We start from the raw sequence: 57,671 nt of genomic DNA on the forward strand, positions 1-57,671 counted from the left end.
CAGCACAACGCCAAACGCAAAGAGCATCCGATCCCAGCGAAATCGAGTGGCCGCCGTGAGCACGGTTAATGGAGGGCGTTGGTGCAGATACCTGATCACCAACAACAACACAGGCAGCGCCGATGCCCGGTAGAGGAAGTTCGCATAATAATTGACGACCTCAGCTGGTAAATCTAATTGTCTTAGGTAGTTGAGGAATAGGTAAAACAGTACCGGCAGATGCAGGAAGATACCGAACAGACCGATCACGTAGCGCCACCAGTGGTTTTTGCCAGTTTTTGCGATAGCAATAAATGGATGCATACTTGTCACTTTAGTATTCGATAAACACGAATGAGCCATCGGACAGCAACCCATAGATGAGCGGTAGCGGGTGTTTCAACGGCTCCAACCACCAGTAGCCGCAAAAGCCAATGATGGGCCGTTGACCAGTCTCCCGAACAGCCCACAAGCCGTAGCCGATTGCTAGTCTGCACTCGATCACATCAATTGTCCAGGCATTTTCCATAATCAGGTAATCCACCACGTAACGCCGGGCAGGTCTGCTGTAGCAACTGGCTTTAGCGTTAGCAAGTGGGTCTGCTTACGGTTGGTAGCTACGATTTCTTTGCAACGGCAGCCTTCACCAGAAATCGTTTGTCAGTCAGCGATCGCAGGAATTCTTCCAGATCCAGTTTCTCCTGTTGGGTGAGTCCTAATGGTTTAGCCAGTAGCGGGTCGCGGTTGATAGCGTCCGGCACTCGTTTATCGGGCTCATTGTAATGATCAATGACCTCGGCCAGCGTTTTGAACATGCCGTTGTGCATGTAAGGTGCCGTCAGGGACACATTGCGCAGGGGGCCAATCTTGAATTTACCCAGATCAGCCGCTTTTTTGGTGATGGCGGCCCGGCCGCTGTCGGCCAGGGTTTTGCCATTGAAGAGACCGATGTTTCTAAATTCGGAGCTATTAAAATCCGCTCCGAAATGACACTGTACGCAATTGGCTTTACCATTGAAGAGGGCAAAGCCCCGCTTAGCGGATTCGCTCACGGCGGCTTCATTATCGTTCAGTCGCCAGTCATCCAGGGGTGAGTCGGCCGTTTCCAACGTCTGCTCAAACTCGGACAGGGCCCGTGCCAGATTGGCTTTGGTAGGTAGTTCCCCAAATACCTTCATGAAGTAAGCCCGGTAGGTCTTACTCCCATTCAGGCGCTTGATGGCTAAATCAATGGGCAAATCCATTTCATCGGGGTTGGCGATGGGAATCAGTGCCTGCTCTTCCAGGGTAGTGGCCCGTCCATCCCAGAAGAAGTTGGCTTGCAGGCGCACGTTCATCGCCGACGGGGTATTGCGTTTGCCTTTGCGGCCAAAGACACCCAAACTCAGCGCCGATGTATCGGCAAAGGCGTAGTCTTCCCGGTGGCAGGTCGCGCAACTGATGGTGCGGTTGCGCGAGAGAATGGGGTCGAAAAACAAGCGCTTTCCTAACGTCATTTTATCCAATGGTTCGTCGGTCACCAGCGTAGCCCCTACCAGAACAAAGCTGACCAGAGCGAGCATAAAACATACGTAAGTTTTCATGGCTTAACGGGGGTGACCCGGCCAAGCGCCAGGGTGGGTACCGTCTCCCGGCGGTCCCGACAGGTATCCAGAATCGTTATGAAACGAACCGAATCCGGGACTGAAAATTTCAATCGATAGATACCAAAGTAAGCCGGGTTACACTTGCCGTCAGTGACGCCCATCGTATCCTGATGCACGTAATAGCGTCCCGTCAAATACGACTTTCCATTAACGAACCCGTCGTAGGTACCGTCAGGCCGGAAGTTAAATCGTAGCGTTACCCTCTCTATCTGCTGTTGCCAGCGCCCGACCATTGGGTTTGGAGGATCAATGGCAAAAGACGACAGAACTAGTAGCCCAATGAAGCCTACAGGGAGGGTGAATCCTTCTTTCATGATCGATGTGGCTGTTTGTCTCATTCATTTATCTACTTATTTCCTTTATGGCTTGGCTTTGTTAACCGCATCGGCGGACCGCCGACCCACGGTAAAGTTGTGCAGGTCCCCGTTACGGCCCTTACAGGTGTCCCGAATGGTAACGAAACGGACTGAATCGGGGGCATAGAAACCCAGTTTATAGGTGCCGTAGTAAGCCTTGTTGCAACTGACGTCGGCCATTCCTAGGGTATCTTGCCGGACGAAATACGTTCCGTGGGTGAATGCTTTGTTATTAATAAATACATCGAACGTACTATCGGCTCGAAACACAAACAGAGCGGTGGCTCCTTTATAGAGCTGTTGCCAGCGCCCTACCAACGGGTTTGGTGGAGTAATAAAGGATACAGCTGTTAGGGCAATGCCTACTAGGGGGAGGATAAATACTTTTTTCATTGTTGGATAGCTGGTTAACGTATTGTGCTGGTTTCAGGCAACCGTTTAGATCAAGGTAAACTACCCTTGCGTAGAAGAATTATATATATGTTCATTAGATGCTTCACCTATGCGCAAATTTCGTTTTAAAGCCTGTAGAAGAATTGTAAAAAACGGCCAATTCTGACCACTTGCTCAGTTTCTATTCGTAGAGGGCATCATGCAGCCCCGCAGCCTGACTTTCGTAGAGCCGGGGCGACGAACCGGAGAAGTAGTTAAACTCATTAATCAGGTGGGGCTGATCATAGTAGCCCGTGAGCGATAAGACATCCTGCCAGTTTAACTTGGGTTGTTGGTCGAGGTAGCGACGGGTGTGTATAAACCGCTGCATCCGTACGTAATATTTTGGCGAAACCCCCACCACCTGAGTGAACTGCCGACGAAAGGTTCGTTCGGAGCTGTTAAGCCGGTAGGCCAGTTCCTGCAGGTTTACCTGAGCAGGGTAACGCTGCATATAGCCTACAGCCGCTTCAATGCGACCGTCGGTGCGGAGTTGGTTTGCCCAGTTCGCCTTACCCAACCGTCGAAGCAGAAATCCTTCCAGCAAAGCAAACCGCCGGGCTGTGGAGCGGGCTTCGCGCATCTGGTCGGTCAACTCCAGGACGTCTTGGTTAACCACCGCCGTGAGATCCAAGCTCTTTTCAATGAGCTCATGCACGGGTAATTGCCATAAAGTTTGAAGACCCGTAGGAGTAAAATCGATTACTATGCCCAGCGTTGGTCCCCTAAAGTACTTCGTCATTGGTACGCCAAAAAGTCCAAATACAGTACTTTCGCAGACTTCCAGTGGCTTATTTCCTGATGCATAGACTTGAAACGGACTTTCCAGACTGAAAACAAAGTGCGACCGACCTGTACAGGTAAAGGGCACGGCGATGGTTTCATCGAGGGGTAAGTCATGCCTGATTTCCCAAAGGCACCTTACATAAGGCGTTAAGGCATGGCATGGAAGGTGCTGATGGATTTGCATAACACACGGGTTTAATCAGGACTTTTGAGTGCTTTACTGCCTGTTCGCTTACATGAAAAAACATCCACATCACACTGACAGCCAACCGGTATGTGTATGATAAGCGTATTGAATAGCCTCTCTTAATCCGGTAGTTTATGATTAAAAAACAAGGTATTATCCTGCCAGTTCCTTTATGCCGGGACACGCAGGATGGGCTGCCGTCTCCAGTACGTCAGCGACCGCCACAGCCACTCGAGCGGCCCCAGGCGGAAATAACGAAGCCAGACCGCCGAAAAAATGAACTGAATCACCCATACACCGGCGACCACGTAAAGAAGCTGGTGCGTCGTCATTGTTCCGTAATAACCCAGACCATATCCATAGAAAAACAGGGTGCACAGCACCGACTGCATCAGGTAGTTGGTGAAGGCCAGCTGCCCGACATTGGCCAGTCCCCCCATCAGCGAAGGCACCAGCCGGGAGCGATACAGCAACAGCAACAAACTGGCGTGTCCCAACGCTGTGCTGGCGCGCCGAATGTGATACAGCGCCTGGAACGGAAAACCGTCGGCATCTATCGCGGCACCTGGATTGTGAAACCAGGCTACCCCATCCCAAAAAGCCAGATAGCCTAAGGGCAGGCCGATACCGTAGCCCAGGAGCAGCGTCAGCACGTAAGTGCGGGTGGGTATCTGATTGGAGAAAAAGCCCCAGTTGAACAAGGCCATTCCCAGAAACATCATCACCAGTACGTCCCAAAAGTAGATATCATAAAATTCGACTGATTGTAGTCGGCTGGCAACGGGCATCACGGTAGCGAACACCGTGCCATAGCCAGACTGCATCTTTTTGATGATCTCGGCCTGTTTTTGGGGATCGAAACGCGTTTTCTGCTCAGTTTCCAGCCACCCGATTCTGGCAGTTTGCTGCTCGGCGGTGGGCTTCTTATGCTGCTTCTCCGCGGCAACAGCCTGTAAGTAGCCCACCCGTTTTTCTTTCATCTCCAGGCCGGTCATAGCCCCCTTGCCCATTGAAATGATCATACAAAGCCCGGCCGCGGCTAGCCAGTAGCCCAGCTTCAGCTTACGGAAGGGAAATAGAAATAGTCCACATACACCGTACGCGAAGAGAATATCGCCGTGCCACAACAGGACATAGGCGTTAATGAGGCCGAACAGGATCAGCCAGAGTAACCGACGATAGTAGAAATCAGCGATGGTATACCCGCTGAACGTATCTTCTTTTTTGGCCGTAAACAAGAGCACACCGGCCCCAAACAGCATCGAGAACAGAGCGCGCATGGTGCCTTCACAAACTGAAGCGAGGAATTCAAAGGTTTTGAAGTTGATATCGTCCACGGGCTGGGTAAATAGCCTTGGAAAGACAGTCTCTACCGGCAGACCAAAGCCTACAATGTTCATGAGCAAAATGCCACACAGGGCAAATCCCCGAATAACATCAATCGTCCGAATACGCTCTGTATGGATTACCAGCGGTACCGAATCAGGGCTGATGATGGGGGTTGCGACCACCGGCGATAGGTCGGTATGTTCCATAGTTGGGACTCGTTTAATAACTACTTCTGAGCGGGTTGTTTACAACAAGCCAGTTTTGGTGCAAAGCCTGGAATGAGTTGGTACCATTTGGCCTACCTGGCCTGTGAAAGAAGAACCGAGTCTGGTGTTGTTAGTCGTACAGTTGCCTGCTTAAAGAAACATACCGCCATATAAATGACGACTCCAATCTCCACTAAGAAGGCCATTTTACGAATCCAGTCGGTTTGCCACAAACGCGCCATCAGGGCCGGGCTGTAGTGACCCTCATCAAATTGCTGCTCGATCGGCGCCTGAAACAAAATAGTCGACGTCCAGGCGGCCACAACGCAGGCCAGCGCTACCCAAAGCGTCCATCTTGGTACGCTCGCTGGCCGGTTGAAGAATAAAGCGATTAGGGCGATGTTACCTAACAGAATGGGCAGCACCAGAAATGGCAGAACGTTCTGACTGGTGGCTTGATGCCAGCGGGCGAAGTCGGCCGGGGGGAAGGAACGACCCAGATCGGCATAGCTCAGGTACTCGACAAACTCGTTCATCATGCCCGCGCCGAAGCAGTAAAACGTCAGCAGCAGGTAGGTCAGGAAGACTCCGTAAGGCGAATGTGGCTTAATTTCCATGATGTGTTTTAGAAAGGGTTATCGGCGGTCGGATCGAGGCCGGCGAAACAACACCACAAAGGAAAACAAGCCACCCCTGAGCGGCTTTCGCGTGCGTTGCAAATTCATTCGAAAACGTTGCAATAGCTGATTTTTAGCGTGTTTAAGGGATAAAACGAGTGAGTCAGGTCTTAGAATAAGGATATGTCCGCTTTCTTTTTTACGTCGCTGGGGGCGCAGCCAAAGTGGCGGGTAAAACTGGTGGAAAAGCTGGCTGGGCTGCTAAAACCAACCAGGTAGGCCACTTCCGATACGGTAGCTACGTTGCGGGTCAGTAAGTCCAGGGCGCGTTGTAGGCGAACCGCACGGATCAGATCACCGGGCGATTGATTGAGGAGCGCTTTGAGTTTGCGGTGGAGCTGGGCTCGACTAACGCCCAGGTCGTCGCTCAACTGATCGACGCTAAAGCCTTCGTCATCCAGCCGGGCGTCGATGGCCGTCTTCACCCGGTTTAAAAAGGCTTGCTCTATGGACGGTAACGCATCTCCGATATGCCATAGATTGTCCCGGCTGAATCGCTCCCGGAGCTGCTGACGACTGGTCAGTAAGTTCGCGATCTGAGCCAGCAGCTCCCGCTGGTGAAACGGCTTGACCAGGTAACTATCCGCCCCCGTTTGCAGCCCCTCAATCCGGCTGTCGAGGTCGGCTTTGGCCGTTAACATCACGATGGGAATATGGCTGGTGCGTTCGTCCTGCTTCAGGGCCGCACAAACCTGATGCCCATCCAATTTTGGCATCATCAGGTCAGTGATGACCAGATCAGGTACGTGCTCCTGAGCGAGCCGAACGCCTTCCTCTCCGTTGCGAGCTTCAATGATCCGGTACGGATGTCCTACCGATGAGCGGATGAATTGACGTACCTCATCATTGTCTTCGATCAAGAGGAGTTCTGGTCCGTCAGCCGCTTCGGACGGTTGAGGAAGCAGGTCCAGTACCGGATCAACTACTCCCGGTGATGAAGTAGGTAACTCATTTTCTGGCCCGTTCTGAACGGAATGTTTCTGACGAATGGGTAGGCGCACGGTGACGGTAGTGCCCACATTTTGCTGGCTATCGATATGAATACGACCGTCGTGCAGTTCAACCAATTCCCTGGTTAAGGCCAGACCAATGCCAAAACCCGCCTGCTCCCGCGTGTTGGAGGCATCGACCTGATAGAACTGATCAAACACATACGGAAGGTTGGCGACAGGAATGCCGACACCGGTATCACGAACCGCCAACTCAACCCAAGGTTCGTCTCCGACGAGTTCACGGGTTAGCCGGACAAACACACCGCCCCCGGATGGCGTAAACTTGATGGCGTTGGAAAACAGGTTGTAAAGAATTTTTTCGAGCTTATCGCGGTCAAGGTCCATCATGAGCTGGTCAAGATCAGTTGCCACATGCAGCGAAATTTGTTTCTGTCCGGCCAGCGACTCAAAGGAGAGCAGGGTGCCCTTCACCAAACTAATCAGGTCGGCCGGGGTAAGAGCCAACTGGGTTTTACCCGCTTCCAACTTACTTAGGTCGAGCAGTTGGTTGATGAGTTGCAACAACCGCTGGGCGTTTCGGTGCAGGAGCCCAACCTGCTGCTTGGTTTTGGATTCCTTAGTTTCAGCCAGCACCTGTTCGGCCGGGCCAAGCATGAGCGTCAGTGGGGTACGGAACTCATGAGTCAGGTTGGTGAAAAAATGTGATTTGATAGCGTCGATCTCCCGGAGTTTATCGGCCTGCTGCTGAATCTGCTCGGTTCGCTCCTGCACGGTTTGCTCCAAGACCTCATTCTGTTCAGCTACCAGCTTGAGCTTTTCGGCTTCCTGCGCCAGTGTCTTTTCGGACAGCGCCCTGACCTGCTCGAGTTGTGTTTTCAGGTTACTATTTGTCCGGGCAAAGTCTTGAGCCAGATACAGCGAGGTGCATAGGGGTAATGACAAAAACCCAAATGCAATTGTCAGGCTTGACCCGTATGGATTATTATGCCAAAGTGCGGGAAACACATTACCGACTGCTAGGATCGCCACAATAATAGTGATCAGCATACCCGCGCCAATAAGCCAGATACCTGGCTGCCGGCGGTGCATCGCCAGACCAACAACCCGGAATACTTCCAGTGTACAAATGATCAGAAAGAACCAGAAGAGGGCATTAACACCAAAGCCCGGAAACAATGCGCCGATGAGCATGAATTGGAACGCTGCGGCACAAAATAGCCACACCCGTCTGGGTTGTCTGGGGTAATAAATGGAGTAGATAAACACGACCATCAGTAACGGAATGGCTACGTTAGCAGGATAATACAGCCAGAACAGGGCGTGCTGCGTATCCGGACTGATGACAATATTGTCAAAGAAAACGCAGATGGAGCATACCGAGAAACAGAGCATACAAAGGCTATAATACAAGTTAGACTTGCGAGCCGGGTAAAACAGGAACAGAAACAGGTGTAACAAGGCAAACAAACCTGGGCCAGCAGCCGGAATCAGGTTGAGGGCGTTGGCTCGGGAACGGTACAATAAGTTCTCGTTCATTTTTTCATGCGTTCCGATCCAAGCTAAAAATCCTTGTCCAAGCCTGACTTTTCGGGTTAGGTATTGATGAAAGCAGGACAGCCGGACGGCTAATACGTGCGGCCCGGAATGATCAATACGAAAAGCAATTGGCTCATTATCGGGCAAGTAGGTTGTTTCAGTAGCCAGCGAATGACCGACTTTGCCAAAACCACCGATGCGCTGCCCATCCAGGTAAATGTCCGAAGCACCCATGTGGGCAATCCTTAACGCCATCATCTGGCCTACCAGTGACTCATCCAACGTGAAATGCAGTCTGAACCAACCTACTCCTTTCCAGCCGGGCGGAGTGTTCCCTACACTGTTACCGGTTTTGAATGATATCCAGCTATGATCATCCAGCGCCGGATTAGCCCAAGTCGGGTTGTCGCCAGCCTGGAATCGCCAGGGCATTGGATACAGAAAATAGCCGGATAATGTTTTTTGTAAGCTGTCCGCCGTCAGTAGTAAACTCGTCGGCTGAGCCCGGGCGACACCCGTTGATAAAGTAAGCCAGCTTAGTATGGCCAAAACGAGTAACAACCCTGGCAGGAAAGCGCCTGATGGACGATGTTTCATAGCTGGCTGGACAAGCGGAGCAACAATTGCTATTGACTATCTATCAATTTAGGCATTATTGCTGATTACTAAACCAGTAAGTCGGAATCATATTAGTAAGCGGCAACAAGCACTACTCCTTTTGAGTTTGCATCAGCCACCTCTTTTTTGGTACCCCCAACAGTCTTATAAAAAAGCTCTTTTCTTAGGATATCTGTTACATGACTTAAAGCAAATGACACTGCCGGGCCGACCGTTAACAATCCGCCCAGCGTCGGAGTGGTGTCACACCCCGTCCCTTTCGGCCCAAAATAGCCTAAGTAGCTAATCCCCTACTTCAGTTCCACCCGATAAAACCCATCGGTTACTGCCAAGCCTGCCGCTTTAAATGCAAATGTACCTTCGGCTCAGTTGCCCTTGAGAGCCGTGATTTCCATGGTGCCCGAGTAATGCTAGTAAACGGGGCCATCTTTGATCCAGTAATCGACCGCGTAACCATCCCCCAAGCGGGCCCGTTTGCCCACTTGGGCGGACCGTTTTTTGAAGCAATACATCATCAGATAACTTGCTTCACCCACATAACCGATCATTACGCCAGCCATGGCGGGTGGCATCATCGAGGAAGCCCGCCATGGTTTGCCGTTTATGTTGGCACTCATCGTCCAGCCGCTCGTGGTCGTGGCTACGGCTCCCGGCCTAGGCGCATCTTTAATGGCGGCTTCCATTTTTTTTGCTTGTTCAGTAGCCGATTGTCCCAGGCAAGCACTCATCGTGGCCACTAGAAGCCAGGTCAGTATGGGTAATTTCATGAGTGTTGTTCTATCGTTTGTTTGCTGGACTCTCTACTTTTTACGGAACTCATTATCTCGAAAAAGACTGGCCTTTTAGACGTATCGAAAGGCTATCGCTGGCGGGATAGTCGAATCCGCTTTTCCAGGGGAAGCGCTAGCTTTTAGGGGTTGTTAATGCCTGAACCAATCATCCGTTTGTGCAACTCGGCTAGTAACTCAAGTCACTAGTAAGCATAAACTAATGAACATCCAGTCAAGGAGCTCCTAGCCGGGTAGTCAGCCGCTGAATTTCCATCCTCACTGTTTTAACTGATGGATGGGTGGTCTCACCCGCTTAAAGCCGTGCGCTTGCCGAAACTCATCCTGTTGCGCTTCGCTCATCGTTTTCATGACCCCTTCACTGATCTGCTGAAAGCACGCGTTGAAACGTCATCAGCAGCCGACCCTCTCCTGGCCCTACTTTGGCAAAACAATGTGGGACGTTGCGCGGACCGAAGACGGTGTCACCCGCTTTAACCGGATGGATGACCTCACCAACTTTAATTAAGAACTCCCCTTCCAGCACATACCACAGCTCATCCTGGTTGAAATGAACGTGCAGAGCGGGCCCGCCTTCTTTGACCCGCCGGGATTTATAGATGTACAAATCCCCGTTGGTGTCTTTGGTCGACACCTTGGTCATAAAGGTGTCGCCATCGAAGAGGGAAATGGCCTGATTAAATCGGTCCTTGCCCGCATCGACTTTGAAGCCCTTGTCGATTCGATATTTTTTCAGGGTATCGGCCGCCCACAGGAAAGGGGATACCAAAAAGGTAGCGGTGGCTAGACTGGCTTTCAGAAAGCGGTTCCGTTGCATATCCGTTTTGGGTTTTATAATCAATCTAGGGCCATTTCTACAAATGAACATGTCTTGTCCATACCATTGGTCAGTTGTTTAGCAATGGTCAATATAGGTCAATACATTCTCTTGAGCCAGGTACTTTATCTACTTGATTAAAGGCTTACAAGCTGTAGGCCAGCCCAACAAGTAGGTAAACGCGTAAAAATAATCCATCCTGGCAAGGTATGCGATGGATAGCCGTTGTTAGGTACAGAAAGGTGGCCAATTGCTTTTGGTGGCCTGCTCAGCCATTCAATGCGCTTAAGTAGAGGAAATAGATTCAGTTAAAAAGAGAGTAGAAATCAATGTATTATAAAACGCTCCTGAGTGAGACGAATAGGCTTGTATGCGTCTGCTATGTAGTTGGGGTTAAATTGGGCGGTTTCTTTAATAACTGTCAAGTGGTACGCCACCGCGGTACCATTCATAGCATACAAGAAGGCAACCTTAAAATAATATCATGGCGCAAACCTAAAGGCATACGCTATTTAGGGCCCAGCATTGGCGGACAAATTGGTACTCTGCGCCTGCCAAACAACCGGCTTCGCCTGGCAATCGGGGAAAAGCAACGAAAGCTTGCCTTTCCCCGATTTGTCAAGTCAACCGCTCCATTTGTTAAGCCGGAACGCCATTTCATAAAGTTATATTCCCTTCTGTTGCGTCAGTAACTTATCTTGTTAAGCCTAAATATGCTTGTGCCTGCCGATGAGTTATTACTGGAAATTGATTTGTGGAAGCCTTATTTTAATCCTGTGGTGGCAGACGACATGCGGACAGGGTACGCCCATTTTGCGGGGTGATAGCTGGGCGCAGGTTCAGCAGCAACGAGGAGGGGTGATTACCATTGTCTGGGATGAGGTGGCGCCGTATGCTTATCGGGATTCGACGGGTCGGCTGGTGGGTATCGAGGTCGAACTGCTCGAATCGTTCGGGCGCTTTGTGCGTAAGCAGTACGGGTATGACCTGCGGCTCGAATGGGTAAATGGCGGCAGTTTCAACAAAACTTACCGGTATGTGCAAACGTCGCCTAACCCCGGTGTATTCGGGCTGGCGTATTTCTCGATCACCCCCGAACGGCTACGCCAGGTGCAGTTCACCCCCGCTTACATGCCCGATCTGAACGTACTTGTTACCCACCCCGACGCACCCACCTACGCATCGCCCGGTGAGTTCATTCACGATTTGCCCACGATGACCGCCTACACGATGAGCAATACGACCATGGCGCAGGATGTGGATTCCCTCAGGCGCACATTTCACCCCAACCTGCCCGTCCGAACCGTGACCGACGACTATGCGGTGCTGGACCGTATCCGCCTTGACAGGCATGGGTTTGGCTACGTACCGCTGTCACTCTACCTCTATGCCCGCCAACAGGGACTGACTTTGAAACGGCAATCGGTTTTGCTTAGTGAACGCATTGGCTTTGCCGCTATTTATCCGCTCAAAAGCGACTGGAATGAGCCGATGGATGCCTACGCCCGTGCCCTCGGAGCGGCAGATATCACCAATGAAATCGTAAAGCGTTACTTAGGGACGACCCTGGCCGGAGTTGTTTTCGACGCGCCAGAGCGACCCTCACGTTACGCAATGGAGCTTCTGTCACTTCAGAAAGAACTGGTGACGCAACGGCTTATCAGCACCGCTTTGGAAGTGCAGACCCAGAAAACACAGCGCAGTTTAGCGGTGCTGGGGCTGTTCCTGCTCGTAACGGTGGCGGTGTCGCTTTACGTTCGGACGGTGAACAAGCAAAAAATCAATCAGCAATTAGCCCAACAGAACACGTTGATCCGGCAGCAGCGCGACGAAATTGAACGGGTAAGCCGCCAGTTAAAGTTAAAAATGCTCCAGGCCCAGCTCAATCCGCATTTTATCTTCAATTCGCTCAACGCCATCCAGTATTTTATTATGCTGAACGAAAAGCGCAATTCGCTGGCGTATGTGGCGGCTTTCTCGCGGTTTATGCGGCAACTGCTTACCACAGCTTCCCAACCCAGCGTATCTGTCCGGCAGGAGGTGCAATTGCTTGACCAGTATCTGACGCTGGAAAAAATGCGCTTTGCCAACAAATTTGACTTTTCCATAACGACCGATACCGCACCGGATTCTGCCTTGTCTGCGGTGTATATACCCACATTATTTGTCCACCCCTTCGTCGAAAACGCGCTTTACCACGGCATTATGAACCGCCCCAACGGGGGAGGAATGCTGCAGATTCAGTTTGGCGATGACCCATCGGGCGTGCGGGTTACCCTGACCGACAACGGGGTGCAGCGGTCAGCGATGCCGGTTGTCAACGGTCGGCAAACGACGACGGATCTGACGCCCCACTGGGAGTCGGTACAGGAACGGCTCGCACTCTTTAATGTCCAGACTAACCGCCCTATCCGTGTCGAAACCAGCGCACTAATGACGACCAACGGCACGGCGACCGGTATGCAGACAATCCTTTATTTGCCGGTAATGACAGAATCCAACTAAGGCCGTACTTTACACCGGCTAACGCTAACGCCAATGCCATGCCTGCTTCACTTACTCAACTCTGGCAATCACTTTCTATCCTTGGGTTAAATCACCCTCGCCTGAGCCAGCCGGGCCTTCCCGCCGACCTCGACAAAAAAGTCGTCCTGTGCAATCGGATGGCCGTAACTATTGGGCTGACATTATTCCCCGCTACGTTTCTATTCTGGTCATCGCCCTGGCTTTTTACCTTCTATCTAGTATCGGTGCTGACCTTCATGTCGCCCCTGCTGCTCAACTTCCTGGGCTATTTTACCGTGTCGAGGCTCGTACTGACCATCACGCCCTCGCTGTACGTGCTGGTGGGAGCCGGACTAACCACCAACGGTCCGGCCATGAGCCAGCAAATTGACCTGATGGCCTCCATTGTGTTTCCGTTGCTCTTGTTTCAACTCACCGAGAGCCGAAAAATGTGGTTTGGCCTGATCTGGATTGGCCTGATGCTGCTGATTTTTGAGCCGGTCACCCGCTTTATTCCCCGACTTCCGGAACTGGTCAGCGATGAGCAGACCGAGAATGCGGCTACCCGAACGGCCAGTGGGTTGTTCGCCTTCGCTATGGTAACAGCCGCTTTCCTGTATCAGCAACGTATCAGCCAGCAAACCGAAGCCCGATTGGCTGAAACGCTCCGGCTGGCCGAGGAGAAAGGCGAGACGGTCTGGCAGCAGCACGAGCAACTGCAACGGCAAATGAGCGAGATCGAGCGGCAAAACGGGGAGATTGAACGGATTAACCGGATCCTGCGATCACAGGCCCTCAAAGCCCAGATCAACCCGCACTTTGTTTTTAATGCGCTGAACTCCATTCAGCATTTTGTGGTCCAGAAAAATACGATGGAAGCCCTGAGCTACCTGACCAAGTTTGCCAAACTGATCCGGCAGGTGCTCGAAAACTCGGTGAACGAACGAATTCCCGTAGCCGATGAACTCAAAGCCCTGACGTACTACCTTGACCTGGAGAGACTTCGTTTCAACAACGCTTTTGCGTACCAGATCGAGGTAGACGAGACGCTCGATGTACACACGATTGAGGTGCCCTCCATGCTGTTGCAGCCGTACGTCGAAAACGCTATTGTGCACGGTTTGCGCCACCGTTCCGGCACGAGCGGACAACTCACCATTTGTTTGTTATACCAGACAGACCAGCTGCTGTGTGTGATTGAAGATAACGGCATTGGGCGCCAGGCGTCCCGGGCGTTCAGTGCTGGACGCACCCACATCTCACGCGGCACGACCGTAACCGACAACCGTCTGCGGCTGCTCAGTCCTGACGATACCAACCCGATTAGCGTCATCACCCTTGATTTGTTTGATACCGCTCAACAGCCCTGCGGTACGCGGGTTGAACTAGTTATCCCCCTCCTCTGACACCATGAAAACGGTTATTATCGAAGACGAATATCACAGCCGCGAGTTTCTAAAAACCGTTATGGCCGATATGCTGCCTGACCTAACGCTGGTCGGCATGGCGGACTCCGTACCAACGGGTGTCACGCTCATCAATCAAACTGCCCCCGATCTGGTATTTTTAGACGTCGAAATGCACGCCGGTACGGGTTTCGATTTGCTGGAGCAGGTTGGGCAGCGGGGATTCGACGTTATTTTTACCACCGCCTACGATCACTACGCGTTGCAGGCCATTAAATTCAGTGCCGCCGATTACCTGCTCAAACCCATCGACCTCGACGAATTGCATGTGGCCGTTCAGAAGGTTCGGGAGCGACGAGCCAGCCAATCCCCAAATCTGGCTCTCGACCGGCTGCTACAAACCCTGAAACAGCCCACCGCCGATCCCCAAACCATTACCCTGGCCACCTCCGACGGGCTGGAGTTTGTGTCCCTGCCCGACATCGTGCGTCTTGAAGCTGCCGGCGCCTACACCACCTTTCATTTGAAGGGAAACCGCAAAATTATGGTCAGTAAAAACCTCAAGGAATACGAGCAGATGCTGCCCGAAAAACACTTCTTCCGGCTACATAACTCCCACATTGTCAACCTGAACGAAGTACGCCGGATGCTCAAAACAGATGGCGGCTACGCGATTTTGTCGGACGGCAGCACGATTATGATTTCACCCAGAAAAAAGGAGGAGTTTCTGCGCTTAGTGACCAGCCGTTAACTGCGCAGATCAACCACGGATAACGTGTACAAAAAATGGGGGCTGTCCAATTGGGTGGCCCCCGTTTTTTGTGTCGGTGAACCAATAGAGCTGTTCTGTCAAGTGAGGGTCCGCAACCGTCAAGCGGCTGTTTACTTGCCCCTGCCCGGCAACCTACCTTTGACGAGTCGATTAGCTACTAATCGCTTAACCAATCAGGTATAAACCTTCCATAAGTTCAAAAAAGCATGAAAACAGCACGCATTCAATCCCCTGCCTTCAGTTTCGCCGAGGCATCAACGTTGTTAACCACCAGCCGCAAAGACGAGATACAACCGGAATCCCAGATGAACCCTTCAGGGGCGGGGCGAATTGGCGACATGGCCACCGCTCAATTCGACGGAGCCAAATTCGGCAAAGCCATCGAAACATACATGAACGGCCGGGTGGCTGGCTACGGGTACACGGTTTTCCACGACGGGAAACTGGTGGCCGGTGGTGGTAACGGATGGGCCCGTAAGCCTTTCGAGAGCACGCCCACCAAGCACAGCGATCAGCAACGGCAGGATATTGCCAGTTGCAGCAAATTTGTGACGGCTCTGACAACCGTTGCGCTGCTGGAGAAACACAAAATCTCCCTGTTAACACCGGTTTACCATTACCTGCCCGTTTCCTGGAAACCCAGCGCTGCCTTTAAGGAAATTACGTTTGAGCGGCTCCTGGCGCATCAGACAGCCATTACTAACTATAAAAACGGGTGGGCTGGCCTTAAAAAAGGGGTAGAAGAATTGGCCATTGATAGTAAGGTGAGAAACTACGACAATGTCAATTATAGCCTGATGGCCGTGGTTCTGGCTTATGTCGATATCAAAAAGAATCAATCTTTCACGACGAAGCAACTACTCGATTTAGAGGCTAATCCGGATAGCTGGTATTCGCCAACTAACTTAGGACTGCGGTTCCGGTCGTTGGTACGGGTACTCGTTTTCAAGCCCGCCGGTCTGTTGCACTGGGGCGTAATGGATTACACAAGCTGGAACAACAACGGTGTCATGAGTCCGGAACTGGGAACCAAAGGCTACCCGTCTGTAAACGGGAATGAACCGGGCATTGCTAAAACTGATCTCAGAATCAACGGTGGTTCAGGCGGACTCTATATCAGTGCCAACGAGTTTGGTCGTATTCAGGATGCGGCTGCTCATGGCCAAATCGTGAGTGACCCGTATTATGAAGTCATGAAAACGAAGTTTCTGGGCTTCGATGGGGTCGTTAACGGAGCCAGAGGCAACTACTACTGGAAAAACGGCGGGGCCAATAACCAGGAGACGATCCTGTTCGATACGGGCCGTACGCAAATCTGTGTGTTCGCCAACTCCCCGCAGAGCGCCATAAGCAGCGACCGCTCAATCATTGCCAACGCGTATGATAATGCCTGGGTGGCCAAGTAGAAAAAGTCTGAACGTAATACCCTCAATCCATCAGCCGCCCCGCCTGGGCGGGGCGGCTTCCTAACCTCCTAACTCAATTAATTGACATGAAAACGGCAAAAACAATTGGCATTATTGGTGCGGGCGTAAGCGGCCTGGTAACGGCTAAAACGATGCGTGAACACGGTTTTTCGGTCATTATCTTCGAAAAAGAAGCGGAACTGGGCGGGGTCTGGGCATCCACCCGGCGGTATCCCAACGTAACGACGCAGAATACCCGCGATACGTACACATTCTCTGATTTTCCCATGCCGAAGCATTACGCTGAGTGGCCCACCGGAGAGCAAATCCAGGAGTACCTGACCAATTACGCCCGCCAGTTCGCTATTCTGCCCTTTGTTCGATTCAGCACCACCGTCGAGCGGGCCGAACCGGTTGAGGGCGGGCAGGACGGCTGGGTCGTTTACACAACCCAGAACGGAAAATCGTCCCGGCTGATGGTTGATTTTCTGGTGGTCTGCAACGGGGTTTTCAGCGAGCCGAATAGGCCCCAGGTTCCGGGCCGGGCGTTGTTTGCGGGCACGGTGCTGCACAGCACGGAGTTTCGTGCCGGGCATCTGGAAGCCGCTAAACAGCAGAAAGTGGTGGTGGTTGGATTCGCCAAATCAGCGCACGATATTTTGTCGCAGGTGAGCGATGTTTCCCATAAGCCGGTGTGCATTTACCGGGAAGCCAAGTGGAAGATGCCGCGTATTTTCTGGGGTCTCAATTTTAAATACCTGCTGCTCCACCGCTTCGGCGAATCACTGTTTCCGTACCGGACACTGTATGGCATTCACAAATTTCTGCACGGCCCGCTGGGGAAACCCGTAACCGGCCTGCTGACAAAGGGCATCGGCAAACTGATTGCGGCTCAGCTTGAGCTTAAAAAAAGCGGTCTGCTCCCCGAAAAGCCGTTCGAAAGCATTGCCAACTGCTCCATCGGGCTAACCTCCGATCATTTCTACGAGCGGGCACTCTCCGGCGACATTCAACTCGAAAAAGGTGAAATCGCTGCCTTCGACACCGATGGCGTGGTGCTGACCAATGGCAAAAAAATCACCGCCGACACGGTCGTTTTCGCTACGGGTTTCCAGCAAACCGTACCGTTTTTTGCGCCCGAAATCAGTCGTCGGCTTCGCAATCAGAAAGGCTGGTTTCAGTTGTACCGCAACGTACTGCCTTTGGGTGTTTCCAATCTATCCTTTGTTGGTTATAATCCGTCCTTATTCACGCCGTTTACGTCCGAATTAGCCGCCCATTATACAGCGCAATACATTAAGGGTGAGTTGAATCTGCCCAGCCCGGAGGCTATGAAAGCCGAAATTATCCGGCATCAGGAATGGCTGGTAAACCGTGCTCCTAAAAGTCATTCGTCGGGTACGTGCGTGATCCCGTTCTCGTTCCACCACGCCGACGAACTGATGCGGGACATGGGCCTGAGAACCCGCCGAACCTGGAACCCGATTAAAGAGTTTATGGTCCCGTTCAATCCGGGAATCTACAAAGGACTAACGCAGGAGTTAAGTCAGTTGAGTTCTCAGCCGTCAGTGCTACCAGGTCAACACGTAGTGCCAGTTAAAACCAACCTGGCCCAACCGGCGGGAAACTGAAGAAAATGTCGTCGTTTCATGAATGGAAAACCCGTTATTTCGTCCGCTTTAAGGATTCGAGCTGCTACCTAACGCGGATGAACGGCTAACCGGCTGACACCGATCGTTCTTGGTCATTCCGTCTTTTGCCTGTTAAAGTACCTGATCTTCGGGCACGAAAAGAATTGTTGCCCGGGGGTCATTAAATCGTTTGATGAGCCAGGGGAGATCCATGGTCGATATTCTGGCGTTCGCTCGTGATCCGGTTCATGACCAGTAAAAGGGCGATGGTTTTTGTCAATTAGGCAAGAAACCGTCAATCAGTCATCCCCTACTGCTTTGAGGCCCTCTAGCTTTCCTGTTTTATTGTATACAACCGTTTACTTGTGTACAGTATAACAAAGCTACAGTGGTCGTTCCTGTTTGTAACCCTTTTAACTATTCTCATAAAAACGCTCCTATTCGAGACGAATGAGCTTACATGCGTCTGCTTCTTAGTTGGGGCCTTTAATTGGGCACTTGGTTTTAATAACTGTCAACTACCATCTCTATTATACGAAAACGCCCACACTGGTTTCTACAAAGTTGACGTGACTCACCCCTTTCCTTACAACTCAAAGGCGATTCTCAATCGAACATGGGTTGCTTGATACATAGTTTTAGTCAGTTTGTGGAAGCTGACTAAAACTGTGCCTTTATTCAACGGCAGATAATTATCCTCAGTTAATAACAAGACAAAATTCAATTTTTTAGAAAAAAAATTAAAAACGGCTAAGTGTTTTTTGCCCTGATACCGTCTTAATGAAAGAAGGGTTTTTAAAGTAGGTTACGATCGTTGGCCCCAGAACGAATTACTCTAATAAGAGATACAAAAATGAATCATCCGCTTCATTTACCAGTAGAGATGGGACAGGGTTTAGTACTGAAACAACAGTCTGATGCTGGATCGTTGTACTTATCGGATCTGGGAGAGGCCAATAAGCCAGCTTCTAATAAGGCAGGTTGGGATACTGAACTTTTCCTCCGGAAAGCTTTTCAAGAAAATAGCGATAACGGCATTAGCCTTCTATTCCGTCAATATTACTCCTTATTGTGTAGCCATGCCGTTCGATATGTATCCTCAAAAGCAATCGCAGAGGATATCGTCTCCGATATTTTTTATGAATTTCATACTGAATTACGCTATAAGCATATAACGACCTCCTACAGAGCGTATTTATTTACGGCAGTTCGAAACAGGGCTTTTGATTACGTAAGAGCCGAAATGCGACAAAGTACCTCACTTGACAGCGCTGAATTCATACCCGCCCATAGCACCCAAAGCCCGGACATGATCACGCAGTATGAGGAACTATATCATGATGTGGAAAATGCCATTAACGCGATGCCTGTGAAGCGTCGTCAGATTTACATAATGCACCGCTTTGAGGGAAAAAAATACCAGGAAATAGCTGACGAACTGAAAATATCACTGCGCACCGTTGAAGCACATCTTTTTCAGGCAATACGTCAGATGCGAAGCTTGCTAAAAAACAAGTGGCTGCTTACTGTGTGCCTGTTAAGTTATTTCTGGTACTAATGACTCTTTTTCGGGGGGCGACTACAGGGTTACCTCCTCAAACGGTCATGATCTAGTTAAAATTTTACCCATGAAAATTCAGGTATCAAAGGAATTGCTTCTCACCTATTTTGCCGGACGGGCTACCGCTCTGCAAAAACAGGCTATTGATGAGTGGGCAAAAGACGAAGATAGCCGCGAGCTGTTTTACATGCATCTGGCTGCGTGGGAACGTCAGAATCCGCAGTTTATAGCCGATGATCGGAATGCGTTGGAACGCCACCAGCAACGCATGCAGAACGGCGTGACCCGAGAGTACATTACCCCAACCGTTGTGGAAGAAGAACCCGCTGCACGCTTGCTACATCCTGGCTGGCTTCGCTGGATGATCGCAGCGTCCATTGCTACTATTCTTCTATTAAGTGGCTTGTTCTTTAACGATTACGCACTTTACCGTACCTACCACACCAATTTTGGACAAACCCGACTGATCAAACTGCCTGACGGTAGTCGGGTTACGTTAAACGCCAATTCTACACTACGGGTACCCCGGTTCGGATTTGGTACGAAAAGCCGTAAAGTCAGCTTGGTGGGCGAGGCCGATTTTTCGATCCGGCATTTGCCTGACCATCAGCGCTTTATTGTTGCCACGGACAAGGACTTCGAGATCGTAGTGTTAGGCACCGAGTTTATGGTGAGCACACGGGAAAGGACAAAGAAAGTGGTGCTCAATACAGGCCGGGTTCAATTAGTCTATAAGGAAGGCAAAGCCAGCAAACAATTAACCATGAAGCCAGGGAATCTGGTGACGTTCGACACGAAAGGGCGCGTTCGGTTAAAGCACACATCCCATCCGGAAACGTTTACGTCCTGGAAAGAACACAGGTTTGTCTTTGATCGAACAACCCTGGAGGAAATTGGAAACCTCTTCGAAGAAAATTACGGACTAGAGCTTCAAATAACGGACAAAGCATTAGCTCACTGGACTATTTCCGGTGCTTTCAGGGCTTACACAGCCGAAGAGCTCATGGAAACGTTAGCAACCGCATCCAATCTGACTTATACGGTACAGGGTAAGACGATCATTGTATCCCAGAGCCATTAACTAAGAACCCCTTAACTACATATGAAAAAACTACTACATAGACTGCTTCTTATGGGAGCAGTACTGGGAGGAGTACACCCTGGCTTTTCTCAAGTGTTAGCCAGAGCCCAGCAAACCCAGCAGAGAGATACTCGCACCAAAGCAGATCCGCAGCAATTAAAAGATGTGCTGAAGAAATTACAGGAGCATTATGCGACCGACATCCTGTTCTTCGACCGAAATGTAGAAGGACTTGTTGTGGCGGCCAATGTGGTCAATTTCAATGCAAACATTGAGCAAAACCTCAGTGCCGTTCTGAAGCCGCTTGGACTGCGGTTCAAAAAAGTAAAAAATGGTGGGTATGTAGTCGTTGCGAAAGAGTCTGCCGAACGAGCAGAAGCAAGCGTCAACCAAACGCTTACCTCCCGGATGGACACGCCGGATATACCAGATAAACTACAGAATGACGCCGATTTTCGGGAATCGTCTTTAGCGCTGCCAAGCAGACTTCCTGCCGAAAATAAAGCATTGGATATCACCATTCAGGGGGTGGTCTCCGACGAAAAGGGCGAAGTCCTGCCGGGGGTAAGCATCATTATCAAGGGGTCTCAGAAAGGAACTACTACCGATGCCGGCGGCAAGTTTAAACTGGATATACCGACTGCGTCTTCCGTGCTGATATTCAGTTATGTTGGTTATATGCCCCAGGAGGTAAGCGTTGGCAACCTCACTACGCTCAACGTAACCCTGAAGGCAGACGATAAGACCCTTGACGAGATTGTGGTGGTTGGTTATGGATCAGTTAAAAAGAAAGATTTAACAGGGGCAGTAGGTACGATCGATAGTAAAGAAATAAAGGAAATGTCGGTAACCCGAATCGATCAGGCATTACTTGGAAAAGTGGCAGGCGTTCAGGTCAAACCTGTCAGTGGAGAACCCGGTGCCCCGCCACAAATCCGAATCAGAGGCATCGGCAGTATTTCTGCCGGAGCTGGTCCTCTCTATGTTGTGGATGGTTTTCCAACGCAGACCATAGAAACGCTGAATCCGAATGATATTGAAAGTATGGACATTTTGAAAGATGCTTCCGCCACCGCTATCTATGGATCCAGAGGGTCGAATGGTGTTATTATTATCAACACAAAGCGTGGAAAATCGGGCAAAGCCAACATTACATTCGATACGTATTATGGCTTGCAGAAGGTCTCGAAAGTACCCAAATTCATGAACGCCCGAGAACAGGCTCAGTATTTTTACGATGGTGTCAGAAACCGAAATATCGATGCAGGCAATAATGTAACGGGACCTGGCAATACCTGGAATTTTAAGGTGCCGCAGTTGATACTGGATGTTTTGGAAGGACGTAACACGACAGACGTTGAACCACTTGACGAAGTACTGCGTGTTGCACCCCAGCAGCAATATCAGCTTTCTGCAACGGGCGGTAGTGAAAATGTAAAATACGCCATTAGTGGTGAGTATTTTAACCAGGACGGATTAATCGTCAATAGTAACTTCAAACGGTATTCGTTACGAATTAATCTGGATGCCAAGTTATCCAGCCGGTTAGCCCTGCGGGTAAATTTCAATCCGTCGTTTATCGATAAAGGGAATGTGAATTCGAGTGGCGTAACGGTCGGTGCCGGTGATTTCAGCGTCATGGGTGCTGCAACGTCAGTCAATCCATTTTACCCAATCTATGACGATAAAGGCGACTATTTCTGGTACAACGGGCTCGATGCCGTTGGCAACTTTAATAACCCGGCAGCGCTGGCTAGAGAGGTAAAGGACAAACAACGACGAATTGGTCTGTTAGGAAACGTCAATGCCGAATACACTATTCTGGATGGCCTGAAATTCAATGTCCTGCTGGGGGCTACGCTGTTTAGCAGCAAAGGGTCCCGGTTTGTACCGCAACTCCCGGCCTTTTTCAATGAACCGGCTTCCGGAACCGACAATGTAGCTGCGTCTTATAACTGGCTGACCGAGTATACCCTGAATTATACGAAAAGCTTTGGCAATCATAACCTCACCGGATTAGCGGGTTTTACAGCACAGCAGGAAACGGGAGAGTCCAATTCTTTAACCAGTAATAGATACCCGAACAATCTGGTTCCTACGCTAAGCGCAGTTAGCGGGATCATTACCAACGGTACGTCTGAGCAGTACCAGTGGTCGTTGGTCTCGTATCTGGCGCGGGTCAACTACAATTACAACAGCAAATATTACCTCACCGCATCGGTCCGTACAGATGGATCGTCCCGGTTTGGCAGCGATAACAAATACGGGATTTTCCCTTCGGCCGCTGTGGCCTGGCGTATTTCGGATGAAAATTTCCTGCGTAGTATTCGTTCGATCAGTGAGCTGAAATTCAGAGCTAGCTATGGCGAAACGGGGAATAACAACATTGGCAATTTTGAACAGTTTGCTACGATCAATTATCAGAAATACCCACTGGGCGAAGTGCCAACAGCCGGGTTTGTGCAAGGGCGATTAGCTAACCCGCTCTTAACATGGGAAACCCAGCAGCAGCTGAATACGGGTATCGATGCCGCTTTTTTCAACAGTCGGCTTAGATTCAATGTCGATTACTTTATATCCCGAAACACGAATCTGCTCTTAAATGTCAATACCCCAGGTATCACGGGGTTCAGTACGGCCCTGAAAAATATTGGCGAGGTACAAAATACCGGCTGGGAGTTTTCGGTAGGTACGGTAAACACAACAAACCGATTCAAATGGACAACCGACTTCAATATTTCTACCTTCAAGAACAAAGTAACCAAGCTTGGCCCAAGCGGTGATCCTATTATTTCCGGCGGTAATATCACGATGATCGGCCAGCCCATTGGTATGTTTTACGGCTGGCTAACCGATGGCGTTTTCTTAAATCAGGCGGATGTTGATAGGGGACCTGTTTTCAGTCCGGGAACCGGTTCACGCTCCCGGCCCGGCGATCTTCGTTTTGTTGATGTGAGCGGTGCCAACGGGAAGCCTGACGGCGTTATCAATAGTTTTGATAAAACGATTATGGGGTCGCCCTATCCAGAGTTTTACTACGGGATGACTAACCGGTTTGCCTATAAAAACCTGAGTTTGAGTGTCAGTCTTCAGGGGGTTAATGGTAACCAGCTGCTCAGCATCGCCCGGCGATCAACCTATGCGACCCGGTCCCGCTTCCGGAACGCAGCCTCGCAGAATAACTACTGGCGGTCAGAGCAGGAGCCCGGCGACGGCAATACACCTCGGCCTAACGATGCGCCAACGGGTAACGTACGGGGTGAGTACAGCCAAAGGTGGCTCGATACCGGCACTTATCTGCGTATTAACAACATATCGCTGGGTTACTCCATACCCGATGCTATTGCGCAGAAGGTAAAATTAGGATCGCTTCGCATTTATCTGAATGCCAACAATCCGTTCATTTTCACTAAAAATCTGGGCTTCAACCCAGATGTAAGTAACGGCGATAATCCATTGACGCCCGGGATGGACATGAATGATTATCCATTGCCGAAAAGTTTGATCCTCGGTTTAAGTGTCGGTTTTTAACGAGCATTCTCACTATATATAACGAGACAAGAATTATGAAAGGTATTTCCCGTGCATTAGGACTAGCCTTCCTGTTGCTGTCGTCCTGTAACAAGAATTTTATTGAGCTTACACCTGTATCGACCGTTAGTGTTGATGTCCTGTACAAAACGGATAAAGACTTCCAAGACGCGGTGGTTGGTGTATACAACGGTTTTCGGATACCGTATCAGAACATGTGGCAATTCGGCGATCTACGGGGGGACGATACGAAGCACGACCTGGCCAATGGCCTAGAATCAATCCGGGTCGATAACTTCCTCACCGATTACAATGATAATATTTTGCTGACAAGCTGGCGTGGCTATTATAGCGTGATAACGAATGCGAACGCTATAATAGCCAAAATTGCGACTGCCGATCCAACGGTTGTGAAAAATAAGGACCGCCATATTGGAGAAACCAAGTTTCTGCGTGCCCTGGCTTACTTTAACCTGGTTCGGATTTTTGGCGACTTACCCATGATAACTACGCCCATTACGCTGGAGGAGGCCTACAAGACCGGACGTGAAAAGGTGGATAAAATTTATGATGAAGTCATTATCAAAGACTTGCTGGATGCCGAAACAAAATTGCCCGTAAAATACACCGGGGCCGATGTTGGAAGAGCAACCAGAGGAGCGGCCAAGGCGCTACTGGGAAAGGTCTATCTGACCCGGAAAGATTTTGTGAAAGCCGAAGAAAAACTGCGTGATGTAACGACCCTTGGGTATGCGCTGGTAAAGAACTACAATGACTTATTCGATTATACGAAAGACGAGCATCATAGCGAATACGTATTTGATATTGAGTACATATCGGGTGGAATCGGCCTTGGGAGCACCTTCACCAATACGTTTACCCTGGAGTTCCAGTCTGGCGGCAGGGCACTTGTGGATGAGCTATCCCGTATTTATGGTATTCTGCCCGGTGCTACGGCCGCTAGTGGCGGTAACCCGACGACGTCGATATTTCAGGCTTTTGATCCAAAAGATCTGCGGAAAGACATTAGCGTTGCTACCGGGGTCATCGGGGCCGACGGGAAATTTGTTGGCTTGTCAACAACAGGGGTCACGTCCTTCTCGAAAAAGTACATGGCTCCGCTGAAGGCCAACAACGATAGTCCGGCCAATTGGAAAGTAATTCGTTACGCGGATGTATTGCTGATGCTGGCCGAAGCGATGAACGAAAATGGAAAAACTACCGAAGCGCTCACATATCTGAATCAGGTTCGCCAGCGCGCCGGGGTAACGGCCTATAGTGGATTGACGAAAGATGATTTTCGTGAGAAAGTATATCTGGAACGACGACTGGAGCTTTTTCTGGAGGGCCATCGCTGGTTCGACCTCGTTAGAACGGGAAGGGCCTTATCTGTCATGGCTCCTTTTGGCATGAAACCCTACATGACGGTTTTCCCGCTTCCGCTAACCGAGTTGGAAATTATTCGTAATCCCAGCGTTTTTGCTCAGAATCCGGGTTACGAATAGATGTATTTTTTTCAACAGCGGGAGTAAAGCAGGCTCGAACGTACTTTTCAGACAGTTTCCATTATGCAACAGGATATCAATCGGGAGAACCAAACCGTTAATCGACGACATTTCTTAAAACTGGCTGGAATCACTACGCTGGGGGCCAACTTTGGTACTTTCCCCCCTGTAACGGCACAGGCTGTTTCCGTCGTACTGGATCCCGGCGATTCCATCGCTGGTTTGCCTTCAGTGCAATGGGCTGTAAACGAACTGGAAACCGCCCTAAGCGCTAGAGGCATTGCCGTGGATCGACGGGAACAACTCGCACAGACAGCGGCTGGAAATCTGTGCATTGTCGTGTCTGGTTCCGGTTCATCACTGGCCGGGAAGCTTCTTAAGAATGCAGGAGCGTCAATCCCGGCAAAGCCGGAAGCACTGGGCCTTGTACCGGGTCAGGTAGCCGGGAGGCAAGTGTTGCTCGCCAGTGGCTTTGATGAACGTGGTTTGGTCTATGCTGTACTTGAACTGGCCGATCAGGTACACTATGACGCCAGGCCACTCCCGGCGCTAACCAGCCGGAAGGCGCTTATTGAACAACCGGCCAATGAAATACGTAGCCTTACCCGGCTCTTTGTCAGTGAAGTAGAAGATAAAAAGTGGTATAATGACCGGGCTATGTGGCCTGCGTACCTTTCTATGCTGGCCACCCAGCGCTTCAATCGGTTTAACCTGAGTTTAGGAATTGGCTACGACTTTCTGCGAAACGTCACGGATGCTTACTTCCTGTTCTCGTACCCATTTCTGCTTACGGTGCCTGGATATAACGTCAGGGTGCCGGAGTTGCCGGATGCCGAGCGGGATCAGAATCTGGCCATGCTGAAATTTATCAGTGAACAAACGGTGGCGCGGGGTTTGACCTTTCAACTGGGTTTATGGATGCATGGGTATGAGTGGCTTGATAGTCCGAATCCAAATTATACGATTACCGGCTTAACCCGCGAAAATCATGGACCCTATTGTCGCGATGCCGTGCGTACTCTTTTGCAGGCCTGCCCGGCCATTAGTGGGGTGACATTTCGTGTTCACGGCGAGAGTGGTGTCAATGAAGGGAGTTACAAGTTCTGGCAGACCGTATTTGAGGGGGTAGCTACGTGTGGCCGGAAGGTCGAAATCGACATGCATTCGAAAGGGATGGATCAGACAATGATCGATTCGGCCGTCAAAACAGGTCTGCCTATTGTGATTTCGCCTAAGTACTGGGCGGAGCACCTGGGAATGCCTTACCATCAGGCCGATATCCGCGCTTTGGAAGTGCCGGACCCGAAGAAAAAGACATCGACACTCATGAATCTAAGTGAAGGTTCGCGTAGTTTCATGCGGTATGGGTATGGCGATCTGTTAAAAGATAAACGTCCGTATCGGGTCCTGCACCGCGTATGGCCTGGAACGCAACGGCTGCTGTTATGGGGCGATCCCGTTACGCAGGCCGCTCACGCACGGGCGTTTAGTTTCAGCGGCAGCGCAGGGGGCGAACTGATGGAGCCACTCTCATTCAAGGGGCGACGGGGAACGGGTATTGCCGGTGGACGATGCGCCTACGCCGATACTACGTTAGAGCCTCGCTGGGATTGGGAAAAGTACCAGTATACCCTGCGGTTATTCGGACGGCTGCTCTATAATCCCGACGCCAAACCCGAAATCTGGAATCGTTATCTACAGAAGCAGTTCGGTGCCAGTGCCGCATCGGTGGAACAGGCGCTTGCCAATGCCACCCGAATCCTGCCCATCGTGTTGACCTCGCACGGAGCGTCGGCCGGAAATAACACGTACTGGCCTGAACTGTACACCAACCAGCCGATCGTCGATCCAGCCATTAATGATAACCTAACCCATCTGTACGATACGCCATCCCCTAAAGTCTTCGGTAATGTCAGTCCGCTCGATCCGCAGTTGTTTTTATCCATCAACGAATACACCCGGGAGCTGTTGACCGGCAAATCTACCGGTAAATACACGCCTGTCGAAACGGCGCAGTGGCTGGAAGATTATGCCGCCGAAGCGGCTAAACACCTGGCACTGGCTGAAACAAAGACCAGCGATAGAAATAGCCCTGCCTACAGGCGTCTGGCCATTGATGTTGCCATGCAAATCGGGCTGGGCCGATTCTTTGCCACTAAATTTCGGACCGGAGTGCTGTATGCCATCTTTGACCAGACGGGCGACCGTACGGCACTGGAGGAGGCACTCAAAACGTATCGCAAAGCGCGGGGCTACTGGGCTGATCTCGCAAATCGGGCCAAAGACGTTTACAAGTCCGATATTACCGTTGGTGAGCGGACCTTTTTACGGGGGCACTGGCTCGATCGGTTGCCCGCTATCGACCAGGACATTGCCGCTATGGCTCAGAAGCTGGAACAGGCGGAAAGCGAAACCGCTAAAGCTGAAAGCCGTTCGCAGGTAGCTATCCAAAAAGCGATGGGACGGCCCGTACGGCCTGTTATGGCCGTTATTCATACGCCACCCCAGTCGTTCCGGGCGGGCCAGCCGGTCGACATTGACCTAGCAATGGATAAGAACCCCCAGTCGGTACGATTGTATTACCGGCACATAGATCAGGCGGAGCGGTATGAACAGGTCGAGATGAAGATGGTCGGGCACCAATATCGGGCCACTATTCCGTCGGCCTACACAAATTCACCGTATCCACTTCAGTATTACTTCGACATTAACGATAGTTCGGAAACCGCCGGGCTACATCCGGGTTTTAACGCTGCCTTGACAAACCAGCCGTATTTCATTATGCGCCAGGTTTAACGAAGCCCTATATGGGTATAAAAGTACATTCATTATTTGAATTGATCCCGGGATTGTCGTTCGCCATGCCTAAAAACCGGATAACTCTCAAAACCTCCCGTGTTATGAAAAATCTACGTTGCTTAACGAAGCCTGCCCTTATTCCCTACCTCATAATCATCCTGATTACAGGCTGTTATGGCTATGTTAGCGGAGAAACACCCGAGGTATCGATCATTAGCGATCAAAAACAAGCCGCTGCCATTACACACGGGCTAACCAAAGTGACGGAAGCGTTAACGGCTAAACATATTTCATTCGAAAATGTAGCGTCCATCGGGCAAGCCCGGGGAAAAGCAGTTATTGTGGCCGGGCTGGCGGCAGGAGAGGGGAAAGCGGCTACATTACTGAAAGCAGGAAATCGCCCGATACCGACCGGAGCAGAATCCCTGTTAATCTGGAAAACCAGCTCGGCTAAAAAACCAGTGTGGGTTGTCAGCGGCTCCGATAACCGTGGGCTAATGTATGGGCTGCTGGAACTGGCTGATCGAATTGGCTGGAGTAAAGATGCGAAGAATCCACTAAGTGCGGTCAATGAAATGACCGAAAAACCTGCCGTTCGTAATCGGGCGATTTCCATATACACCATGAACCGTGCGTATTGGGAAAGCCGATTGTACGATGAAAATCATTGGGTCCGTTACCTTGATCTGCTGGCTCAAAGTCGATTCAACAAGCTGGTGGTTATCTTCGGCTACGAGAATGGCGGGTTTCTGGCTCCCTGCTATCCCTATTTCTTCAATGTTGAGGGGTATCCGGACGTTCGGATGGTTGGCATCACAGCCCAGCAGCAGCAACGTAACCTGGCGGCCTTTAACCGCCTGATCCAGATGGCGCACGACCGGGGCATCGAGTTTACGGTTGGAATCTGGGACCATATTTACCGGGGTGGTGTGCAGGGGGGAGGTATTCCCGGTACAAAAGATGCCCCGGATAAACCCGTGCCAGGTTTGGTATGGGGACTAACGGCAGACAATCTCACGGCCTATACTAAAACGGCACTCGTCAAGTTCGTTAAACAGGTCCCTAACCTCGATGCGATCCAGTTCCGGATGCACAACGAATCCGGTCTGAAAGAAGGTGAACAGGAAAGTTTCTGGACAGATGTATTCCAGATGATGAAAACCGCAGCTCCTAACTTACAGCTGGACTTGCGGGCCAAGGAATTACCTGAATCGGTTATTCAAAGCGCGTTGAGTGTGGGCGTCAACTTTCGGGTCAATACCAAATACTGGATGGAACAGATGGGGATGCCGTACCATCCTACGCTGGTAAATCCCGATAAAAGCCCGATCCGGCACAGTTACGCTTACTTGTTGCGTTATCCACAAAAATATAAAATGAACTGGCAGCTCTGGAGTGGGGGAACAACGCGTATCCTGCTGTGGGGCGATCCAGACTATGCGCGTCGGTTTGCCGAAAGTACACACTTGTACGAAGGCGATGGTTTCGAGATAAACGAACCGCTGGCCACCAAAATGGAAGCGCAGCCCCACGACGCAAAACCTTTTGAACTGCTGAATGCCCCGTATCGATATTACACGTATGAATTTGAGCGATACTGGCACTTCTTCCAGGTTTTTGGCCGGATTGGCTACAACCCCGATACGGACCCAGCCGTCTGGAACCACGAATTTGATCGTCGGTTTGGCGAAAAGGCCGCTCCCTTTATCGCCAAAGCCATTCATCAGGCCAGTTGGATATTACCCCGTATCATTACCTCCAGTTACCCGTATACCAGCTTTCCAACGACGAGGGGCTGGGCCGAAAAACAACGCCTGGGTGACTTGCAGACGTTTGCCAAAGCCGAACTGAGTGATATGGCCCAATTTGCCAGTTTCGATGAAGAAGCCAAATTTAAAACCGATGGTGGCGAAACGGCCCGGATGTTACCGTCTGCAAACAGTCGCTGGTTCAGGCAAACGTCCGATGCGCTGAACCAGCTTATCGCCAACGCCGAAAAAGCAGCGGGGAAGTCGTCGAACAAGGAGCTTGTTTCGACCTTGACCGACCTGAAGATTCTCTCTAATCTGGCCCTGTATCATTCGCACCGAATTCTGGCCGCCGTTAATTACCGAATTTTCGACCGGACTCAAAACGTAGCGGCTTTTGACGAAGCTATTGCAAAAGAACAGGCCGCTATTGCTGCCTGGCGACAAATGGTAGCCGCTGCGGGTGATGTGTATACGGATAATCTGGCGCTTGGCGTCTGTGTTGCCGACCTGTGCGGCCATTGGAGAGACGAATTAGCCGCTTTGGAAAAAGGACTGGCTGGCCTGCAACAAAGAAGAACAGCGTTACGGGCTGAAGCCAGTACCGTAAAAACGGCTATTGCTAGTGCAACTTTACCGTACAAGGCCCTTCCGGAGACCAGTTCTGATCCGAACTTTCAAATTTCGCACCAGCCCGTTACGACTGCACCGGTGGGTAAGCCTATCAGCGTTCGAATACAGGTTAAAGCACCGGCGGGGGTGAAATGGATTCGGCTGCGTTACCGAAACGTAAATCAGGAACTGCCCTACAACACCCTGGCGATGTTGCCATCCGGCGAAAAAGACGTTTACTCCGTCGTTGTCCCGGCTGAACAAATTAAACCGGAATGGGACTTCATGTACTTCATCGAAATCATGGACAACAATGGAGTAGGGCAGATCTATCCGGATTTGGCGAAGGAAACACCCTACCGGATCGTAAAACTAATCCGGTAAATAAAAACCAGTTCTGGTTTGGCTACACCCATTCAAAAGCGATTAAATCGTACCAACATGATAAAAATAACGCTGCTTTTTTTGATGGGCTTGGCTGGGTTCGGCCAGTTTGCCTTTTCCCAGAGCGTGAGCATACAACAGCCGAATCGGTTACCCCAAACGGTCTATGCTGTCAGCATAATCAAGAAAACGCTTTCCGAAAAAGGAATTAAACTAAAGCAGGAACAGGGCGATTTTTCTTTGGACCTTAAACTGAATACCGGTAAATCGAATCACGAGGCTTATTCAATTGACTTGACGGGCCGAAAAATCACCATTACCGGCGATAGCGAGAATGGACTTCTATACGGCTGTCTTTCCTTTTGTGAGGACATACGAAACGGGGTACAGCTCCAGAAAATCAAACCCCGGAATGAACGGGCCAGCTTACCGTTTCGGGCCATAAAATTCAACCTGCCCTGGGATACCTACCGACACAGTACCGCGCTCGATCTGCACAAAGAAACGTGTCAGGATTTAACGTTTTGGGAAGCCTTCCTGGATATGATGGCTGAGAACCGGTTCAATGCCCTCACGTTATGGAATCTTCATCCGTTTCCGTTCATGATCCGGCCGACCAATTTTCCCGAAGCCTGCTCTTTTACCGACCAAGAACTGGCCCGCTGGCAGGCGCTTTACCGGGGCATTTTCCGGCTGGCCCGCGAGCGTGGAATTGACACATACCTGGTTAACTGGAACATCTACGTAAGTCCTGAATTTGCCAAAGCGCATAACGTAACGATGGATAATCTGGACCATAAAATCCACGCAACAGGCGACACCTCCGAAATCATCAAACGGTACACTCGCGAGTGTGTCACTCAAGTGCTGAATGAGTACCCCGACCTGTCGGGATTAGGCTTTACCCACGGCGAAGCCATGTGGGGAATGACACCCCAACAGCGTCAGGACTGGTTTGGCGAGACGATTCTGGCAGGCATGCGGTTGGCCAATCGAAAAGCTAAGCTCATTCACCGAATCCCTTTATCGGCTAACCTGGCGCTGGGCGGATCGACAAGCGTCGAAACCGAGCAGTTGACACGCAGGGCGATGGAAAAGCTGGATTTTCTGGATGGCCCCATCTGGGCCGAAATAAAGTTTAACTGGTCCCATGCGTTTTCATCGACTGACCTGATAAAAGTACACGGCGGCAAACTGAATGACACCTATTTCAAGCCGCAACCAGCCAACTACAAGATTGCCTGGATGGCGCGTAACGAAGACTTTTTCTGTTTGCGCTGGGGAGTGCCCAATTTTATTCGTCAGCACATTGCCACCAACAGTCAGCCCTATGTGGGCGGCTATTTTGTGGGGTCAGAGTGCTACATTCCGGCAAAGGATTACTTTACGAAGGCTGGTCAGCCGGTAGACTGGCGGTATGCCTTTGAGCGGCAGTGGTTGTTTTATAAACTCTGGGGGCGTTTGCTGTACAACTCCGCCACGCCCGATTCCATCTTTAAGGCTGAGTTCACCCGGCGTTATGGCAAAGGTACCGAGACGTTACTCGACGCTTCGGCCCTGGCCGGAACCACTCCCTTACGCCTGGCGTCGGCTTTTGATTTTACCTGGGATTTTACGCTCTACAGCGAAGGGTTCATGGCGTTGAACAAAAAGAGTATGGATTACATCTCCATTGACCGCCAGATCAACCAGCCCCCCGCCGATCCGGCTTATGTATCGGTGGCCGAGTACGTCAAAGTGATGGCTGCTGGAGGTACCTTCGAAAAAGCCAGAATTACGCCACCCATGCTCATTCAACGCCTGGAGCAGGATTGTCGGAAAGCGCTGGATTTAATTAAAACGGTAAACGTCACCAACAACAATTCCCTTCGGTATGAGGTGGCCGATGTGAAAGCGTGGGCCAATCTGGGATTATACTTCGCTCAGAAGCTGAGGGGTGCCGTAGCCCTGCAAACGTATCGGTTAAAAGGTGGAGAACCCAACAGGACATCGGCCATTGCACACCTGCAACAGGCATTGACTTACTGGGACGATGTGATCGCCATTACCCGGCCCTTATACAACGATATGCCGCTTGTGCATTTTAGCGAGTCGGACGATGGCCTTAAGTTTCATTGGAGCATCTTAAGACCAGCTGTTGCCAATGATTTGGAAATTGCCCGAAAGGCAACTGTTAACACCTCTAATTAATACTCAGTTATATGAAATTTTCAATTATCGGTCTCGTATCATTTTTGGTCTTCTCCGCTTCGGCAAATAAGGAGGTTCCAGTAAGTCACGAAGCGGTCTATTCCCAGCCGGAACAATCGGTAGGGGATACGCTGAAAAAAAGAAAACCCGGAAGCCCGCTCGACAACCTGCCCAAAAATATTGAGGTGCTAACCGGTTTTGGCGAACGTGCCGATTTCTCGCCGGATAACAAACGGATTGCCTTTATGACCAAAAGTTTTGGGGATGCAATGGTACTTGATTTAGCCACTCGTCAGATTAAATGTCTGACGTGCAATGTGCCTGCTGCGGTGTTTCTTCGGGTAATGCACCTGGTTAACGGGGATTACATTCTGATTGGCCCCGAAAAATTTGAGGATATTCGGATTAGCCGGTCACGGGATAATGAACTCTGGTTTTTGAGTAAGGTGCCGGGTTCGAAGCCTGTTAAGTTAGGCGTACACATGAGCGAGGGCGTAGCTATTTCGAAGAAAAGCCTGAAAATAGCCTATTCGCAGGTACACGATCAGGCGCCGGAACTCGCCGAGAAAGCCTCACGCCTGGTTGTTTGCGATATCGATCTTTCGGGAGGGACTCCGAAACTGATCAACAAAAAAACGGTCTACGAAGGAGAAGGGTATCCGTACGAAGCCCAGGATTTTTTCGATAATGATTTGAAAATGAGCTTTGTGCAGTATGAGCCGGTTCGGGATGCCCAGGGCAAACAAACAGGTTTGAATGCATCGACGATGACGCTGGATTTGAAAACCAATAAAGTGGTCAATCATTCTCAGAAACCGCTTACCTATAATGAGTGCGAAGGCATTTTTCCGGATGGAAAGTACACGCTCGTTGAAGCTGACCGGCAATGCGATTGGCTGGGCGGCAAACGCGGTCCCGCTAACATTGACATCTGGAAACTGAAACTTGACGGAACCGGTAAGGATTTCGTCCGGCTAACCCATTTCAATGATTATGAAGGCGGCAAAGCCTCTAACCCGGTTATTTCGGCTGATGGCAGGTACATGGCTTTTCAACTGGCGAACACAGCAGATCCTGCGGGGGTTGGCTATGGCCTGCTTCTCTACAAGTTTTAAACTCAACTTTTTCCCGCAAATCTTTACCGAGTCAATCCAGTGCCTACGTGCAGTTGCCTGCCTGCGTTGATGTCGGCTCATGTACTGGCTTACATATACGGGTAGCCGTTACCCTGATTAACAGAAAATGAGTAAAGTCTTCTGATTCTCAGTTTTTTGGATGGTAATCAAGTGATTGACTTTAGCAGGAGTGACCTTGTCGTAAAGCTAACCTTACCTCTTTCTTTCTTTATGCACGTCGGACTGTTTATTCCCTGTTATGTAAACCAGTTTTACCCGCAAGCGGCCATTGCGTCGTTGCAGTTACTCCGGAAACTCGGCGTTAAGGTGACCTTTCCACCAAAACAAACCTGTTGTGGGCAACCTATGGCTAACTCAGGCTTCGAACATCTTACCCAGGAGTGTAACGACTTGTTCCTGCAAAACTTTTCCAGGTTCGATTATATCGTAGCACCATCGGCCAGTTGCGTATTGCATGTAAAGCAGCATCTGCATTCGACGGTTGATCCGGCTCTGGCAGAGGGTGTTCGGTCGAAGGTGTATGAACTGGTCGAGTTTCTGACGGATGTGCTGAACGTGGAAAACCTGAATGCCCGCTTTCCCTACAAAGTGGGCATCCATCAGAGTTGCCACGGGCTACGGGGGCTGGGTCTGGCTCAGATGAGCGAGCTAAATGCACCCAGCTTCTCAAAACCGGTGCAGCTCCTTAACATGGTAGAAGGCCTTGAGTTGGTTTCCCTCGATCGACCGGATGAGTGCTGTGGATTTGGCGGCACCTTTTGTGTCGCTGAAGAAGCCGTATCGGTGAAAATGGGGAAAGACCGAATTACTGATCATACAAAAAATGGGGCTGAGTACATTACATCCGTCGATCTCTCATGTCTGATGCACCTGGAAGGAATCATTCAGCGTAAAAAAAACGCTGTGAAAGTCGTACACATTGCCGAAATCCTAAACTCAACCTGGTAATGGAAAAAATAACCAAAGATCACGCGGCCTTAGCCGAGGCTTTTATCCAAAATGAGGAACACGTTGACTGGCACGACGGAGCTCTTTGGTGGATTCGACAGAAACGGGATATCGCTTCCAAAAAAATTCCGGAATGGGAAGCCTTACGCGAAGCGGCTTCGCAGATAAAAAATAATGTACTTTCCAATCTGCACGATTATCTGCTTCAGTTTGAGGCTAATGCGACCAGGAACGGAATAAAGGTTCACTGGGCAGCTGATGCCGAAGAACACAATGCCATTGTTTATTCCATCCTGAAAGAAAAAGACATTCGGCAACTGGTTAAGAGCAAATCGATGTTGACCGAAGAGTGTCATCTGAATGAGTATCTTATTGAACGGGGAGTTGATGTGATCAACTCCGACCTGGGGGAGTATATTCAGCAATTGGACAACGAGCCGCCCAGTCATATTGTACTTCCTTGCATACATAAACGTAAAGAGGAAATCGGGGCGCTTTTTCATGAACATCTGGGTACAGAAAAAGGCGTATCGGACCCCACTCTGTTAACCCGCGTTGCCCGTAAGCACTTGCGTAATGTTTTTGTGACCCGACGCGCTGCGCTGACAGGTGTCAACTTTGCCGTGGCCGAAACCGGAGAATACGTTGTGTGTACGAACGAGGGAAATGCCGATATGGGTGCTCATTTATCGGACGTACAGATTGCTTCGATGGGGCTCGAAAAGATTGTTCCCCAGAAGAAACACCTGGCCGTTTTTCTGCGGTTACTGGCCAGAAGTGCCACCGGTCAGCCCATAACTATTTACTCCAGTCATTTTAAAAGGCCGCGAGAAGGGCAGGAGATGCACCTGATTCTGGTCGATTACGGCCGGAGCCGCCAGTTAGGACGCCCCGCCTTTCGGGATTCGTTAAAATGCATCCGTTGCGGAGCCTGTATGAATACCTGCCCAGTGTACCGCAAGAGCGGTGGTTTGAGTTACCACAACACCATTTCCGGGCCTATTGGCGCTATTCTGGCCCCGAATCTGGATATGAAAAAACACGCGGATCTGCCGTTTGCGTCAACACTCTGTGGGTCCTGCTCCAATGTATGCCCCGTGAAAATTAATATTCATGATCAATTGTACGAATGGCGGCAGGTAATTGTGCGGGAAGGGTATGCTGCGAATACCAAGGTGTTTGGGATGAAGGCAATGGCCTGGACGTTATCCTCGCCAACGTCCTATGCCAGAATGGGGAAAGCTGGACGATGGGTTTTGAACAACATTCCCTTCGCGGTGAATAACAAACTCAATCCCTGGTTCAAACAGCGGGAAATGCCGGATGGCCGGAAGGGTTCGTTCGACGAATGGTACGCAAAAAACAACGATCAGACAGAGGAGGCTGACGAACATTGACAAGTCGGATCACCGTTATTTACCCCTGAAAGCAAGTTCGTATCCTGTAATCTGCGAAAACCGAAATGAATAGTCGAGAAAATATACTGGCTGACGTACTAAAAAACCAGCCACCAGCCAGACCATTACCCGATACCGATGTATTTAAGGACGACAGTCAGCATGTTGTCAGTACCTACTGCGATGTGTTTACCAGTATTGGCGGGCAGGTTTTTTTAGCAAAAAATTGGTGTGAGGTGAGTGCGTTGATCCCACGGAATTTCGATGCAACGAAACGGATCATCACCACCCTGCAGGAGTTGAGCGAGTCCTTTGAATTAATATCAACCACGGCTGACCCTCACACATTTAATGATGTTGAGCTGGCAGTTATTGAGGCTGAGTTGGCGGTTGCTGAAAACGGTGCCGTCTGGCTCCCCGAGCAACGAATGGGACAGCGGATCATTCCGTATATATGTCAGCATCTGGCAGTGGTAATCCCGGCTCACGTCATTGTTGCGACTTTGCACGAAGCCTACGCCCAAATTGGCGAGGGAAACTATGGTTTCGGTGCATTCATTGGTGGCCCATCCAAAACGGCGGATATTGAGCAGGCATTGGTACTGGGAGCGCACGGTGCCATTACAATGACGGTATTTATTCTGGAACAGAGCCCTGATGTACCTTTTGCCGCCTGATTCTGCTACGTCCTTTCTATTTCTTTCAATCACCAGCCATTTAACGCCAAAGCGTATCTGCTTTATGTCCAGTCATCCGATTTCAATTCGTAACGACCTGCAAGTAATTTATCAGGACGTTTATACACCAGAGGCCCTGCAGGCTCTTGCAATCCTGACCCCCTTCAACCAGCGAATCAAAGCCCTGATGGATCAGCGCATGCAGCGTAGAAACTGGCGGCAGCAACAGCAACAGCGTATCACGTTCCTTGACCCGGATAGTACTATTCCCGGAACAGGCCTTCTGGTGCAGGACGCACGCGATGGTAAATTCGACGGGGCGGTGATTCTCGCCGATCTGCAACGTCAATGGATACAGGGAACCGGACCGGCTGCAAAACCTAATGCACCTCTTGAAAACAGCATTCGAAACGTAGCGTATGCGCTGCTGTCCGGTGCCGATGGCTGGATGTTCGATGGCGAAGATGCGCTGGGCCAGGTTGGCACCATGTCGCTCGATAACCAGCGAAATCTAAAGCTGGCTATTCATAAAGATCCACGCTTTTTAACTGTAGCCGAACAGGTAGCTATCGAGATGAACCGCTGGGCAGAGTCGTTCCTTGGCCACCCAACCATTACTGACTGGGCAGAACAGCTTAATTTCACTACGAAGATATTCCGGGCAAGAGGCCTTCATCTTGACGACCGGCATATCCGCGATGCTAAAGGCATAGCCATGGCCGCTTCAATCGTCGACCTGACGCTTTATGTAGTGAATAACTACCAGGCCCTGCAAAAAGCCGGTTCCTCTATTGTGCTGTATCTGCCCAAAATTCAGACTGCGGAGGAGGCTGCCCTATGGAATGAATTGTTGAGTAGTCTGGAAAAACATCTTGACTTGAGCGTGGGCACAATCAAGGTTTATGTGCTGGTCGAACAACTGGAAGCTACTTACCAATTAATGGAAATTCGAGCTGCTTTGGGCAGGCACTTTGTGGGGTACAACACCGGCCGTTGGGATTACATTAATAGTGTTGCCGATGCGCTGGCCTGGGATAAGACCTTTATTAACCCAAATATCGAAGCGATCACGATGACGTACGGCTACATGCGAAACTACGAAGATCGTGTTCGACGGGCGGTTAACACACCCGATCAGAACGGCAATTTTGCTTTATGGCAGGGTGGCATGGAGCCTAATATTCCGGTGGGTTCAGAAGCCGGCGTAGCGGCAAGCATGACCAAAGCGATTGCCGGGGCTCAGCGGGAGCAACAGGCGGGAGCAAGCGGAAAATGGGTGGCGCACTGGAAAATGGTGCATATTGTCAGACCTGTGTGGGAGAACGCTGGCGAAGCGAATCAGTTGGGGCGTTTGTTTCCGCAGCTTACCTACACACAAGCGGATGCCGCTGGCTTAACACAGCTCGAACCGGCTCCAACCGACATTCGGGGCGCTCGTAATTTGCTTAGCGTGGCGCTTCAATATGGAAATGCATTTGGACAGGGAATGCAGGCAGCCGCGTTAAAACCGGCAGACTTCTTTGGCAATGAAGACATACTGTATCTGATGGAAGATATGGCCACTGGCGAGATCAGGCTCAGTATTCTTTGGGAATGGCTGCATAAAGGGGCCTTACTGACAGAGGCTGATGAAGAAACGGGTACCCGGGCAGGCGACACATTTTCGGAAGCCCTATTAAACAGAATACTGGATCAAGAGTACGAAAAACTCCTGAATGCCGATAACAAAGACGTATTCGATCTGTCGAAAACGACTACGTTGCCCATTGCTAAAGAAATAGCCACAGCATATATTCTTAGTCAGGAAAAAATCCCTTGGTTTATCGACCTGCTCAATATCAATCTCAACAATATGGATCTGGATGTGGCAAAACAACGGATCCGTATGTATGTGGATACATTTACCAACGAACGTAAACGCATCACCGAAAATCTTGATTTTCGAACAAGCGTTACCGAAGAAGTTCTGTAAGCCTTCAGGGACAGGTCGAAATAATTTTCAGGGTACACATTTTATGTAGTAAACTCTATGAAATGGACACAGGTTATTGATCCTCTTAACAATATTTTGTTATCTGTCCTAATTGCAGCAATGCCTATCATCTTCATTTTCTGGGCATTGATCATAAGAAAAATGAAAGGTTACCTGGCTAGTTTGATCGCGATCCTCATTGCCTCACTTATCGCCATTATTATCTATGGAATGCCGATAAAACTGGCATTGCTCTCAATAGGTCATGGAGCTTTGTACGGCCTTTTTCCTATTTGTTGGCTGGTAATCATGTCTGTTTTCCTTTTTAATCTAACCGTTAAAAGTGGTCAGTTTGAAATTATTAAGCACTTCATGGCGTCTATCACATCCGACAGGCGTTTGCAGGCTTTGTTGATCGCCTTTTCGTTTGGTTCTTTCCTGGAAGGTACAGCAGGTTTTGGGGCTCCTGTTGCTATTACCGCAGCCATGTTAGTGGGTTTGGGTTTTAATCCGCTATACGCATCCGGCATCTGCCTGATTGCTAATACAGCTCCGGTGGCGTTTGGCTCCATAGGTATTCCCATTACGGTGGCCTCGCAGGTGTCCGGTATTCCGGAGTTGCCTATATCGCAAATGGTTGGCCGGACCCTTCCCATTTTATCCGTTATACTTCCATTTTATCTGGTAAGTATTATAGCCGGATTTAGGAAAGCCAGGGAAATATGGCCCGCTGTGCTGGTATCGGGTATTTCGTTTGCTCTCCTTCAGTGGTTTTCGTCTAATTACTTAGGGCCTTCCCTCCCGGATGTCATTGCGGGTTTAGGGTCAATTATCTGTCTAATGGTCTTCCTTAGATTCTGGAAGCCCAGGACGGTCTGGCGCTTCAGCAACGAACCAGCGCCTACTTTTAACCCCGATATTACGTATACCGGCGGTCAAATGCTACGGGCCTGGTCGCCGTTTATTGTGTTAACGATTATGGTCATTGCCTGGGGTATGAAACCTATAAAGGAGGTCCTCAATACAATTGGATTGTTTCAGTTTGAAGTGCCCGGACTTCACAATGCCATTCTGGATAAAGAGGGAGTTTTAATTCCTAAGTTGTTCAAGGTTAACTATTTATCGGCTGCTGGCACGGCTATACTTATCGCGAACCTTATTGTAATTCCGTTGATTGGCTTAACCTATCGGGAGGGAGCCCGCATTTTCATCGCCACACTTAACCAGTTGAAATTTCCAATTCTGACGATTGCTGCCGTGTTAGGCTTTGCCTATATTGTTAATGATTCGGGTATTACACTCACGTTGGCGGCTGTACTGGCAAACACTGGATTCCTATTCCCGTTTTTTGCGCCTGTACTGGGCTGGCTGGGCGTATTCATTACCGGCTCCGACACATCGGCCAACGCTCTGTTCAGTAAACTTCAATATGCGACGGCTCAGTCTATCGGTGTTGATCCGGTGATTACAGTTGCCGCTAATGTATCGGGGGGCGTTGTGGGTAAAATGATCTCGCCCCAGTCTATCGCCGTGGCCGCTGCTGCTGGTAATTTAGTTGGGCAGGAGTCGCAGTTGTTCCGGTTTACGGTGAAGCACAGTTTTATCATGCTGCTTGTTATCTGCTTTATTACACTGATACAGGCGTATGCGGTAAAAGGAATAGTTCCGGTATATGAGATGCTCAACAGTACCAAAACTATTGCCACACCTGATATATCAGGTGGTTATATGTACCTTTTGGGACTGGCTTTTTTGTTGATCACCCTGACTTCTACAATTTCGTTAAAAGCGAATAAGAAAACCCATACTCCTGACCTGGCAAACTGACGTAAAGGAATTGTCTTACACTAAATTCGCTTTATTGGCGGGTATCGTTGAGCGTTAAGGACCTTGTAGGCTTTAAGTCTGCTCAGTAGCATTGGACAATTGCTGAAATTCCGTATGCGACTGATTGATTTTGACAGATAGTAGAAAGTGGGTGTCTCACAAAAATGCTCATTCGTGAGACGAAGAGACGTTCGTGTATCTGCTTCACTATTTGGCGTTTAGTGAGGCAATCGGCGAATCAGTAGCCATTTTATGATGCCCCCCCAAGCCGACAATTCCAACTGATTTTCTCTCAATCTGAAAAAGTTGCGAAACCGAATGATTGCACGTACATTTGCAACCATTCGGTTTCGCAAAGTAAAATTCAATCAATATGAGACGAGATATTTTTCAGGCAATAGCCGACCCCACAAGGCGGGCAATCATCACCCTGATTGCCTTGCAGGCAATGACACCCAACGCCATTGCGGAGAACTTCAACACGACCCGACAATCGGTTTCAAAACATCTTCGCATACTCACGGAATGTGAACTGGTGAAACAGGAACAACAAGGCAGGGAGATATACTACTCACTGGAAGTTGAAAAAATAAAAGAGGTTGATCAGTGGGTAAACCAATTCAGGAAAATTTGGGAGACTCGTTTTAATCAACTTGACGACGTATTATCTACCCTCAAAAAAGGCTAAAAATGATCGATTTCACCGTTGACAAAACAACAAAAACAGTAACCTTCTCTCGAGAATTTGATGCCGACCTTTCGTTGGTATGGGATGCTTACACAAAGCAGGAAATTCTTGATCAATGGTGGGCACCCAAACCTTGGACCTCAAAAACAAAATTTATGGATTTTGAAGTGGGCGGTCGACGGTTTTATGCGATGGTAAGCCCTGAAGGAGACGAGCATTGGTCCATTCAAAAATACACGTCCATTAGTCCCAAAACCAATTTTAAATTGTTTAATGCTTTTGCCGACAAAGATGAAAACCCAGAATTGCCCGGTTCTGAGTGGGATTTAAATTTCAGCGAGCAAAACGGCAAAACAACTGTACATATCAGTATTTATAATGAATCGCTTGTCCGGTTAGAAAAGATGATTGAAATGGGCTTCAAGGAAGGAACGGCGATGACACTGAAAAACCTGGAAGAGTTATTGGCAACTTTATCGCAACAAAAGTAGAGGCATAGTGCCGTTAACATGGGCTTGGAGAAGTGGGACCGTAGGCTATGGATAGAGCCGCGATGGCCGGTCCCTCGACGGCACGGTCCGCCATCGAGGGACTGTGCCGTCGAGGGACCACTGGACAGATAGTAAAAAATCACTGTCTTATAAAAAGGCTCCCACTTGAGACTAACGAGTTTATCGACCTGCCTTTATGCTGCCGTTGGAGTGAGAAGATTCGAGAAAGAGGACACTCATGCCCCCAACAGTCACTAGTTTGTTAAAACTTCTTAACGGCTTACAACCGCCCGACCCCTATCCGCGTCTGAGTAGTAAAACCGCTGGCATGAACCAACTCCTTACCCTTTATCTTCTTCTGAATGCCCTTCGCTTCGGTGCATTCAACCCGGCTAGTCTGCCTGGCCTGGCCGATCAAAACGATTATATAACCTATCATCAAACCATTGCCAGGGCTCAACAGCTTATTGCCCACAAGCACTATCAGGAGGCATTCGCGTTGTACAAACAGATGTTTGATCATTACGAGTTCGTCTTTTCAAGGGACTACAAAGTGGCCACGCAGTTGGCCCTACAAGTGGGCCAAAAACAGCAGGCGTTTACCTATCTTAAACACGCAATCGCTACGGGTTGGACCCTGAGCGACATCAAGAAAAATGCCTTGGTCACTACGCTCCAAGGCGATCCGCAGTGGCGTGTGGTTGAACAACAGTACGACTCGCTCAGAGCGTTTTACCAAAACGGAGGAAATCAGGATGTTCGGGTCCGGGTCGAGAAAATGTTTAAGAAGGATCAGCGAAAGGCCCTGTTGGCGCTGTTTCGCATTGGGGCTACCCAAGAGCGGTACGCTGAAAAACGGTTTGCGCCCCACAGTGAGCAGCAGATGGCTCAACTACTCCCAATTATCGATCAATACGGGTACCCCGGTGAGCGACTCATTCACAATGGCTACTGGGCTGCGGTCATGCTGAGTCATCACAACTCGATTAGTAAAGCCTATGCCTTACAAGATACGGTGTATCCCCATGTGAGACCCAAGCTCATGAAGGCCTTAAAATCCGGTCAACTGTCGCCCTACGAATTTGCGATGATTGATGACTGGTATATGGCCGTCAAGACTAACGGTAAAGAGACGCACTTCGGCTACTTAAGCAGTTCCTTGACTGCTCAGGCGAAGACCATAGTCGATCAACGCCGGGAAGCCATCGGCCTGAGTAGTGTAGTAACAATCAGTTTGTTGACGGATCTGCAAAAACAGACAGGCTTCAACTGTTACTTTCCCTCCAACCTGGTCAAGAAAGTAGCGACCGCTGAGTAGGCTGGGTAATGTTATGGCGACAGCAAGGGTAGTAGACTTGAGGACATTTTAGGTTCCGTTCGCTCATCCTCTGCGGAATAGGCTTTCTCAGATAACGCTCCAACTTGAGACAGAGCAATCTTCATATATCTGCTCCATAAATAGGGCGTTTCGTGACACTGGAAAAACACGATTCAAAGTAACTATTAGTAATTATCCGAATCGCTTTGCTACGAGCGCCTCTGACCAAAAATGTTCCTGAGGAAACCAGTAGATAAAAAGCATCAATGACTCTGTAGTGTTGTAGCTATCTACAACACTACACTGCCTGGTATGATTACTTTTGACCAAGTTTGCTTTCGATACAAACAACGCAAGCCAATCTTCGAAAAGCTGAGCCTTTCCCTTACCCCTGGACACATCTACGGCCTACTTGGTAAGAACGGTGAGGGTAAATCGACATTGCTTCGAATTACGGCGGGTCTGCTCTTCCCCAACAAGGGCCAAATCAACGTATGGGAATTTACGCCGGCCAAAAGAGAAGCCGAATTTTTGCAGCAAATATTTTACCTGCCTGAAGAGCCTTATCTACCATCAGGTACCATAAAGAACTATGCAAAAACATACGGGGTGCTATATCCTAACTTCAAACTAGAACAGTTTGAAGAAGCAATGGCCCAGTTTGGTATTGTCGGTGAAGGGCAATTAGATAGCCTGTCATATGGGCAACGAAAAAAAGCCGCGATTGCCTTTGCTCTAGCCTGTAACACCAGCGTTCTACTGTTGGACGAACCGACCAACGGATTAGATATTCCATCCAAGATACAGTTTAGGAAGTTGATCCTTTCCGCTTTCGACGAAGACCGCGTCATTATCATTGCTACCCATCAGGTACGTGATCTGGAAAACTTGATCGACAGCGTAATCATAGTGAACCAGAACAAGCTAGCACTTCAAGCAAGCACCGATGACATAGAACAACTGCTCTCATTTCACACCTGCAGCGAACTAACGCCTGATGCCGAAGCACTATATGCACAAACGGTCCCAAGCGGCTATAAAGTGGTGACCAGAAATGTAGGGGGTTTGGATAGTCAGTTGGATCTTGAATACCTTTTCAATGCTGTCATTGAAAACCCAATCCGCATCCAACAGATCTTCGATCAATTACCGGCTGAAGGTGATCACCTCAAATCGAACTAACATCATGAATCAATCCTTTAGCTTTAAACGGATTAGTATCCTAATTGGCCTGGACTTTTCCCAAAAATGGAAACAGTATGTGTGGGTAGGTTCGCTGCTGATCGGCTGTGTACTGCTGACGCAACTGCCCCCCTTGTTTTATGAGGCCTACAATAACATCTGGCAGCTAATCCAGTACGCAGCTATTCCCCTAGTTCTTTTGTTTGGCAGTAGCTTTTACACCAGTACAGCATTGAGCGACTACACAGGCGGTCAGAAAGGGATATTTGCCTTGATGATTCCGGCTTCCACAGGGGAGAAAACCCTGTGCTCGCTCTTGGTTAATCTGGTATTTGTGATTCCGTTTCTGCTCTCTTTTTGGCTACTTCACTACCAGACTACCCTCATGGCTAACGAAAGAATATCGGTTGGTGTGAACCGATACAGCGCTGTGTCCAGGGAGGTAGCCATTTATGCTTCTTACTGTTACTTCTTAATTCATAGTGCTGTTTTTGTCGGGTCAATCTACTTCGCTAAACTAGCCTACGTCAAAACACTAACCTATCTGCTGGTGGGTGCACTGGCGATTAGTATCTTGAATACAGCGTATGCTAAATTTCTGGCCGATTATCCACTCATGCTAGGAGCTATCCCCTTTGCTGGCTGGTCCGTGGTGCGTGATAGTAGCTTGACCGTGTACCGGGTATCTGCCGCCGATTTGACTTATCCCTGGCCTTATATATTACCCCTTGTCGTGGTACTAGGGTTCTTCGTAGTAAGTTACAAGCGCTTACAAGAAAAGCAGATCTAATTAATTTGACACTTAGTGGACTTTAAAGACCGACAATCAATATACTGGCAAATAGCCGAGCGTATCTGCGAAGACATTCTACAGGGAAAGTGGAATGAAGGCGAACGGATCCCCTCGGTTCGTGATCTTGCCATTTCCCTGCAAGTAAATCCTCACACGATTCTAAGGAGCTACGAATACCTTCAAAACAAGCATATTATTATTAACAAACGTGGTTTAGGCTATTCAGTAGCCCCCTTGGGTAAAGAACAAATTATGGCGAATCGCAAAGATCGCTTCATTGAAAGCGATTTGCCTTCGTTCTTCTTCACCCTGGACTTATTGAACATGAGCATAGAGGAAGTGCTGATACACTATGAGGTACATAGACGTAAAACGAGTACAATCGAAACCAATTTTCACCCTAATGAAAACAAGCAATAAATCACTGATAGCTTTGTTGATTGGGCTCTTGCTCGCTATTCTAGCCAATAACTTATTCGTCAAAGCACAATACCGAAAAATGATAGAATCCCAAACTTCAGGAAAGGCTAAAATAACTCATTAACCGCCGGCTTATCTACATTTTAGCTTGCTTTACTTAATCGTATGCTCCTAACCGTAGCCTCGGTAATTGTTAATAGTGCTTATCTCTTTAAACGCTTGGTCAAATGAACGCTTGTCATTGCTTTGGGAAATAAGCTAACCTACTTTCAACGTCAGCAATCCTTCATTAAAACGTCCGATTGCGACCGGCATGGTCCAAGATGTAAATTGAGTGTGACACTGGTTTTCAATCCTTTTCTCATTGACGCATCCCAAAAATCAGGTCATACAAAAGCCGCACCAGCCGCAACTGAGCACAACTTTCATCAAAAAGTTGGTGTACTCCTATAAGCACCTACTGTTAAGAGGAGCGGGTTGATCATTGGTTATTTCAGTTTGATGCCCTGAGCTTCCATTTGCTTTTCCAGCGCAGCGTGATTGGCTAAGAACTGTGCGTGTTGCTCCTCCGTGCGCTTTGTACCCAGACTGTCTAACTGCTGCCGTAGCTCCTGGGCAGACATATCAGCTGCGTAGCACGGTGTGCCGGGTTGTTGCCGCCACGATTCATGCAAGCTGCCGTCATCCACCGCATCAAAGCCCAGTTCCTCTACCAGAGCCATTACTTTTTGCTTGGCAGCGGGGTCATCACCGGCCACCGGCAGCCCGATACGGCCGGGTGAGCCCACGGGTTGTCCCAATTTTTCCAGGTGGTCGGCCAGGATATTGTTGAATACCTTTACCACTGGCCGACCCAGGTGCTGCTGCACCCATTCGCTTTCGGTCAACTCACCCTGTTCTAATTCGGCGATGTGTCCATCCCGCAACAGAGGGTAGTAGTTGCTGGTGTCAATGACGGGCACCTCAGCGGGTACGCCATCGAACAAGTCTTCAGGCAGATCAGGAATATTTTTCAGCGGAATGGTCACCACGATGATTTCGCCGTAGTGAACCGCTTCATGGGGCGTACCGGGAGTAGCGCCGGTCTTTTGGGCCACCTCACCCAGGGTTTCAGGGCCACGCGAGTTGGCAATAACCACTGAGTGGCCGAGGCTGGTGAGCCGAACGGCCAGGGCACTGCCGATGAAGCCGGCCCCTATGATTCCTATTTTCATTGTTGGTATCAGTAACGAGTGATGAGTCTATACTTCGTGTAGCTCCGGATTTTAACCTTGGAGTAAGCAAATTGTTTGTCAGTACCTGATCGGGAGGTAGCGTCGAGCCTGGACTTGCCACGAAACACGGGACGCGGTCCCCGCCGACGTGGAACGGGACAAATCGCTAAGGACATGTTGACATTGCCCATCTATCTTCGGCTTATCAGAAAGCGAGCCCCTACTTAATGAATTCTCAGCTACCTCTTCGTAATGCTTTCCAGTGGGGCTCCGCGTGTCGCGGTAGCTTACGTATCCATTTGCGAGAGCCGCAGCACCTATGCCTATCACAGGGGTATGTGCCGGGGGCTGGCCCGGTGTACGCATGGGGTTAGTCAGGTGTCGGTGGCGCAGGCTCGAAGTGCAGGCTAGGTGCCCTGTAAGATCTGCTATTAGGTCCGGCGGTGCGGGGCACATAAAAGCCCCGATAGTCGGACTACCGGGGCTTCACAAGCTTGATGACTATTAAACGTTGATTCTAGCCCCTTTATTGTGCAGCCTGAAACGGGATAGGTTCTATTTAGCACTTTATCTTCACCAAGCTAACTGCCCGGTTTCTTATCGGCTCCATCAGTTGACGGGCTTTCTTCATATGCAAGAAAGAAAGGAAACCATATATCATCAACCCAACGGCTGATGAGTTACGGGCATGGCTGGCAGCAAATCAGATTCGGATTTTGAATGTGGCCGGTAGTCGGGGAAGCAATCTGTCAGTGAAACAGCTTAACGAGTACCGAACGGTATTGCTTGTTGCGTTGAGTGATGATGATTAGCTAATTGTCAGCGTAATGAGTACCGTATGATTCGTGAAATTTAGTCCAACAATAAAAAAGGTCTTCTGTATTTACTTTTAGAGCAAATACAGAAGACCTCATTCTAGTAGCTATATTCAATAAACCTATTTGCCAAGCGATGGATCAGAGCCCTTCCCTTCCTTCGCAATTACTGCCGCTGCTGTGATTCCAGGAGTTCCCGTTTTGTGACCACCACAACAACCTTTCATTCCGCCTGTCGTTTCATAACCCTGTGCACCTGCCATCCAACTTCCGGATAAGTTAACGGCGTAGACTAAGTCCGGAATATCTTTGAACGTCCATATAACAAGTCCTTCGACTTGAAACCATCTTCCACTGTGTACGAAAGGAGTGGAAGACCAAGTACCATCTGCCTTGAATGTTTGATTAAATGAGCCAGTAATACTACCATCACACCCCCAATCGGTGGTGATTGCCCAAGTTCCGACGACGCTTGCCATAGTGATTATTGTTTAAGGTTTAGTTTATGAATTTTTAATTGATTAATTAGTTGATAATCAGGCATTATTAAAGTGAGGATTAATTAATACCGCTGGGGCAGGCTATTGCGCAATACATTCACCACGCATATAGTATACGTGATCTCAATAAAGTGGCTTACGTGAAAATATTAGTTTCTAGTGACCGTTTAGAAAGCAGGAAATTTTGCCGGTCTGGTACCTGTGGAAAGGCTCATTTTGATGCTTTTCACAGTCAAAAATGCATTTGAGAATAAACTCGTTTTGAAGAATTATCTTTAGCAGATATTATAGCGGGTATTTCATGCCATTTGGCAAGAACGGTAAAATGGCCCCTTTGGTAGCTGGTATAGGTCGCATAACTATCTAAAAATCAGACTATTATTGTTTCCGGCTGGCAGATATTCCTACAGTGTGCCAGCGACCTGGCAGCTTTTCAAGCTGATAAATGGTGTGTAAAATTACTTAGTTAACAGGTCGGTAGCAATGGGAAAATCACCCTTTTAGGGGTCAACCATTCTGGTGCGAAAACGGCCGAATATCCTATAGAACCAGTAAGATTCGTCAAAACACTCTTCATCCGTACTTGGAAAGAATGCCTGTTATTTCACCTCCAAAATATCCTTCCATTTCGTCGTGTAGCAGGGCGACAGGTGTTCGCGTTTATGATGCCAGGTCGGATTGTAACCCGCTCCGGCTAATCTCACCTTGTCGCGGCCGTGTCGGTAGTTGAGCTTATCCATGACTTTCGAGAGTTCAGCCATCCGCTGGTCGGGGCTATACGTGCTGTAGAGTAAGGCGTGCCCAATCCGAATATCTTAGGCCATTCGAACAGGTAAAAAGAAATGCATCCCGTACGCGATCCATTGATCTTGAAACGGGTATTGCTTTCAATTGATCTAGTTCAGTCTCTTCGAAAAAGACACGGCCTCCTTCTAAAAAGCGAGGTGTAATCCGGGCCTGTCGTGGGTCTAATTCAAATGAGTGTTTGCAATAATTAAAAAAAGCCCGCAAATGCTTACAAACATTAAAAACGGAGTTCGGATGTAGGTCTAACTCTGTCCAGCAGAATGCCAGCAAATCTTCGTGAACTGCCTGCGAGTATACATCAGCAAAAAGAGGCTGGCCCTTAGCTTCATACTCACGAAGTCTGTACAGAGTAGTTCGATATGTTCGAACCGTGTTATCACTTTGCCGCCTGATCGGTAATAGTTCGCATGGTCATTAACTGGTTTGGTCAATGGCAATGTACGAACTTAAATAATGCAGGGGACGAATGAGGGGACGAATAAACCTTATTAAACCGTATATCAATCAATAAGGCTGAATAAAGAAAAAAAGGCTAGCCCGTTGATTTTGAGTATTTAAACTCTAAAACGGATTAGCCTAAATGTGTTCTTGGAGCCTCCTATAGGACTTGAACCTACGACCCCTTCATTACGAATGAAGTGCTCTACCAACTGAGCTAAGGAGGCTTTTAGTCGCTTTTGCGAGTGCAAATATAACAGAGTGGAATTTAAGAACGCAAGTATCCGTTCTATTTTTGGTAAATTTGCACCCATGATTTCCATTACGAACCTATCGTACTACCTCGGTAGCCGGGCACTTTATGATAATGCCTCGCTCCATATAAAGCCAAACCAGAAAATCGGCCTCATTGGTCTTAATGGTACCGGCAAGTCTACCCTGCTCCGTATTATCAATGGCGAGTATCAGCCTGATGGGGGAACCATCTCCAAAGCAGGCGATGTAACGATTGGCTTCCTGAACCAGGATTTGCTGTCGTACCAGACCGACGACTCTATCCTGTCGGTGGCTATGCAGGCGTTTGCGCGGCAGAATGAGTTGCAGATAAAGATTGACGAGCTGCTCCATCAAATGGATGTCAATTATACCGATGATCTGGTCGATAAGCTCGGAAAAGCACAGGAAGAGTTCGATGCGCTCGACGGCTATACCATTCAATCCAGAGCCGAAGAAATTCTGGAAGGACTGGGCTTCTCGACCGACGATCTGCACCGGCCTCTGCGACTCTTTTCCGGAGGGTGGCGCATGCGGGTTATGCTTGCCAAGCTGCTGCTCGAAAAACCGTCGCTGCTCATGCTTGATGAGCCAACTAACCACCTTGACTTACCCTCCATTCAGTGGGTTGAGAAATATGTTCAGAATTACGAAGGCTCGGTTATCGTGGTATCCCACGACCGCGAATTCATCGACAATGTGGTCGACACCATCGTGGAAGTATCGGGTGCGAAACTGAATTATTATGCTGGTGACTACTCCTATTACATGGAAGAGAAAGCCCTGCGGAATGAAATTCAGAAAGGCGCTTTTGAGAACCAGCAGGCCAAAATCCGGCAGACGGAACGATTCATCGAACGCTTTAAAGCCAAAGCCTCGAAGGCTAAACAGGCTCAGAGCCGGGTTAAACAACTCGAACGGATGGAGCTTGTCGACGATGTCATCGACAGCAATGCGCGGGTGAACTTCAAGTTCAACTTCTCGCAGCAGCCCGGTCGGCACATTCTGCATCTGGATGATATTTCGAAAGCCTACGGCGAGAAACGCATTCTAACGCATTCTACCGCCCGGCTCGAACGGGGTGACAAAGTTGCTCTGATTGGTGCCAACGGACGTGGTAAGTCAACACTGTTACGAATTATTTCGGGCTCTGAACCCATTGATGGCGAGCGGATACTTGGCTATAATGTTTCGTTTAGCTTCTACGCCCAGCACCAGCTTGAGTCGTTGCGGGTGGAGGATTCGATGCTGGAGGAGTTGAAACAGGCAAACCCAACGAAATCGGATGGTGAACTCCGGGGCGTACTGGGCTGCTTCCTGTTCTCGGGCGATGATGTCTTCAAGAAAATTAAAGTACTTTCCGGGGGGGAGAAATCGCGTGTAGCACTGGCAAAAGTGCTGCTTTCACAGGCGAACTTCCTGCTGCTCGACGAACCGACCAACCACCTGGACATGCAGTCGGTGAATATTCTGATTCAGGCTCTGCAACAGTATGAAGGTACCTACGTGGTAGTTTCCCACGACCGGTACTTCGTATCGCAGATTGCCAACAAGATCTGGTATATCGAAGACGAACAGATCAAAGAGTATCCGGGCACCTACGACGAATACGAGTGGTGGCAGGAAGAGCGAAGAGCGCAGGGACTTGGCCCGTCGAAGCAACCCGTCGATAATTCCAAGATGCAGCCCGCCACGACTCAGGTACCTGCTAGCAATGGACATTCGAATGGAAAGGCCCCCAATGGCCGGGCGTCGGACGATGAGCGCAAAGAGTGGCAGAAGACACTGAAGAACCTGACCCGTCAGGCGGAGGAGTCAGAAACCAAAATTGCCCAACTGGAAGAGCGTAAAAAACGCCTTGAAATCGAACTCGCCGACCCCGCAACTTATGGCGAAGACAAGCTGATGCAGGCCAAAAATGACGAATACCGCCATGTGATGGCCCAGATCAATAAGCTTCAGGACGAGTGGGAAACCGCTATGCTCGAAGCGGAAGAGTGGGAGAAAAAACTAGCCTAAAGTTAGTAAGTTAATAAGCGGCTTCGCCCAGGTCAGTGAGTCGGTAAGTAGTTGCATACGTCAGCCACTTACGAACCTACTGACCTGAGCGAAGCCATTTATTGATTTAGTGAAAATCGTACATGTAAAATATATTTATGTTTTATTTGTACGATTATGGGCGACTACAAAAAGGGGCGGGGAGCACAGTTTAATTCAGTCAATTCATTTTCGGCACATCAGTATGAGCCTGACGAAGAAGGTGAGTTGTTTGACGAAGATTTTCCGAAACCAACGGTAAAAACGCAATTCTTCGAAGAGACGCCAAAGCAGATCATCAGTCGGCCCACTAGCCCGGATATTGGTTTTTCGGCTTCCATAAATCCCTATCAGGGGTGTGAGCACGGTTGCATCTATTGCTACGCCCGACCTACGCACGAGTACTGGGGCTTCTCGGCCGGGCTTGACTTCGAGAGCAAGATCATGGTGAAGAAAAACGCGCCCTCCCTGCTCGAAAAGCAGTTTCAGTCGCGGTCCTACAAACCGGGCATAATCCATTTTTCCGGAAATACTGATTGCTACCAACCCGCCGAACGTACATACAGGCTCACCCGGCAGATGCTGGCGTTGTGCCTTCAGTACCGAAATCCGGTGTCGATCATCACTAAGAATGCATTGATCCTCCGCGATCTGGATATTCTAAAGCCACTTGCTGAACGTAACCTGGTGAGTGTCGCCATCTCGATTACCACCGGCAACGAATCCCTTCGGTTGTTGATGGAGCCGCGTACGGTTACGGCTACGCAGCGGTTTAAAACGATGGGTGCGCTGCACCGGGCGGGCGTTCCCGTGGGGATTATGACGGCCCCGATAATTCCCAGCCTGAACGATCACGAAATTCCGAAACTCATTGAGCAGGCTGCCAATCAGGGTGCGTGCTGGGCGGCTTATACGGTTGTCCGGCTAAACGGTGCGGTGGCCCCCCTGTTCACCGATTGGCTTCGGCAGACCTTTCCTGAGCGGGCCGACCGCGTTCTCAACCAAATTGCCGATTGTCATGGGGGCCAGCTGAACGATTCCCGGTTCAAAACCCGCATGTCGGGCGAGGGTAAGTACGCCCAGCAGATTGCTCAACTGCACCGGATTGCCTGCCAGAAATACCTCGCCGATCGTCGGCCTGTCGAGTTGACGACGACTCTGTTCAGGCCCGCCGGGCAACTTGGCTTATTTGAGTGAGTTGTTTATAATCGCCTATTTCTCATACGAAAAACCCTTTGGTATCTCGCTGAGTTGGTCGGTTTGCGCCAGCATTTCGGTATGGTCGAACGACTGGGTCACAGTTTTGTGGATGCCCTTACAGATGGTGTCGAGCGGCAGGTCATTGTCATCGGTACCGAATGGGTTTTCGATTTCTTCGGCAATAACTTCAAGGCTGGCCAGCACATAAAAAACGAATACGACCAGCGGCACAACCAGGTAATGCAGATTGGAGACGTACCCCAGCGGCAGGGAAATGCAGTAAATGAAAATGAATTTCTTGATAAACGAACTGTAGGAAAAGGGAATGGGGGTGTTTTTTATCCGCTCACAGGCTCCGCAAATGTCCATCAGCGACTGAATTTCCGGGTTGAGCAGGAGCAGGTGTTCGGGTAGCAAAATACCCCGGCGCTGTAATTCATTTAATCGGCCAAAAATAGCCAGCGCGATCTGCTGGGGAACATGCTCACTCAACCGAAGGTTGTGCACGCCGAACCAAGCACTTTCTGCAAATTCATGTTCGACGCCCTGTTGGCGTAAATGGTTTTTGAGGGCAAACGCGAAGTTGGGAATCATAGCCCTGAAAAACTGGCGGGGCTCGCTCTGGGCCGGTTCCAGCAGCTGATCCAGCTTCAGGGCCATATTTCGACTGTTGTTGACCAGAGCGCCCCAAAGTTTACGGCCTTCCCACCAGCGGTCATAAGCGGTGTTTGTCCGGAAAACCAGTAACATCGAAATAACGAAACTCAGCAAGGTGTGCATGAGCGAAAAATTCTTCAGATGCGGGTTATCACTCAAATCGGCCATCTCAATCAGATGAACGATAATAAACGAGTAGAGACCAATAATTACCAGCGCCGGTAACAGCTTACGCACCGTGTCGGCCCGGTTGAAGGTGATAATAAACCGAAACCAGTCTTTAGGGTTATAGTTGACCATATAGAAGTTTACCTGAGTAGACAATAATCGTAAAGATATCAACCGCTGAAACCGGCGAATGTTGATAGCACTGTATAATCAGGGAAGAGTCTATCGTTCATTAACAAATAGACTGACGACTGGCTATTTACCAATCGCCGATTAAAACCACTGTAAATGATTGCTTCCCTAAGGCTTCCTGCCGTTATGTTACTTTGGGTGTTTGCTTTTCCCATAGCTGCCCAGCAACTTCAGACCATCGACCGTATTTATGATCCTAAAATAGCTTCTGTTTTGCTATTTCCGCAAGTCGGCACTAACCTGATCGACCCGGCACTAACGCTGAATCCGCCCGTTATCTCGCTGGATGAACAGGTAGTGCTCCAACTGGAGTTCGACGATCTGACGGCCGATTACCGGTCTTTTCGGGCTCGTCTGGTGCATTGCAACGCCGACTGGCAACGCTCCATCCTGAACGACATCGAGTTTACGTACGAATACAACGACAACCCCATCACAGAATACCAGAACTCAATTAATACCAAAATCCCGTATTACCACTACCGATTTACCCTCCCACGGGTGAAACTGCCGGGTAATTACGTGCTGGTCGTTTATGACGAACGCAACCGGAACAACATTCTTTTTACGCGCCGGTTCAGTACCTATCAGAACCGGGTAACGGTGGCCGCCGATGTGCGCTTCTCGTCAAATCCGTCCCGTCAGTTTAGCGATCAGCAAATTGATATGAGCGTTAACTACAGAGGCTATCAGGTAATTTCGCCCCAGGATGATTTTAAAGTTGTTATCCGTCAGAATTACCGCGACGACCGCGAGATTCGGGGGCTGCGGCCCACCAATGTGCAGGCGTTTGACCAGACCCTGGAATACCGACTCGTTGATTTGAGTAATATCATGCCGGGCGGGAATGAATTCCGGTTTTTCGACACGCGGACGGTGTTATCCCGTGCCAATTACATCGACCGCATCGACCGCCCCGCCGACCGAAACATTGCGTACGTACAAACTGACCAGCCGCGCAGCCGGGGCGTTTACATTCAAAGCGACGACTTTAACGGCCAGTTTGTTATCGACCACCGCGAAACGGGCAACGGAGCCACCAATGCCGATTATATCGAAACGATTTTTACCCTCAAAACCGCCGAGATACCGGGGGTTTCTATGTACGTAAATGGCGCGTTTAACTTCTGGCAACTCACAGACCGCAACCGTATGGAGTTCGATCCAACACTAGGTGCCTACCGGGCTACTATTCTGCTGAAGCAAGGCGTCTACAACTACGATTACATTGTTGCCACAACCGGCCCACAACCAAAAGTGGATGAGAACTTCATCGAAGGAAGTTTCTCATCCACTGAAAATGACTACGAAATATTCATCTACCACCGGCCACCCGCTTCCCGCGCCGACCAACTGATCGCCTATAGACGGGTAGGGGTGAATAAACGGAAGTAGTTAGGCGCTGTGCAGGAATTCCATGATGTCGCCGTCCTGTACAACGTATTCTTTACCTTCTACGGCTAATTTACCGGCTTCACGGACGCCCGCTTCGGTTTTAAACTGCGTAAAGTCGGGGAGTTTCATGACCTGTGCCCGAATGAACTTGCGTTCGAAATCGGAGTGGATTACCCCGGCGGCCTGTGGCGCCTTCCAACCGCGGTGGATGGTCCAGGCACGAACCTCTTTAACACCCGCCGTAAAGTAGGTGATCAGCCCCAGCAGTCGATACGATGCCTTAATAAGCTGGCTCAAACCGGATTCGGTCAGACCATATTCGCCCAGGAACATCTCGCGTTCTTCGAGGTCTTCCATTTCGGCGATCTGCGATTCAATACCGGCACTGATAATGATTACTTCAGCCCCTTCATCTTTCACCGCTTCCCTGAGTTTATCAGAATAGGCGTTTCCGTTTGGAAGGGATCCTTCGTCGACGTTAGCCACGTAAATAACGGGCTTCACGGTAAGCAGGGCAATGTCGCCAATAGCAGCTTCCTGCTCTTCGGGCGACACCTGAACGGTACGGGCGCTCTTCCCCGCTTCGAGGGTTGATTTATATACTTTCAGAATGGCTAACTCCGCTTTCGCTTTCGCATCGCCAACCTGAGCCGCCTTTGCAATTTTCTGGATTTTCTTATCAACAGCTTCTAAATCCTTTAGCTGTAACTCAGCGTCGATGATCTCCTTGTCCGATATTGGATCGACCTTGCCTTCAACGTGAACGATGTTATCATCTTCGAAGCATCGGATTACGTGAACGATGGCATCCACTTCACGAATATTGGCCAGGAATTTATTGCCCAGCCCAGCCCCCTGACTAGCGCCTTTCACCAAACCGGCAATGTCGACAAACTCGATAATGGTAGGCACTACCCGCTGGGGTTTCACCAGACTTTCGAGGGTGTCCAGCCGTTCGTCGGGTACGGTTACTACGCCCACGTTGGGCTCTATTGTGCAGAACGGATAGTTGGCCGCTTCGGCCTTTCCGCTCGATATTGCGTTAAACAGCGTCGATTTGCCAACATTCGGCAAACCCACGATTCCACATTGAAGTCCCATAAATAGTTTTGAATGAGTGAACGAGCGAATGAGTAAATAGCTGCTAATAGGTTATTCACTCATTCGCTCATTCAACATTCGCTCATTGATTTTTGCAAAAATACAACCGCAACGGCGGACCACAAAAAAAGCCTTCAACCTGACAGGCTGAAGGCTACCTATTTATGTAAGGGATCATCCCTTAGATGCTCGTGTAAAGTTTATTCATCCGAAGGTATAATTCTGTTTATTCCCATTTTAACTCACTAGCGAAGTCATCCTGTTCGTCCCGTTCGCGCTGTACAAACTGCGAGAAGTCTACTTCGGGCATGAGTTCGGTTTTTATATGACTGACGGTTTCCTGCAACGCTTCGACAAATTTGTCGAAGTCTTCTTTGTAGAGAAACATTTTGTGCTTTTCATACACAAATCCCTCGCCTTGCGGGTGTCGGCGACTTTCGGTGATGGTCAGGTAGTAATCGTTTGTACGGGTCGACTTAACGTCAAAAAAATAGGTTCGCTTACCCGCCCGAACTCGCTTTGAGTAAATTTTTTCTCGGTCTCTATCGTCCACAGTTAAGAAGTTTAGTCTTTTCTCAAACGCT

The 57,671-nt window shown here is 49.5% G+C and carries 45 protein-coding genes and 1 tRNA gene (1 of these 46 cut by a window edge); 28 read left to right on the forward strand and 18 right to left on the reverse strand.

The genetic code is table 11. The features are described 5' to 3' along the window. From CRO74_RS17715 to CRO74_RS17765, 11 genes are all read right to left on the reverse strand, one after another. Window positions 1–303: the 5' portion of a CPBP family glutamic-type intramembrane protease gene (locus tag CRO74_RS17715; RefSeq protein WP_097127512.1), read on the reverse strand. Its footprint begins 576 nt before the window's first position; only the first 303 of its 879 coding nucleotides appear in the window; it begins with the start codon at window positions 301–303; its stop codon lies off the left edge, out of view. Between the two features lie 10 nt (window positions 304–313). Next, complete coding sequence (locus tag CRO74_RS17720; RefSeq protein WP_144035942.1) at window positions 314–523, reverse strand: hypothetical protein; 210 nt, start codon at window positions 521–523, stop codon at window positions 314–316. A 73-nt stretch (window positions 524–596) separates the two neighbouring features. Continuing rightward, window positions 597–1,562: a cytochrome-c peroxidase gene (locus CRO74_RS17725; RefSeq protein ID WP_218840225.1), complete on the reverse strand. Its 966-nt coding sequence runs from the start codon at window positions 1,560–1,562 to the stop codon at window positions 597–599. Beyond that, window positions 1,559–1,963, reverse strand: a complete 405-nt coding sequence (locus CRO74_RS17730) for a hypothetical protein (protein WP_144035943.1) — start codon at window positions 1,961–1,963, stop codon at window positions 1,559–1,561. The genes CRO74_RS17725 and CRO74_RS17730 overlap by 4 nt, the downstream gene beginning before the upstream one ends. Window positions 1,964–1,984: 21 nt before the next feature. Then, window positions 1,985–2,374, reverse strand: a complete 390-nt coding sequence (locus tag CRO74_RS17735) for a hypothetical protein (RefSeq protein ID WP_097127520.1) — start codon at window positions 2,372–2,374, stop codon at window positions 1,985–1,987. A gap of 181 nt (window positions 2,375–2,555) precedes the next feature. Then, complete coding sequence (locus CRO74_RS17740; RefSeq protein WP_097127521.1) at window positions 2,556–3,383, reverse strand: AraC family transcriptional regulator; 828 nt, start codon at window positions 3,381–3,383, stop codon at window positions 2,556–2,558. Between the two features lie 173 nt (window positions 3,384–3,556). After that, on the reverse strand, window positions 3,557–4,921 hold the full coding sequence (locus tag CRO74_RS17745; RefSeq protein ID WP_097127523.1) for a DUF418 domain-containing protein: 1,365 nt from the start codon (window positions 4,919–4,921) through the stop codon (window positions 3,557–3,559). 92 nt (window positions 4,922–5,013) lie between these two features. Further along, the gene (locus CRO74_RS17750; RefSeq protein ID WP_097127525.1) at window positions 5,014–5,538 is read right to left on the reverse strand and encodes a hypothetical protein; all 525 of its coding nucleotides are present in this window, start codon (window positions 5,536–5,538) and stop codon (window positions 5,014–5,016) included. 170 nt (window positions 5,539–5,708) lie between these two features. After that, entirely contained in the window at window positions 5,709–8,684 is a 2,976-nt protein-coding gene (locus CRO74_RS17755; RefSeq protein WP_097127527.1) for a hybrid sensor histidine kinase/response regulator transcription factor, read from the reverse strand. A 431-nt stretch (window positions 8,685–9,115) separates the two neighbouring features. Next, the gene (locus CRO74_RS17760) at window positions 9,116–9,472 is read right to left on the reverse strand and encodes a hypothetical protein (RefSeq protein WP_097127528.1); all 357 of its coding nucleotides are present in this window, start codon (window positions 9,470–9,472) and stop codon (window positions 9,116–9,118) included. A gap of 379 nt (window positions 9,473–9,851) precedes the next feature. Beyond that, window positions 9,852–10,310, reverse strand: a complete 459-nt coding sequence (locus CRO74_RS17765; RefSeq protein ID WP_218840226.1) for a cupin domain-containing protein — start codon at window positions 10,308–10,310, stop codon at window positions 9,852–9,854. 729 nt (window positions 10,311–11,039) lie between these two features. Here CRO74_RS17765 and CRO74_RS17775 point away from each other — a divergent pair. The 24 genes from CRO74_RS17775 (at window position 11,040) to CRO74_RS17890 (ending at window position 46,290) form a co-directional block, all read left to right on the forward strand. Beyond that, window positions 11,040–12,815 carry a histidine kinase gene (locus CRO74_RS17775; RefSeq protein ID WP_097127531.1) on the forward strand — a complete coding sequence of 592 codons (1,776 nt, stop codon included), beginning with the start codon at window positions 11,040–11,042 and terminating at the stop codon, window positions 12,813–12,815. Between the two features lie 38 nt (window positions 12,816–12,853). Beyond that, a complete protein-coding gene (locus CRO74_RS17780; protein ID WP_097127533.1) occupies window positions 12,854–14,221 on the forward strand; it encodes a sensor histidine kinase in 1,368 nt (455 codons plus the stop codon). 4 nt (window positions 14,222–14,225) lie between these two features. Further along, the gene (locus tag CRO74_RS17785; RefSeq protein ID WP_097127535.1) at window positions 14,226–14,972 is read left to right on the forward strand and encodes a LytR/AlgR family response regulator transcription factor; all 747 of its coding nucleotides are present in this window, start codon (window positions 14,226–14,228) and stop codon (window positions 14,970–14,972) included. 227 nt (window positions 14,973–15,199) lie between these two features. Beyond that, window positions 15,200–16,399 (forward strand): serine hydrolase domain-containing protein, encoded by a 1,200-nt coding sequence (locus CRO74_RS17790; RefSeq protein WP_097127537.1) that lies wholly within the window; start codon window positions 15,200–15,202, stop codon window positions 16,397–16,399. 86 nt (window positions 16,400–16,485) lie between these two features. Next, window positions 16,486–18,030 carry a flavin-containing monooxygenase gene (locus tag CRO74_RS17795; RefSeq protein WP_097127540.1) on the forward strand — a complete coding sequence of 515 codons (1,545 nt, stop codon included), beginning with the start codon at window positions 16,486–16,488 and terminating at the stop codon, window positions 18,028–18,030. Window positions 18,031–18,883: 853 nt separating this feature from the next. Then, the gene (locus CRO74_RS17800) at window positions 18,884–19,588 is read left to right on the forward strand and encodes an RNA polymerase sigma-70 factor (protein WP_097127541.1); all 705 of its coding nucleotides are present in this window, start codon (window positions 18,884–18,886) and stop codon (window positions 19,586–19,588) included. 70 nt (window positions 19,589–19,658) lie between these two features. Next, the gene (locus CRO74_RS17805) at window positions 19,659–20,672 is read left to right on the forward strand and encodes a FecR family protein (protein WP_097127543.1); all 1,014 of its coding nucleotides are present in this window, start codon (window positions 19,659–19,661) and stop codon (window positions 20,670–20,672) included. A 21-nt stretch (window positions 20,673–20,693) separates the two neighbouring features. Beyond that, a complete protein-coding gene (locus tag CRO74_RS17810; protein WP_097127544.1) occupies window positions 20,694–24,203 on the forward strand; it encodes a SusC/RagA family TonB-linked outer membrane protein in 3,510 nt (1,169 codons plus the stop codon). Between the two features lie 35 nt (window positions 24,204–24,238). After that, complete coding sequence (locus CRO74_RS17815; RefSeq protein WP_097127546.1) at window positions 24,239–25,708, forward strand: RagB/SusD family nutrient uptake outer membrane protein; 1,470 nt, start codon at window positions 24,239–24,241, stop codon at window positions 25,706–25,708. A gap of 63 nt (window positions 25,709–25,771) precedes the next feature. Beyond that, on the forward strand, window positions 25,772–28,504 hold the full coding sequence (locus CRO74_RS17820) for a hypothetical protein (RefSeq protein ID WP_097127547.1): 2,733 nt from the start codon (window positions 25,772–25,774) through the stop codon (window positions 28,502–28,504). 104 nt (window positions 28,505–28,608) lie between these two features. Next, the gene (locus tag CRO74_RS17825) at window positions 28,609–31,251 is read left to right on the forward strand and encodes a hypothetical protein (RefSeq protein WP_097128659.1); all 2,643 of its coding nucleotides are present in this window, start codon (window positions 28,609–28,611) and stop codon (window positions 31,249–31,251) included. A 57-nt stretch (window positions 31,252–31,308) separates the two neighbouring features. Next, the gene (locus CRO74_RS17830) at window positions 31,309–33,441 is read left to right on the forward strand and encodes a glycoside hydrolase family 20 zincin-like fold domain-containing protein (RefSeq protein WP_097127549.1); all 2,133 of its coding nucleotides are present in this window, start codon (window positions 31,309–31,311) and stop codon (window positions 33,439–33,441) included. A gap of 11 nt (window positions 33,442–33,452) precedes the next feature. Next, entirely contained in the window at window positions 33,453–34,556 is a 1,104-nt protein-coding gene (locus CRO74_RS17835; RefSeq protein ID WP_097127551.1) for a TolB-like translocation protein, read from the forward strand. A 231-nt stretch (window positions 34,557–34,787) separates the two neighbouring features. Then, window positions 34,788–35,525: a (Fe-S)-binding protein gene (locus CRO74_RS17840; RefSeq protein ID WP_097127553.1), complete on the forward strand. Its 738-nt coding sequence runs from the start codon at window positions 34,788–34,790 to the stop codon at window positions 35,523–35,525. Further along, window positions 35,525–36,922 carry a lactate utilization protein B gene (locus tag CRO74_RS17845; protein ID WP_097127555.1) on the forward strand — a complete coding sequence of 466 codons (1,398 nt, stop codon included), beginning with the start codon at window positions 35,525–35,527 and terminating at the stop codon, window positions 36,920–36,922. The genes CRO74_RS17840 and CRO74_RS17845 overlap by 1 nt, the downstream gene beginning before the upstream one ends. A gap of 65 nt (window positions 36,923–36,987) precedes the next feature. Next, window positions 36,988–37,599: a LutC/YkgG family protein gene (locus CRO74_RS17850; protein ID WP_097127556.1), complete on the forward strand. Its 612-nt coding sequence runs from the start codon at window positions 36,988–36,990 to the stop codon at window positions 37,597–37,599. 64 nt (window positions 37,600–37,663) lie between these two features. Further along, entirely contained in the window at window positions 37,664–39,571 is a 1,908-nt protein-coding gene (locus tag CRO74_RS17855; RefSeq protein WP_097127558.1) for an aldolase/citrate lyase/malate synthase family protein, read from the forward strand. Window positions 39,572–39,628: 57 nt separating this feature from the next. Further along, on the forward strand, window positions 39,629–41,398 hold the full coding sequence (locus CRO74_RS17860) for an L-lactate permease (RefSeq protein ID WP_097127559.1): 1,770 nt from the start codon (window positions 39,629–39,631) through the stop codon (window positions 41,396–41,398). Between the two features lie 373 nt (window positions 41,399–41,771). Next, window positions 41,772–42,086 (forward strand): ArsR/SmtB family transcription factor, encoded by a 315-nt coding sequence (locus CRO74_RS17865; RefSeq protein WP_097127561.1) that lies wholly within the window; start codon window positions 41,772–41,774, stop codon window positions 42,084–42,086. Window positions 42,087–42,088: 2 nt separating this feature from the next. Next, the gene (locus CRO74_RS17870; RefSeq protein ID WP_097127562.1) at window positions 42,089–42,577 is read left to right on the forward strand and encodes an SRPBCC family protein; all 489 of its coding nucleotides are present in this window, start codon (window positions 42,089–42,091) and stop codon (window positions 42,575–42,577) included. Window positions 42,578–42,836: 259 nt separating this feature from the next. Continuing rightward, on the forward strand, window positions 42,837–43,895 hold the full coding sequence (locus CRO74_RS17875; RefSeq protein ID WP_097127564.1) for a hypothetical protein: 1,059 nt from the start codon (window positions 42,837–42,839) through the stop codon (window positions 43,893–43,895). Between the two features lie 312 nt (window positions 43,896–44,207). Further along, window positions 44,208–45,077, forward strand: a complete 870-nt coding sequence (locus CRO74_RS17880; RefSeq protein ID WP_097127565.1) for an ABC transporter ATP-binding protein — start codon at window positions 44,208–44,210, stop codon at window positions 45,075–45,077. A gap of 4 nt (window positions 45,078–45,081) precedes the next feature. Beyond that, window positions 45,082–45,867, forward strand: coding sequence for a hypothetical protein (locus tag CRO74_RS17885; protein ID WP_097127567.1), 786 nt, complete (start codon window positions 45,082–45,084; stop codon window positions 45,865–45,867). Between the two features lie 15 nt (window positions 45,868–45,882). Beyond that, entirely contained in the window at window positions 45,883–46,290 is a 408-nt protein-coding gene (locus CRO74_RS17890; RefSeq protein ID WP_097127568.1) for a GntR family transcriptional regulator, read from the forward strand. 488 nt (window positions 46,291–46,778) lie between these two features. On the opposite strand, the gene CRO74_RS17895 is transcribed toward CRO74_RS17890, so the two are convergent. After that, the gene (locus tag CRO74_RS17895) at window positions 46,779–47,504 is read right to left on the reverse strand and encodes an NADPH-dependent F420 reductase (RefSeq protein ID WP_097127570.1); all 726 of its coding nucleotides are present in this window, start codon (window positions 47,502–47,504) and stop codon (window positions 46,779–46,781) included. 252 nt (window positions 47,505–47,756) lie between these two features. Between CRO74_RS17895 and CRO74_RS31650 the strand changes: the two genes are divergently transcribed. After that, window positions 47,757–47,915 (forward strand): hypothetical protein, encoded by a 159-nt coding sequence (locus tag CRO74_RS31650; protein ID WP_179830235.1) that lies wholly within the window; start codon window positions 47,757–47,759, stop codon window positions 47,913–47,915. A gap of 526 nt (window positions 47,916–48,441) precedes the next feature. Here CRO74_RS31650 and CRO74_RS17900 read toward each other — a convergent pair. From CRO74_RS17900 to CRO74_RS17910, 3 genes are all read right to left on the reverse strand, one after another. After that, the gene (locus CRO74_RS17900; protein WP_097127572.1) at window positions 48,442–48,798 is read right to left on the reverse strand and encodes a hypothetical protein; all 357 of its coding nucleotides are present in this window, start codon (window positions 48,796–48,798) and stop codon (window positions 48,442–48,444) included. A gap of 620 nt (window positions 48,799–49,418) precedes the next feature. Next, window positions 49,419–49,580 (reverse strand): DUF4113 domain-containing protein, encoded by a 162-nt coding sequence (locus tag CRO74_RS17905; RefSeq protein ID WP_097127573.1) that lies wholly within the window; start codon window positions 49,578–49,580, stop codon window positions 49,419–49,421. A 635-nt stretch (window positions 49,581–50,215) separates the two neighbouring features. Further along, a tRNA-Thr gene (locus CRO74_RS17910) sits at window positions 50,216–50,291 on the reverse strand. An 85-nt stretch (window positions 50,292–50,376) separates the two neighbouring features. Here CRO74_RS17910 and CRO74_RS17915 point away from each other — a divergent pair. Further along, a complete protein-coding gene (locus CRO74_RS17915) occupies window positions 50,377–52,356 on the forward strand; it encodes an ABC-F family ATP-binding cassette domain-containing protein (protein WP_097127575.1) in 1,980 nt (659 codons plus the stop codon). A 156-nt stretch (window positions 52,357–52,512) separates the two neighbouring features. Then, a complete protein-coding gene (locus tag CRO74_RS17920; protein ID WP_097127576.1) occupies window positions 52,513–53,571 on the forward strand; it encodes a PA0069 family radical SAM protein in 1,059 nt (352 codons plus the stop codon). Between the two features lie 15 nt (window positions 53,572–53,586). On the opposite strand, the gene CRO74_RS17925 is transcribed toward CRO74_RS17920, so the two are convergent. Next, the gene (locus CRO74_RS17925; RefSeq protein WP_097127578.1) at window positions 53,587–54,531 is read right to left on the reverse strand and encodes a bestrophin family protein; all 945 of its coding nucleotides are present in this window, start codon (window positions 54,529–54,531) and stop codon (window positions 53,587–53,589) included. Window positions 54,532–54,717: 186 nt separating this feature from the next. On the opposite strand from CRO74_RS17925, the gene CRO74_RS17930 reads away from it, so the two are divergent. Then, window positions 54,718–55,986, forward strand: a complete 1,269-nt coding sequence (locus tag CRO74_RS17930; protein WP_449448532.1) for a type IX secretion system plug protein — start codon at window positions 54,718–54,720, stop codon at window positions 55,984–55,986. On the opposite strand, the gene ychF is transcribed toward CRO74_RS17930, so the two are convergent. Together ychF and CRO74_RS17940 are read right to left on the reverse strand one after the other, a co-directional pair. Next, on the reverse strand, window positions 55,987–57,087 hold the full coding sequence (gene ychF / locus CRO74_RS17935; protein ID WP_097127581.1) for a redox-regulated ATPase YchF: 1,101 nt from the start codon (window positions 57,085–57,087) through the stop codon (window positions 55,987–55,989). 226 nt (window positions 57,088–57,313) lie between these two features. Beyond that, complete coding sequence (locus CRO74_RS17940; RefSeq protein WP_097127583.1) at window positions 57,314–57,640, reverse strand: DUF3276 family protein; 327 nt, start codon at window positions 57,638–57,640, stop codon at window positions 57,314–57,316. Window positions 57,641–57,671: the final 31 nt, after the last annotated feature.

This window comes from Spirosoma fluviale (assembly GCF_900230225.1).
Classification (GTDB): Bacteria; Bacteroidota; Bacteroidia; order Cytophagales; family Spirosomataceae; genus Spirosoma; species Spirosoma fluviale.

Coding starts and splice junctions, on each gene's coding strand:
- CRO74_RS17725 (WP_218840225.1), bottom strand. CDS start 1,562: ATGAAAACTTACGTATGTTTTATGCTCGCTCTGGTCAGCTTTGTTCTG.
- CRO74_RS17730 (WP_144035943.1), bottom strand. CDS start 1,963: ATGAGACAAACAGCCACATCGATCATGAAAGAAGGATTCACCCTCCCT.
- CRO74_RS17735 (WP_097127520.1), bottom strand. CDS start 2,374: ATGAAAAAAGTATTTATCCTCCCCCTAGTAGGCATTGCCCTAACAGCT.
- CRO74_RS17740 (WP_097127521.1), bottom strand. CDS start 3,383: ATGCAAATCCATCAGCACCTTCCATGCCATGCCTTAACGCCTTATGTA.
- CRO74_RS17745 (WP_097127523.1), bottom strand. CDS start 4,921: ATGGAACATACCGACCTATCGCCGGTGGTCGCAACCCCCATCATCAGC.
- CRO74_RS17750 (WP_097127525.1), bottom strand. CDS start 5,538: ATGGAAATTAAGCCACATTCGCCTTACGGAGTCTTCCTGACCTACCTG.
- CRO74_RS17755 (WP_097127527.1), bottom strand. CDS start 8,684: ATGAAACATCGTCCATCAGGCGCTTTCCTGCCAGGGTTGTTACTCGTT.
- CRO74_RS17760 (WP_097127528.1), bottom strand. CDS start 9,472: ATGAAATTACCCATACTGACCTGGCTTCTAGTGGCCACGATGAGTGCT.
- CRO74_RS17765 (WP_218840226.1), bottom strand. CDS start 10,310: ATGCAACGGAACCGCTTTCTGAAAGCCAGTCTAGCCACCGCTACCTTT.
- CRO74_RS17775 (WP_097127531.1), top strand. CDS start 11,040: ATGAGTTATTACTGGAAATTGATTTGTGGAAGCCTTATTTTAATCCTG.
- CRO74_RS17780 (WP_097127533.1), top strand. CDS start 12,854: ATGCCTGCTTCACTTACTCAACTCTGGCAATCACTTTCTATCCTTGGG.
- CRO74_RS17785 (WP_097127535.1), top strand. CDS start 14,226: ATGAAAACGGTTATTATCGAAGACGAATATCACAGCCGCGAGTTTCTA.
- CRO74_RS17790 (WP_097127537.1), top strand. CDS start 15,200: ATGAAAACAGCACGCATTCAATCCCCTGCCTTCAGTTTCGCCGAGGCA.
- CRO74_RS17795 (WP_097127540.1), top strand. CDS start 16,486: ATGAAAACGGCAAAAACAATTGGCATTATTGGTGCGGGCGTAAGCGGC.
- CRO74_RS17800 (WP_097127541.1), top strand. CDS start 18,884: ATGAATCATCCGCTTCATTTACCAGTAGAGATGGGACAGGGTTTAGTA.
- CRO74_RS17805 (WP_097127543.1), top strand. CDS start 19,659: ATGAAAATTCAGGTATCAAAGGAATTGCTTCTCACCTATTTTGCCGGA.
- CRO74_RS17810 (WP_097127544.1), top strand. CDS start 20,694: ATGAAAAAACTACTACATAGACTGCTTCTTATGGGAGCAGTACTGGGA.
- CRO74_RS17815 (WP_097127546.1), top strand. CDS start 24,239: ATGAAAGGTATTTCCCGTGCATTAGGACTAGCCTTCCTGTTGCTGTCG.
- CRO74_RS17820 (WP_097127547.1), top strand. CDS start 25,772: ATGCAACAGGATATCAATCGGGAGAACCAAACCGTTAATCGACGACAT.
- CRO74_RS17825 (WP_097128659.1), top strand. CDS start 28,609: ATGAAAAATCTACGTTGCTTAACGAAGCCTGCCCTTATTCCCTACCTC.
- CRO74_RS17830 (WP_097127549.1), top strand. CDS start 31,309: ATGATAAAAATAACGCTGCTTTTTTTGATGGGCTTGGCTGGGTTCGGC.
- CRO74_RS17835 (WP_097127551.1), top strand. CDS start 33,453: ATGAAATTTTCAATTATCGGTCTCGTATCATTTTTGGTCTTCTCCGCT.
- CRO74_RS17840 (WP_097127553.1), top strand. CDS start 34,788: ATGCACGTCGGACTGTTTATTCCCTGTTATGTAAACCAGTTTTACCCG.
- CRO74_RS17845 (WP_097127555.1), top strand. CDS start 35,525: ATGGAAAAAATAACCAAAGATCACGCGGCCTTAGCCGAGGCTTTTATC.
- CRO74_RS17850 (WP_097127556.1), top strand. CDS start 36,988: ATGAATAGTCGAGAAAATATACTGGCTGACGTACTAAAAAACCAGCCA.
- CRO74_RS17855 (WP_097127558.1), top strand. CDS start 37,664: ATGTCCAGTCATCCGATTTCAATTCGTAACGACCTGCAAGTAATTTAT.
- CRO74_RS17860 (WP_097127559.1), top strand. CDS start 39,629: ATGAAATGGACACAGGTTATTGATCCTCTTAACAATATTTTGTTATCT.
- CRO74_RS17865 (WP_097127561.1), top strand. CDS start 41,772: ATGAGACGAGATATTTTTCAGGCAATAGCCGACCCCACAAGGCGGGCA.
- CRO74_RS17870 (WP_097127562.1), top strand. CDS start 42,089: ATGATCGATTTCACCGTTGACAAAACAACAAAAACAGTAACCTTCTCT.
- CRO74_RS17880 (WP_097127565.1), top strand. CDS start 44,208: ATGATTACTTTTGACCAAGTTTGCTTTCGATACAAACAACGCAAGCCA.
- CRO74_RS17885 (WP_097127567.1), top strand. CDS start 45,082: ATGAATCAATCCTTTAGCTTTAAACGGATTAGTATCCTAATTGGCCTG.
- CRO74_RS17895 (WP_097127570.1), bottom strand. CDS start 47,504: ATGAAAATAGGAATCATAGGGGCCGGCTTCATCGGCAGTGCCCTGGCC.
- CRO74_RS31650 (WP_179830235.1), top strand. CDS start 47,757: ATGCTTTCCAGTGGGGCTCCGCGTGTCGCGGTAGCTTACGTATCCATT.
- CRO74_RS17900 (WP_097127572.1), bottom strand. CDS start 48,798: ATGGCAAGCGTCGTCGGAACTTGGGCAATCACCACCGATTGGGGGTGT.
- CRO74_RS17905 (WP_097127573.1), bottom strand. CDS start 49,580: ATGGCTGAACTCTCGAAAGTCATGGATAAGCTCAACTACCGACACGGC.
- CRO74_RS17915 (WP_097127575.1), top strand. CDS start 50,377: ATGATTTCCATTACGAACCTATCGTACTACCTCGGTAGCCGGGCACTT.
- CRO74_RS17920 (WP_097127576.1), top strand. CDS start 52,513: ATGGGCGACTACAAAAAGGGGCGGGGAGCACAGTTTAATTCAGTCAAT.
- CRO74_RS17925 (WP_097127578.1), bottom strand. CDS start 54,531: ATGGTCAACTATAACCCTAAAGACTGGTTTCGGTTTATTATCACCTTC.
- CRO74_RS17930 (WP_449448532.1), top strand. CDS start 54,718: ATGTTACTTTGGGTGTTTGCTTTTCCCATAGCTGCCCAGCAACTTCAG.
- ychF (WP_097127581.1), bottom strand. CDS start 57,087: ATGGGACTTCAATGTGGAATCGTGGGTTTGCCGAATGTTGGCAAATCG.